This window comes from Vibrio sp. NC2, from assembly GCF_025195005.1.
Classification (GTDB): Bacteria; Pseudomonadota; Gammaproteobacteria; order Enterobacterales; family Vibrionaceae; genus Vibrio; species Vibrio splendidus.
Genome location: NZ_JANVFC010000019.1, coordinates 1 through 57,671 on the forward strand (window position 1 = coordinate 1; position 57,671 = coordinate 57,671).

The 57,671-nt window shown below is 45.3% G+C and carries 53 protein-coding genes and 1 rRNA gene (1 of these 54 running past the window's edge); 34 read left to right on the plus strand and 20 right to left on the minus strand.

Translation table 11 applies throughout. The features are described from left to right. From NX845_RS18825 to NX845_RS18840, 4 genes are all read right to left on the minus strand, one after another. Window positions 1–75, minus strand: a 16S ribosomal RNA gene (locus NX845_RS18825); the annotation flags it as partial. Window positions 76–613: 538 nt separating this feature from the next. Next, the gene (gene hemG, locus NX845_RS18830; protein ID WP_017077284.1) at window positions 614–1,141 is read right to left on the minus strand and encodes a menaquinone-dependent protoporphyrinogen IX dehydrogenase; all 528 of its coding nucleotides are present in this window, start codon (window positions 1,139–1,141) and stop codon (window positions 614–616) included. A 10-nt stretch (window positions 1,142–1,151) separates the two neighbouring features. Beyond that, a complete protein-coding gene (locus NX845_RS18835) occupies window positions 1,152–2,609 on the minus strand; it encodes a TrkH family potassium uptake protein (protein ID WP_017077285.1) in 1,458 nt (485 codons plus the stop codon). 34 nt (window positions 2,610–2,643) lie between these two features. After that, window positions 2,644–3,267 (minus strand): YigZ family protein, encoded by a 624-nt coding sequence (locus NX845_RS18840; protein WP_004736669.1) that lies wholly within the window; start codon window positions 3,265–3,267, stop codon window positions 2,644–2,646. 227 nt (window positions 3,268–3,494) lie between these two features. On the opposite strand from NX845_RS18840, the gene fadB reads away from it, so the two are divergent. The 3 genes from fadB to NX845_RS18855 all read left to right on the plus strand — a co-directional run bounded on the left by fadB (window position 3,495) and on the right by NX845_RS18855 (window position 8,079). Beyond that, entirely contained in the window at window positions 3,495–5,666 is a 2,172-nt protein-coding gene (fadB, locus tag NX845_RS18845) for a fatty acid oxidation complex subunit alpha FadB (RefSeq protein ID WP_102491194.1), read from the plus strand. 26 nt (window positions 5,667–5,692) lie between these two features. After that, window positions 5,693–6,856, plus strand: coding sequence for an acetyl-CoA C-acyltransferase FadA (gene fadA, locus NX845_RS18850; protein WP_260257070.1), 1,164 nt, complete (start codon window positions 5,693–5,695; stop codon window positions 6,854–6,856). Window positions 6,857–7,098: 242 nt separating this feature from the next. Then, entirely contained in the window at window positions 7,099–8,079 is a 981-nt protein-coding gene (locus NX845_RS18855; protein ID WP_102462814.1) for an MDR family oxidoreductase, read from the plus strand. Between the two features lie 135 nt (window positions 8,080–8,214). Here the strand turns inward: NX845_RS18855 and NX845_RS18860 are convergent, their stop codons facing one another. Then, window positions 8,215–9,156, minus strand: a complete 942-nt coding sequence (locus NX845_RS18860; RefSeq protein WP_260257071.1) for a LysR family transcriptional regulator — start codon at window positions 9,154–9,156, stop codon at window positions 8,215–8,217. A gap of 156 nt (window positions 9,157–9,312) precedes the next feature. Then, window positions 9,313–9,498, minus strand: coding sequence for a hypothetical protein (locus NX845_RS18865; RefSeq protein ID WP_004736674.1), 186 nt, complete (start codon window positions 9,496–9,498; stop codon window positions 9,313–9,315). Between the two features lie 149 nt (window positions 9,499–9,647). On the opposite strand from NX845_RS18865, the gene tusA reads away from it, so the two are divergent. After that, window positions 9,648–9,899, plus strand: coding sequence for a sulfurtransferase TusA (gene tusA, locus NX845_RS18870; RefSeq protein ID WP_017055492.1), 252 nt, complete (start codon window positions 9,648–9,650; stop codon window positions 9,897–9,899). An 83-nt stretch (window positions 9,900–9,982) separates the two neighbouring features. Here the strand turns inward: tusA and NX845_RS18875 are convergent, their stop codons facing one another. Continuing rightward, window positions 9,983–10,237: a hypothetical protein gene (locus NX845_RS18875; protein ID WP_004736676.1), complete on the minus strand. Its 255-nt coding sequence runs from the start codon at window positions 10,235–10,237 to the stop codon at window positions 9,983–9,985. A 151-nt stretch (window positions 10,238–10,388) separates the two neighbouring features. Continuing rightward, window positions 10,389–10,943 (minus strand): TMEM165/GDT1 family protein, encoded by a 555-nt coding sequence (locus NX845_RS18880; protein WP_017077289.1) that lies wholly within the window; start codon window positions 10,941–10,943, stop codon window positions 10,389–10,391. A 420-nt stretch (window positions 10,944–11,363) separates the two neighbouring features. Here NX845_RS18880 and glyQ point away from each other — a divergent pair, with 420 nt between their 5' ends. The 4 genes from glyQ (at window position 11,364) to NX845_RS18900 (ending at window position 18,173) form a co-directional block, all read left to right on the plus strand. Beyond that, window positions 11,364–12,293, plus strand: a complete 930-nt coding sequence (gene glyQ / locus NX845_RS18885; RefSeq protein ID WP_016794169.1) for a glycine--tRNA ligase subunit alpha — start codon at window positions 11,364–11,366, stop codon at window positions 12,291–12,293. A 2-nt stretch (window positions 12,294–12,295) separates the two neighbouring features. Then, the gene (gene glyS / locus NX845_RS18890) at window positions 12,296–14,377 is read left to right on the plus strand and encodes a glycine--tRNA ligase subunit beta (RefSeq protein ID WP_260257072.1); all 2,082 of its coding nucleotides are present in this window, start codon (window positions 12,296–12,298) and stop codon (window positions 14,375–14,377) included. Window positions 14,378–14,579: 202 nt separating this feature from the next. Further along, window positions 14,580–16,667, plus strand: a complete 2,088-nt coding sequence (locus NX845_RS18895) for an alpha-amylase (protein WP_260257073.1) — start codon at window positions 14,580–14,582, stop codon at window positions 16,665–16,667. Between the two features lie 255 nt (window positions 16,668–16,922). Beyond that, on the plus strand, window positions 16,923–18,173 hold the full coding sequence (locus tag NX845_RS18900) for a valine--pyruvate transaminase (RefSeq protein ID WP_017087261.1): 1,251 nt from the start codon (window positions 16,923–16,925) through the stop codon (window positions 18,171–18,173). 118 nt (window positions 18,174–18,291) lie between these two features. Here NX845_RS18900 and NX845_RS18905 read toward each other — a convergent pair whose 3' ends face one another. Further along, on the minus strand, window positions 18,292–18,726 hold the full coding sequence (locus NX845_RS18905) for an Hsp20 family protein (RefSeq protein WP_104214514.1): 435 nt from the start codon (window positions 18,724–18,726) through the stop codon (window positions 18,292–18,294). A gap of 142 nt (window positions 18,727–18,868) precedes the next feature. Here NX845_RS18905 and NX845_RS18910 point away from each other — a divergent pair, with 142 nt between their 5' ends. Continuing rightward, window positions 18,869–18,991 (plus strand): hypothetical protein, encoded by a 123-nt coding sequence (locus NX845_RS18910; protein WP_256800199.1) that lies wholly within the window; start codon window positions 18,869–18,871, stop codon window positions 18,989–18,991. A gap of 239 nt (window positions 18,992–19,230) precedes the next feature. Here NX845_RS18910 and gyrB read toward each other — a convergent pair whose 3' ends face one another. The 4 genes from gyrB to dnaA all read right to left on the minus strand — a co-directional run bounded on the left by gyrB (window position 19,231) and on the right by dnaA (window position 25,430). Beyond that, window positions 19,231–21,648 (minus strand): DNA topoisomerase (ATP-hydrolyzing) subunit B, encoded by a 2,418-nt coding sequence (gyrB, locus tag NX845_RS18915; RefSeq protein WP_108190050.1) that lies wholly within the window; start codon window positions 21,646–21,648, stop codon window positions 19,231–19,233. 17 nt (window positions 21,649–21,665) lie between these two features. Beyond that, complete coding sequence (gene recF / locus NX845_RS18920) at window positions 21,666–22,745, minus strand: DNA replication/repair protein RecF (protein ID WP_108190049.1); 1,080 nt, start codon at window positions 22,743–22,745, stop codon at window positions 21,666–21,668. An 81-nt stretch (window positions 22,746–22,826) separates the two neighbouring features. Then, window positions 22,827–23,927 carry a DNA polymerase III subunit beta gene (gene dnaN, locus NX845_RS18925; RefSeq protein WP_102575038.1) on the minus strand — a complete coding sequence of 367 codons (1,101 nt, stop codon included), beginning with the start codon at window positions 23,925–23,927 and terminating at the stop codon, window positions 22,827–22,829. Window positions 23,928–24,008: 81 nt separating this feature from the next. Further along, a complete protein-coding gene (gene dnaA, locus NX845_RS18930; RefSeq protein ID WP_017081729.1) occupies window positions 24,009–25,430 on the minus strand; it encodes a chromosomal replication initiator protein DnaA in 1,422 nt (473 codons plus the stop codon). A gap of 309 nt (window positions 25,431–25,739) precedes the next feature. Here dnaA and NX845_RS18935 point away from each other — a divergent pair, with 309 nt between their 5' ends. The 23 genes from NX845_RS18935 (at window position 25,740) to glmU (ending at window position 45,957) form a co-directional block, all read left to right on the plus strand. After that, window positions 25,740–26,489, plus strand: a complete 750-nt coding sequence (locus NX845_RS18935; protein WP_026012349.1) for an amino acid ABC transporter substrate-binding protein — start codon at window positions 25,740–25,742, stop codon at window positions 26,487–26,489. A 129-nt stretch (window positions 26,490–26,618) separates the two neighbouring features. Next, the gene (locus NX845_RS18940) at window positions 26,619–27,290 is read left to right on the plus strand and encodes an amino acid ABC transporter permease (RefSeq protein ID WP_004735796.1); all 672 of its coding nucleotides are present in this window, start codon (window positions 26,619–26,621) and stop codon (window positions 27,288–27,290) included. Further along, window positions 27,287–28,024: an amino acid ABC transporter ATP-binding protein gene (locus NX845_RS18945; RefSeq protein ID WP_004735798.1), complete on the plus strand. Its 738-nt coding sequence runs from the start codon at window positions 27,287–27,289 to the stop codon at window positions 28,022–28,024. The genes NX845_RS18940 and NX845_RS18945 overlap by 4 nt, the downstream gene beginning before the upstream one ends. 206 nt (window positions 28,025–28,230) lie before the next feature. Further along, the gene (gene rpmH, locus NX845_RS18950) at window positions 28,231–28,365 is read left to right on the plus strand and encodes a 50S ribosomal protein L34 (protein ID WP_004735800.1); all 135 of its coding nucleotides are present in this window, start codon (window positions 28,231–28,233) and stop codon (window positions 28,363–28,365) included. A gap of 45 nt (window positions 28,366–28,410) precedes the next feature. Then, window positions 28,411–28,734, plus strand: coding sequence for a ribonuclease P protein component (rnpA, locus tag NX845_RS18955; protein WP_017055478.1), 324 nt, complete (start codon window positions 28,411–28,413; stop codon window positions 28,732–28,734). After that, entirely contained in the window at window positions 28,701–28,958 is a 258-nt protein-coding gene (gene yidD / locus NX845_RS18960; RefSeq protein ID WP_004735802.1) for a membrane protein insertion efficiency factor YidD, read from the plus strand. Before rnpA ends, yidD begins: the two co-directional genes overlap by 34 nt. Before the next feature lie 2 nt (window positions 28,959–28,960). Further along, entirely contained in the window at window positions 28,961–30,583 is a 1,623-nt protein-coding gene (gene yidC, locus NX845_RS18965; RefSeq protein ID WP_004735803.1) for a membrane protein insertase YidC, read from the plus strand. 130 nt (window positions 30,584–30,713) lie between these two features. Continuing rightward, window positions 30,714–32,075, plus strand: a complete 1,362-nt coding sequence (mnmE, locus tag NX845_RS18970) for a tRNA uridine-5-carboxymethylaminomethyl(34) synthesis GTPase MnmE (protein ID WP_004735804.1) — start codon at window positions 30,714–30,716, stop codon at window positions 32,073–32,075. 48 nt (window positions 32,076–32,123) lie between these two features. Then, window positions 32,124–32,558, plus strand: coding sequence for an FMN-binding protein MioC (mioC, locus tag NX845_RS18975; RefSeq protein ID WP_017095240.1), 435 nt, complete (start codon window positions 32,124–32,126; stop codon window positions 32,556–32,558). Window positions 32,559–33,040: 482 nt separating this feature from the next. Beyond that, window positions 33,041–34,936, plus strand: coding sequence for a tRNA uridine-5-carboxymethylaminomethyl(34) synthesis enzyme MnmG (mnmG, locus tag NX845_RS18980; protein ID WP_017077300.1), 1,896 nt, complete (start codon window positions 33,041–33,043; stop codon window positions 34,934–34,936). Then, window positions 34,936–35,568, plus strand: coding sequence for a 16S rRNA (guanine(527)-N(7))-methyltransferase RsmG (gene rsmG, locus NX845_RS18985; protein ID WP_017058801.1), 633 nt, complete (start codon window positions 34,936–34,938; stop codon window positions 35,566–35,568). Before mnmG ends, rsmG begins: the two co-directional genes overlap by 1 nt. Before the next feature lie 14 nt (window positions 35,569–35,582). Next, window positions 35,583–36,356, plus strand: coding sequence for a ParA family protein (locus NX845_RS18990; protein WP_017077301.1), 774 nt, complete (start codon window positions 35,583–35,585; stop codon window positions 36,354–36,356). A gap of 23 nt (window positions 36,357–36,379) precedes the next feature. Continuing rightward, a complete protein-coding gene (locus NX845_RS18995; protein WP_017081731.1) occupies window positions 36,380–37,261 on the plus strand; it encodes a ParB/RepB/Spo0J family partition protein in 882 nt (293 codons plus the stop codon). A gap of 191 nt (window positions 37,262–37,452) precedes the next feature. Then, a complete protein-coding gene (locus NX845_RS19000) occupies window positions 37,453–37,842 on the plus strand; it encodes a F0F1 ATP synthase subunit I (RefSeq protein ID WP_004735732.1) in 390 nt (129 codons plus the stop codon). An 8-nt stretch (window positions 37,843–37,850) separates the two neighbouring features. Further along, window positions 37,851–38,648: a F0F1 ATP synthase subunit A gene (atpB, locus tag NX845_RS19005; RefSeq protein ID WP_004735733.1), complete on the plus strand. Its 798-nt coding sequence runs from the start codon at window positions 37,851–37,853 to the stop codon at window positions 38,646–38,648. 50 nt (window positions 38,649–38,698) lie between these two features. Further along, complete coding sequence (gene atpE / locus NX845_RS19010) at window positions 38,699–38,956, plus strand: F0F1 ATP synthase subunit C (protein WP_004735734.1); 258 nt, start codon at window positions 38,699–38,701, stop codon at window positions 38,954–38,956. A gap of 58 nt (window positions 38,957–39,014) precedes the next feature. After that, window positions 39,015–39,485, plus strand: coding sequence for a F0F1 ATP synthase subunit B (gene atpF, locus NX845_RS19015; protein ID WP_017077303.1), 471 nt, complete (start codon window positions 39,015–39,017; stop codon window positions 39,483–39,485). Between the two features lie 15 nt (window positions 39,486–39,500). Beyond that, on the plus strand, window positions 39,501–40,034 hold the full coding sequence (gene atpH / locus NX845_RS19020; protein ID WP_004735736.1) for a F0F1 ATP synthase subunit delta: 534 nt from the start codon (window positions 39,501–39,503) through the stop codon (window positions 40,032–40,034). A 13-nt stretch (window positions 40,035–40,047) separates the two neighbouring features. After that, on the plus strand, window positions 40,048–41,589 hold the full coding sequence (gene atpA / locus NX845_RS19025) for a F0F1 ATP synthase subunit alpha (RefSeq protein ID WP_004735737.1): 1,542 nt from the start codon (window positions 40,048–40,050) through the stop codon (window positions 41,587–41,589). Between the two features lie 48 nt (window positions 41,590–41,637). After that, complete coding sequence (gene atpG / locus NX845_RS19030; RefSeq protein WP_017073833.1) at window positions 41,638–42,504, plus strand: F0F1 ATP synthase subunit gamma; 867 nt, start codon at window positions 41,638–41,640, stop codon at window positions 42,502–42,504. A gap of 34 nt (window positions 42,505–42,538) precedes the next feature. Next, window positions 42,539–43,942, plus strand: coding sequence for a F0F1 ATP synthase subunit beta (gene atpD, locus NX845_RS19035; RefSeq protein WP_004735741.1), 1,404 nt, complete (start codon window positions 42,539–42,541; stop codon window positions 43,940–43,942). 18 nt (window positions 43,943–43,960) lie between these two features. Continuing rightward, window positions 43,961–44,383 carry a F0F1 ATP synthase subunit epsilon gene (locus NX845_RS19040; protein WP_004735742.1) on the plus strand — a complete coding sequence of 141 codons (423 nt, stop codon included), beginning with the start codon at window positions 43,961–43,963 and terminating at the stop codon, window positions 44,381–44,383. Window positions 44,384–44,598: 215 nt separating this feature from the next. Beyond that, the gene (glmU, locus tag NX845_RS19045; protein ID WP_004735743.1) at window positions 44,599–45,957 is read left to right on the plus strand and encodes a bifunctional UDP-N-acetylglucosamine diphosphorylase/glucosamine-1-phosphate N-acetyltransferase GlmU; all 1,359 of its coding nucleotides are present in this window, start codon (window positions 44,599–44,601) and stop codon (window positions 45,955–45,957) included. Window positions 45,958–46,083: 126 nt separating this feature from the next. Here glmU and punC read toward each other — a convergent pair whose 3' ends face one another. Then, a complete protein-coding gene (gene punC / locus NX845_RS19050; protein ID WP_108151509.1) occupies window positions 46,084–47,295 on the minus strand; it encodes a purine nucleoside transporter PunC in 1,212 nt (403 codons plus the stop codon). A gap of 163 nt (window positions 47,296–47,458) precedes the next feature. Between punC and punR the strand changes: the two genes are divergently transcribed. Beyond that, window positions 47,459–48,373, plus strand: coding sequence for a DNA-binding transcriptional activator PunR (gene punR, locus NX845_RS19055; protein ID WP_004735746.1), 915 nt, complete (start codon window positions 47,459–47,461; stop codon window positions 48,371–48,373). Window positions 48,374–48,469: 96 nt separating this feature from the next. Here the strand turns inward: punR and ilvA are convergent, their stop codons facing one another. From ilvA to ilvG, 5 genes are read right to left on the minus strand one after another with little or no spacing between them, the layout of a single operon-like run. Further along, on the minus strand, window positions 48,470–50,014 hold the full coding sequence (gene ilvA / locus NX845_RS19060) for a threonine ammonia-lyase, biosynthetic (protein WP_065608165.1): 1,545 nt from the start codon (window positions 50,012–50,014) through the stop codon (window positions 48,470–48,472). A 2-nt stretch (window positions 50,015–50,016) separates the two neighbouring features. Next, window positions 50,017–51,858, minus strand: coding sequence for a dihydroxy-acid dehydratase (gene ilvD, locus NX845_RS19065; RefSeq protein ID WP_086050351.1), 1,842 nt, complete (start codon window positions 51,856–51,858; stop codon window positions 50,017–50,019). A 33-nt stretch (window positions 51,859–51,891) separates the two neighbouring features. Beyond that, window positions 51,892–52,860: a branched-chain amino acid transaminase gene (locus NX845_RS19070; RefSeq protein WP_260257074.1), complete on the minus strand. Its 969-nt coding sequence runs from the start codon at window positions 52,858–52,860 to the stop codon at window positions 51,892–51,894. Between the two features lie 12 nt (window positions 52,861–52,872). Further along, window positions 52,873–53,157: an acetolactate synthase 2 small subunit gene (ilvM, locus tag NX845_RS19075; RefSeq protein WP_017077311.1), complete on the minus strand. Its 285-nt coding sequence runs from the start codon at window positions 53,155–53,157 to the stop codon at window positions 52,873–52,875. Window position 53,158: 1 nt separating this feature from the next. After that, on the minus strand, window positions 53,159–54,805 hold the full coding sequence (gene ilvG, locus NX845_RS19080; RefSeq protein WP_004735752.1) for an acetolactate synthase 2 catalytic subunit: 1,647 nt from the start codon (window positions 54,803–54,805) through the stop codon (window positions 53,159–53,161). A gap of 472 nt (window positions 54,806–55,277) precedes the next feature. Here ilvG and NX845_RS19085 point away from each other — a divergent pair, with 472 nt between their 5' ends. Next, the gene (locus NX845_RS19085) at window positions 55,278–56,801 is read left to right on the plus strand and encodes a YifB family Mg chelatase-like AAA ATPase (protein WP_017095707.1); all 1,524 of its coding nucleotides are present in this window, start codon (window positions 55,278–55,280) and stop codon (window positions 56,799–56,801) included. Between the two features lie 141 nt (window positions 56,802–56,942). On the opposite strand, the gene NX845_RS19090 is transcribed toward NX845_RS19085, so the two are convergent. Further along, window positions 56,943–57,671, minus strand: partial view of a DUF2860 domain-containing protein gene (locus NX845_RS19090; RefSeq protein WP_260257075.1) — the 3' portion only. Its footprint extends 225 nt past the window's final position; only the last 729 of its 954 coding nucleotides appear in the window; its start codon lies beyond the right edge, outside the window — the gene reads right to left on this strand; it ends in the stop codon at window positions 56,943–56,945.

Genomic DNA, 57,671 nt, shown 5'->3' on the forward strand with positions numbered 1-57,671 from the left:
TCGTTTCCGCTCGACTTGCATGTGTTAGGCCTGCCGCCAGCGTTCAATCTGAGCCATGATCAAACTCTTCAATTTAAGATTTTGTGACTCAACGAATACTGACTTCAAAACTATTCTTTATAAATAAAGAGTGTAATTTTAAAGCTATTACCATTCCAACAGAATGGTAATGAATTGACTGTGCCAAATAACCGAAGTTATTCGTATTGGTCACTCAGTTCATTGAAATCAAGTTTGTTACCGAAGTAACTGTTATTACGCTCTTTCGAAAAAGAACCAATAACGTTTTGATATTCATCAACGAGTGCCCACACAGATTGATAGGTTTAAATTGTTAAAGAGCTTTTCCTTTTTGAGCTTCGCTCAAATCGGACGGCCATTTTAGCGATTTAAGTTTTAGTGTCAACCACTATTTTCAAAACTTTTTTCAAGCGCTTAGCTTGGCTAATTTGACCTGCTGATTCGTTTTGGTTTCTTACGAAGCCTTCCCGTTTCAACGAGGTCGCATTATAGAGATTTCGATCACACTGGCAAGCCCTTTTTGAAGTTTTTCTCGTTTTTTTATTCGTTCGATTAAAAAGAGCACAAAACGCCTCAAAAGTAGGCTTTTCTCTTACATCTCTTGCAATTTCTTAGAGAATAAAGAGACTTTTTCCCAGTTCGTATACTCAACTTCCTTGGTTGTGTCCGTTTCTCCGCCTGTCATATTCATAATGAAGCGAATCATGGTTTTATCGAACCAGTTATAACGAGGGTAATAGAGAGCACCCGCGAATACACCGATTAGAGTCGGCTGCCATGGTGACTTAAGAAGAAACTTCTTAATATAGGCACTACCTTCAGGGGTGTCTTTACCTTGGTCTTCTTTACGAGCCGTTAAGTTAACGCAGAAGAAGGCAACCTTATTGGATTGCAACTGAGTAAGGTTGGCATCAATGAACTTATATAGTTTCTTATTAAGGTGGCCGTAACGAATAGATGCACCAATCAACACTCGGTCGTATTGAGCAAAGTCGACATTACTAATAGTGTGCAGATCTTGAAGCTCACATTCGAACTCATTCATTTCTTCTTTTATATAGTTCAAGATCTTCTTGGTTTGCCCTTCACGGCTTGAATACAAAAATAGAGCTTTTGCCACAATGTTGTCCTTAGCTACGCCAAAACGTAGGGGTCAATAAAATTAATAAGGTGAATATCTCTAAACGACCAAACAGCATAGATACGATCAACACCCATTTAGCCTTATCATTCACATCGCCGAAGTGCATTGCCACTTCACCTAAGCCCGGGCCAAGGTTATTCAATGTTGCCGCTACGGCAGAGAAAGCACTCAGCTCATCCATCCCAGTAGCAATAAGAGCCAACATACAAACCACAAAAACCAATGCGTATGCAGAGAAGAAGCCCCAAACCGCATCAACAACACGTTGTGGTAACGCAGAACCGCCAACCTTGATGGTATAGACAGCACGCGGGTGGACAAGGCGCTTCATTTCACGAGCACCTTGCAAAGTAAGCAATAAGATTCGAATGACTTTCATACCACCGCCCGTTGAACCTGCACAGCCCCCTATAAAAGAAGAGAACAGAAGCAGAACAGGTAAGAACAATGGCCACTCGGAGAAACCTGTAGTGGTGAAGCCTGCTGTCGTCGATATAGATACCGTTTGGAACAACGCTTGATCAAAAGCATCGTAATACGAGTCATAAGAGTGGTGATTAAGCAGTAATAAGAAACAAACTAAGAACAAGACTGCTTGAATAAAGATAAAGGCGCGGAATTCAGGATCTTTCCAATAATACTTAGGATGCACACCACCAGAAGCAAATGCAGCAAAGTGAAGCGAATAGTTACACGCAGAGATAAGAAGGAACACGACCGTAATCATGTTGATAGCCGGACTGTTGAAATAGCCCATACTCGCATCGTGAGTCGAGAAGCCACCAATCGCAATAGTAGAGAAGCTATGACTTATAGCATCAAAGAAGCTCATGCCTGCAAGCCAAAACGCCACCGCACAAGCAATCGTTAGGCTCAGATAGATGTACCAAAGCGCTTTTGCCGTTTCAGCAATACGCGGAGTCATCTTACTGTCTTTTACAGGGCCCGGGATTTCTGCACGATATAGCTGCATACCACCGATGCCGAGAACAGGAAGGATGGCTACCGCCAATACGATGATACCCATACCACCAAACCATTGCAGGAACTGGCGGTAAAACAGAATCGCCTTAGGCAGATCATCGAGGCCGACAATAACGGTCGCGCCCGTGGTTGTTAATGCAGAGAAGGATTCGAAGAAAGCATCGGTTACCGACACATTGGGGTTATCGGCGATCAAAAACGGCAGCGCACCAGCACTACCGATTACCGTCCAGAATAAAACAACAATCAAGAAGCCATCACGCGCTTTCAATTCATGCTTATAACGTCGGTTTGGAAACCAGCAGGTTGCTCCACAGAATAAGAGAACAAAAAAGGTTGTCACAAATGGCACACCCGCACCATCTCGATAGATCAGAGCGACGAGCGCAGGTGCGAGCATTGATACACTAAAAAGTGCTAATAATAATCCGACGATTCGAATAATTGAGCGAAATTGCATGAGCTATTGAACGAAGCGAAATGCTTCACACTTCCTAGTTGTCTTTGACTTTCGTTACCAGTGCCTTAGCACCGCTTTTATTGATCATGGTTTGGGTAAACGAATCTACCTGAAGGAGCTCTATTTCAATAATAAGCTCAACTTGAACACCATAATCCGCTTGGACTTCAACAGCCTGATGCTGAGCCATGATAGATTGTGCAATCGGCACAAAGCCATAGTCTAACTCTAGCCGTAATTTTGTGGTTATTTTTTTCTCGATAGTTTGAAGCAGCTTGAGAGCTTGTTGTACTCCACCACCATAAGCCTTAACTAAACCACCAGTACCGAGCTTGATTCCGCCTGAATAGCGAGTGACTACGGCCGTTAACTCGCCAACACCCGAACCAGACAGTTGCGCCAAGATAGGCTTTCCAGCAGTACCCGAGGGTTCGCCATCATCACTAAAGCCCCACTTCATCGAGTCTTCAGGTCGCCCTGCAGCAAAGCCCCAACAGTTATGTCGCGCTGAAGAATGCTCTTTTTTTACCTGTTCAACGAACTGCTTAGCAGCTTCTACACTTGGAGTATGAGCAAGATGAGTAATAAAAACGCTCTTTTTTATCTCTTCTTCAAATAAAGCCGACGCTGACGGTATTAAATAGGGCTGTTCATTCATATCGTTAACTTAATTATTAAGAGCGGCGAAGTGTATCACGCGTGAATAATAAGGGTTAGAGGATCTGTGCTGTCGCACAATGTTAAACAATTGTTTAAAAAATGTATTGAAATTCACCAAGCAGAGGTACAGACTAGAATAACTGGTCTTACCAGGTATTCTACAATAATAGAAAGATAACAAGATTCTCTCAAACAATCGTGGATTGTATGTCATGGAGATAGACAATGATTTACCAAGCTAACACCTTACAGGTAAAGGAATTACAAGATGGTATTGCAGAACTTAGCTTCTGTGCACCGGCATCTGTAAACAAACTCGACCTTGCAACTTTAGAATCACTAGATAAAGCGTTAGATGCTCTTAATGCTCACGCAGGATTACGTGGTTTAATCTTAACTTCAAACAAAGACGCGTTCATTGTGGGCGCAGACATCACTGAATTTCTTGGCCTATTTGCTAAGCCAGAAGCAGAACTTGATGAATGGTTAAGATTCGCTAATTCAATCTTCAGCAAGCTCGAAGACCTTCCTGTCCCAACTCTTTCAATGATGCGTGGCCATGCCCTTGGCGGCGGCTGTGAATGTGTACTCGCTACCGATTTCCGTATCGGTGACAAGACCACCAGCATAGGTCTACCAGAAACCAAACTTGGCATCATGCCTGGTTTTGGTGGTTGTGTGCGCCTACCTCGTGTTATCGGTGCTGACAGCGCGATGGAAATTATCACTCAAGGCAAAGCATGCCGTGCAGATGAAGCGCTTAAAGTTGGCTTGTTAGATGCGATTGTTGAAACAGACCAACTACTAGAATCAGCGATCAACACGGTTTCTTTGGCAGCCAATGAGAAACTTGATTGGCAGCTACGTCGCAAACAAAAAACATCAGCGCTTTCACTAAGCAAACTCGAAGCGATGATGAGCTTTACCATGGCGAAAGGCTTAGTTGCTCAAAAAGCAGGTCCTCACTACCCAGCTCCGATTACTTCTGTGATTGCAATTGAAGAAGCAGCGCGCAGCGATCGCGATGCGGCGTTAGACATTGAACGCAAACACTTCGTTAAGCTAGCAAAATCTGAAGAAGCAAAAGCACTTGTCGGTTTATTCTTGAATGATCAATACATTAAAGGCTTAGCAAAACAAGCTGGTAAGTCTGCGAATAAAGCAACTGAACGCGCAGCAGTACTTGGCGCTGGCATCATGGGCGGCGGTATTGCTTACCAGTCAGCATTGAAAGGCGTGCCAGTGATGATGAAAGACATTGCACAAGCGTCTCTTGATCTTGGTATGAACGAAGCTTCTAAGCTGTTGAATAAACGCTTATCACGCGGTCGCCTGGATGGGTTCAAGATGGCAGGTATTCTGTCTTCTATTACTCCAAGTCTACATTATGCAGGTGTTGAGCAATCGGATGTGATTGTGGAAGCAGTTGTAGAAAACCCGAAAGTAAAAGCGGCAGTTTTGAGCGAAGTGGAAGGTTTGGTTGGTGAAGACACGGTTCTTACATCAAATACCTCAACGATTCCAATCAACCTGTTAGCGAAATCTTTAAAGCGCCCAGAAAACTTCTGTGGCATGCACTTCTTTAATCCAGTACACCGCATGCCTTTGGTTGAGATCATCCGTGGTGAGCATACTTCAGAAGAAACAATTAATCGCGTAGTCGCTTACGCAGCGAAAATGGGCAAATCCCCTATCGTTGTTAATGACTGCCCTGGCTTCTTCGTAAACCGTGTACTTTTCCCTTACTTTGGCGGTTTCAGCATGTTGCTACGCGACGGTGCTGACTTCACTAAGATCGATAAAGTCATGGAGCGCAAGTTCGGTTGGCCAATGGGCCCTGCGTACCTATTAGACGTTGTTGGTTTGGACACAGCACACCATGCCCAAGCAGTAATGGCGCAAGGTTTCCCTGAGCGTATGGGTAAAGAAGGTCGTGATGCGATTGACGCGCTTTATGTCGCTGAAAAATACGGCCAGAAGAACGGCAGCGGTTTCTACACATACAGCGTAGATAAGCGCGGTCGCCCTAAGAAGACCTTCTCTGAAGAGATTCTTCCTATCTTGGCTGACGTATGCCAACAGCCACAAGACTTTGATGACCAGACCATTATCCAACGTGTGATGATTCCTATGATCAACGAAGTGGTGCTTTGTTTAGAAGAAGGCATCATCGCGACACCGCAAGAAGCGGATATGGCACTGGTTTACGGTTTAGGCTTCCCTCCATTCAGAGGCGGCGTATTCCGCTACTTAGACAGTGTGGGTATTGGTAACTTCGTTGAAATGGCGAAGAGCTACCAAGACTTAGGTGCAATGTACCAAGTTCCTCAACTATTGCTTGATATGGCAGCGAAGGGCGAAAGCTTTTACGACGGTCAACAAGCCAGTTCTCTGTAACCCACATTTGGAAAAGGAATAGCAAAATGAAAAATGTAGTTGTTGTTGATTGCCTTCGTACCCCAATGGGACGTTCCAAAGGTGGAGCTTTCCGTCACACTCGTGCTGAAGATCTGTCTGCACATTTGATGAAAGGCATTTTAGAGCGCAACCCAGAAGTAAACCCTGTCGAGATTGAAGACATTTACTGGGGTTGTGTACAACAAACGCTAGAGCAAGGCTTCAACGTTGCACGTAACGCTGCTTTGCTTGCTGGTCTACCGATTGAGATTGGTGCGGTAACGGTCAACCGTTTATGTGGATCATCTATGCAAGCTCTGCATGATGCAACCCGCTCTATCATGGTTGGCGATGCTGAAATCTGCCTGATCGGTGGTGTCGAACACATGGGTCACGTACCAATGAACCATGGTGTTGATTTTCACCCTGGCATGTCAAAACACGTAGCGAAAGCTGCCGGTATGATGGGCCTAACGGCTGAGATGCTAGGTAAAATGCACGGTATTAGCCGTGAAGACCAAGACGCATTCGCAGCACGCTCACACGCTAGAGCTCAAGCAGCTACAGTTGAAGGCCGTTTCAAAAACGAAATCCTGCCAACAGAAGCTCACGCTGCAGACGGTTCACTGTTCACTCTGGATTACGATGAAGTTATTCGCCCAGAAACAACAGTTGAAGGTCTATCTCAGCTGCGTCCTGTATTCGACCCAGCAAACGGAACGGTAACAGCAGGTACTTCATCAGCACTGTCTGATGGTGCCTCTGCAATGCTGATCATGAGTGAAGATAAAGCTAACGCGCTTGGCCTTAAGATTCGCGCTCGCGTGAAGTCGATGGCTATCGCAGGCTGCGATCCTTCAATCATGGGTTACGGCCCAGTACCAGCGACGAAAAAAGCACTTAAACGTGCGGGCCTAACCATCGAAGATATGGGTGTGATTGAGCTAAACGAAGCGTTTGCGGCTCAATCTCTTCCATGTGCGAAAGACCTAGGTCTACTGGATGTAGTTGACGAGAAAGTAAACCTTAACGGCGGTGCGATTGCTCTTGGTCACCCACTGGGCTGTTCTGGTTCTCGTATCTCGACGACCCTAATCAACCTGATGGAAGCACAAGACGTGAAATACGGTTTAGCGACCATGTGTATTGGTTTAGGCCAAGGTATTGCAACGGTATTTGAACGCCCATAGCGGTCGTTGGTTGTAATACTTGTAGAGTAATATTTTGTGCAGCTATATTTATATAGCTGCACTTTTTATTGCTCGGCGTCCAATAATGTATCGATTCGTTCAGCGAACTTAGCGAGAGAAAAAGCACCACTCACATCTATGCACAAAACGCATAGATTCAATGTTGATGTTTCATTATTTTTTCTTCGATGATTCAACTAAAGTTACTTCAGTTTCCTAATATTCCTCCCACGGAGCAGATCATGTTTAAAGCACTTGTACTAAACCAAGAAGATAAAAAAACTATCGCATCAGTATCTCAAATTGATGAATCTCAATTACCAGAAGGTAACGTGAAGGTTGATGTGAGCTACTCTTCTTTGAACTACAAAGATGGTTTGGCGATTACAGGTAAAGGGCGCATTGTTCGTAACTTCCCTATGGTTCCTGGTATCGACCTTTCAGGTGTGGTTTCACAATCTGATGACCCGCGTTACAAAGCAGGCGACGAAGTTGTTCTAACGGGTTGGGGTGTTGGTGAAGGTCACTGGGGTGGCATGGCTGAGAAAGCGAGCCTAAACGGTGATTGGTTAGTGCCAATGCCAGCGGGTCTAGACGCAAAGAAAGTCATGGCGATCGGTACAGCAGGTTTCACAGCAATGCTTTGTGTGCAAGCTATCGTGGATGCAGGCATCAAACCAGAAGACGGTGAGATCCTAGTCACTGGCGCAAGTGGCGGCGTAGGCAGCGTGTCTATTACGCTACTTAACCAACTAGGTTACAAAGTGGCTGCGGTGACTGGTCGTGCTTCTGCAAACGGTGAACTACTTAAATCACTAGGCGCGACACGCATTGTAGAGCGTTCTGAACTAGAAGAACCGGCGAAGCCACTTGAGAAACAACTGTGGGCTGGTGCTATCGATACGGTAGGCAGCAAAGTACTTGCGAAAGTATTGGCACAAATTGATTACAACGGCGCGGTTGCAATGTGTGGTCTAGCAGGCGGTTTTGACTTACCAACCACGGTAATGCCATTCATTCTGCGTAATGTTCGTCTACAGGGTGTTGATTCTGTAATGTGCCCTCGTGAAAAACGCATTAAAGCGTGGGAACAACTGGCTGAGCTACTACCAGAGTCTTTCTACGCTCAAGCAACCAAAGAAGTGTCTTTAGATGGCGCAATTCAAGCTGCAGAAGACATCACTAACGGTCAAATCACTGGTCGTGTAGTTATTAAACTATAGATTCTCAAACATAAAGTTATCAAACCTCAAGCACCAGCTTTAGATTTGGATAACCCAAAATAACAAAGGGCTGATTACTATCAGCCCTTTTGCGTTTTTGTCATTAGAATCAAGTGAACCAAAGCTAAGACCCGGTTAACCCAAACCTACATCCGCAATCCGTTTTTGAATCAGCTCACCACACTCTTCTTTTACCACTCTTCTTAACCATTGTTGTGAAGCAGAAGAATCGCAGCGCGAGTGCCAGATCAGCGAGTAATCAAACGGCATAAACTCAAATGGTAATGACTTAACAACCAAGTCATAGCGCTCCGCCACCAAATAAGCCAAATCAGCAGGCACAGTAATCACCAACGGCATTCTATCGACAATCGCCAATGCGGCTTCAAGGTGATAAGCACGCAACACCATTTTTCGAGGCTGTTGATTGGCTAACGCGTTGTCTAATAAAGCCTTAACACCATCACTGATCGCAATCATCGCGTGCGGGAGTGATACATAGTCTTCAAGGCTTAAAGGCTGATCCGCCAATGGGTGGTTTTTAGATAACAGACACGACACACCGACCGGCCCCAAGACCTCTTGATGAAGTGGTGCAATGCTGCCACTCGGACGACAGATCGCCATATCAACGCGTTCGGTACTGAGCTGTTTAAACAAATGCTCATGCTGCAACGGAGCAAACTCCAAAGAGATATTAGGAGCTTGTTCATAAATCTTAGGCAGAGCATAAGGCAAGATGGTTTGCATCGCGTAGTCAGTGGTCGCAATCAAAAATCGCTCGCTGCAATAGTAAGGATCGAAATCACTCGGGCTAAGAAGTTGGCGGAATGATTCTAAAGGCTGATCAATGCGCTGGCTGATCTCGAGAGCTTTCTTGGTGGGAATAAGGTGCTGACCTTGGCGTGTAAACAGGGGATCGTTGAGTAGTTCTCTTAAGCGCCCTAATACTCGGCTGGTTGCCGATTGGCTTAGGTTAAGACGAAGCGCGGCTTGACTAACACTGCCCTCTTCAATCAATACCTTTAAGGCGACCAGTAAATTCAGGTCTCTACGATAGATGTCTTCTAATTCCACGCCACTTACCTAGCTGTATACAATGATCATTGGTCACTAAGTTGTTTATAGCATGCTTTAGATAAAAAAAATCCCGCAATTACGCGGGGAAGCCCAAGAAAATCTGGGGATAGTGTCGGAATGTTGTCGTATTGGAATTTGCTTGTTGTATTCGGGTTAGTGCTCTTGCTCCTCGGCTATGCCTTGCCAACGGCGCATCTCTACCCAAATACCAATAATCGTTGCTACTATGCCAAAAATTGGCATTAGAGAGGTCTCTGTCGATGAGCGTAGTACTAACGCACAAAAAGAAATAAAACAGAGAACTGAATAAATTGTTAATCTATCTAATCCTGTCAACATCGCCACTCCTTAGCTAGTTGCCCTTGTTACAAGTTGTTATCAACTTGTTAACTAAGTTATAGGAAATGATTCTGTTTGCCAAGCACTTATTGCATATTTTTTCTGCAGACGTATTATTCACTCGTTAGATAGATATAGAGATACAAACCATGACATTCAAACCTGAACTGGCAACCCACACTTTAGAAGCTGAAGGCCTGCGTTGCCCAGAGCCAGTAATGATGGTCAGGAAGACAATTAGAAACATGCAGGATGGCGATGTGTTACTGGTAAAAGCTGACGACCCTTCGACAACTCGTGATATTCCGAGCTTTTGTCGTTTTATGGATCATCAGTTAGTCGGCCAAGCGACTGAAGCTTTGCCTTACCAATATTTGATAAGAAAAGGGTTGGAGGCATAAGCCTCACCTCAATATCAAGCATCAAAAAAGCCGCTCGTACCTTATGTTCTTCAACAGAACTCAGAGTACGAGCGGCTTTTTGTTTATTCGTTTCTAGATTTATTTTGCAGATGCTCAAGCTGATGCTGAATTTCTCGGATATCTTTTCGCATAGGAATAATATGCGCGACCCGAATCCAAGCTTCTACCGCAAGCCCGGTCATGATCATCGAACCAGCCACCATCGGTAGCCACATGTCCGTCAACACCATGCCTAATAGTGTAAGTGCAAGACCAAAGGTAAATAGATAACTTTGGCTTTGTGGAGTAATTCCCATATAACGCGTCAACATAATCATGCCCTCGTGTTCTTAACTCACAAGGTTAAAATATCATGACAAGTATGACAGTTATATGTCCATTCGCTCGATAAACTCCACAATACTGTAAGAGTATGACCTACAACACATTACTCCACTGATTGAGTATAATAAGACTCAATACTACCGCTTAATAGAAAGCCGCTGCGATAGCCAAACCCACGAATAACAAGGCCGTGATCTTGCGAATCAGATCAAGGGGCATCTTGTCTGCCGATAACTTACCAATGATCACTACAGGTACATTCGCCAGCAACATTCCGATCGTTGTGCCAAGAATTACCCACGTTAATGCGTCCGAATATTGAGCCCCTAGAATGGAGGTCGCAATCTGAGTCTTATCACCAATCTCAGCAATAAAGAAAGCGATAAAACTGGCAACAAATGGGCCTCGATTCGAGATCTGCTCATCGTCATCCAACTTATCCGGAATCAGAATCCAGCCCGCCATCGCAATGAAACTGACCACCAGCACCCATTTTAAGATTTCAGGAGATAAGTAATCTGCGATAACGACACCGAGCCATGCAGCAAGAGCATGATTGGCGATGGTGGCAAAGAAGATAGCCGCGATAATAGGTATCGGCTTGCGATATCGACTGGCTAATAAAAGGGATAGCAACTGAGTCTTATCACCGATCTCGGCTAAGGCGACAGTTGTAATTGAAATTGCTAAAACGCTCACGACATGCTCATTTGGGACGGAGATTATTATATTTAACCAAAGACAAACCTCGCGCCCCATCCCGGTTCACGATGCTTGTCTAAGGTCTTGCTAAGCGCCACCAAGATGGTGGTTGCCTCGAACGCCATGATGATTTTGCATCAATTATGTTGACGGACGAACTCATTCAATAGGATATGAATAAGTAAGCTACTCCCCAAAGACCGCGAGATTTTAATCACCCACGCTTTCAAACACAAGTGTCAAAGTTATCAAAATATCCACTTGTGCCGAAAAAAAAACATTAAAGGCAAAAAAATCCACTAAACGACATTTTAGACCACTAATTAAACAAGATTACCCCTACTCGCTTTACCAATATCTCGGTATACTCAGAGGTTATTTTTCTCATTCATTTAAAAGAATCGCGCGAACCTGACTATGCAAAAATACGATATCAAAACCTTCCAGGGAATGATCCTCGCGCTGCAGGATTACTGGGCACAAAACGGTTGTACCATTGTTCAACCACTAGATATGGAAGTAGGTGCTGGCACCTCTCACCCAATGACATGTCTACGTGCACTTGGCCCAGAGCCAATGTCTACGGCATACGTTCAACCTTCTCGTCGTCCGACCGATGGTCGTTACGGTGAAAACCCGAACCGCCTGCAGCACTACTATCAATTCCAAGTAGCTCTAAAACCTTCTCCAGATAACATCCAGGAGTTGTACTTAGGCTCGCTTGAAGTTCTTGGTGTCGACCCACTTGTTCACGATATTCGCTTCGTAGAAGACAACTGGGAAAACCCAACGCTAGGCGCATGGGGTCTTGGTTGGGAAGTATGGCTAAACGGTATGGAAGTGACTCAATTCACTTACTTCCAACAAGTTGGCGGTCTTGAGTGTAAGCCTGTAACGGGTGAGATCACTTACGGTATCGAGCGTCTAGCAATGTACATCCAAGAAGTAGACTCTGTTTACGACCTTGTATGGAACGTAGCACCAGACGGTTCTAACGTGACTTACGGTGACATCTTCCACCAAAACGAAGTTGAGCAATCAACATACAACTTCGAGCACGCAGACGTAGATTTCCTATTCACTTTCTTCGACCAATGCGAAAAAGAGTGTAAAGAGCTACTTGAGCTTGAGAAGCCACTGCCGCTTCCAGCTTACGAGCGCATTCTAAAAGCAGGTCACGCATTCAACATCCTTGATGCGCGCAAAGCTATCTCTGTAACAGAGCGTCAACGTTACATCCTTCGTATCCGCAACCTGACTAAAGCTGTTGCAGAAGCGTACTACGCGTCACGTGAAGCACTTGGCTTCCCAATGTGCCGAACTGTAGAAGAAAAGGAAGGTAAATAATCATGGCGAAGAATTTTCTAATTGAACTGGGTACGGAAGAGCTTCCACCAACGGCACTTCGTTCTCTAGCAGAAGCCTTTGCTTCTAACTTTGAAGCGGGTCTTAAAACGGCTGAGCTTTCTCACGAAGGCATCAAATGGTACGCAGCACCTCGTCGTCTAGCACTTAAAGTGACGGCACTGGCTGAAGGCCAAGCAGACAAAGTCGTTGAGAAGCGCGGTCCTGCAATTTCTGTAGCATTCGATGCTGAAGGCAACGCGACTAAAGCTGCACAAGGTTGGGCTCGTGGTAACGGTATTACTGTTGAGCAAGCTGACCGTCTGAAAACAGACAAAGGCGAGTGGCTTCTTTTCAAACAAGAAGTAGCTGGCAAACCTGTTCAAGAATTGGTGATGGACATCGCTGCGAAAGCTCTCGCTGGCCTACCAATTCCTAAAGCAATGCGCTGGGGTAACTCAGACATTCAATTTATCCGTCCAGTGAAAACACTGACAGTACTACTAGGTGATGAGCTTGTTGAAGGCAAAATCCTAGGCGTAGCTTCTGCTCGTACTATCCGTGGTCACCGTTTCATGGGCGAACAAGAGTTCACAATCGACTCTGCTGACCAATACCCTGCGATCTTAGAAGAGCGCGGTAAAGTAATGGCAGATTACGATGCGCGTAAAGCGATCATCCTTGCTGATGCTAAAAAAGCAGCAGACGCGGTTGGCGGTATTGCTGACCTAGAAGATGACCTTGTTGAAGAAGTTACCTCTTTGGTTGAATGGCCAGTGGTGCTTACTGCTAAGTTTGAGCAAGAGTTCCTAAAAGTGCCTTCTGAAGCTTTGGTTTACACCATGAAAGGCGACCAGAAGTACTTCCCTGTTTATTCGCATGAGATTGGTGACGCTGAAAGAAGCCTTCTACCAAACTTCATCTTCGTTTCGAACATCGAGTCTAAAGAGCCTCGTCACGTTATCGAAGGTAACGAGAAGGTTGTACGTCCACGTCTTGCTGATGCTGAGTTCTTCTTCAACACCGACCGTAAGCGTCCGCTTATCGACCGTCTTGCTGAACTAGACCAAGCTATCTTCCAGAAGCAATTAGGTACTATCAAAGACAAAACAGACCGCATCACAGAGCTTGCTGGCTACATTGCTGAGCAAATCGATGCTGACGTTGAAAAGTCTAAGCGCGCAGGCCTACTGGCTAAGTGTGACCTAATGACATCAATGGTATTCGAATTTACGGATACTCAAGGTGTGATGGGCATGCACTACGCAACGCACGATGGTGAAGACGAGCAAGTAGCACTAGCACTTTACGAGCAGTACATGCCTCGTTTCGCAGGTGACACACTACCAAGCACTGGTATTTCATCTGCTGTAGCAATGGCAGACAAGCTAGACACTATCGTAGGTATCTTCGGTATTGGCCAAGCACCAAAAGGTTCTGACCCATTCGCTCTACGTCGTGCATCACTAGGTGTGCTACGTATCATCGTTGAAAACGGCTACAACCTAGACCTAACTGATCTAATCGGTAAAGCGAAAGAGCTACTAGGCGACAAGCTAACCAACGAAAACGTAGAAGCTGACGTTATCGACTTCATGCTAGGTCGTTTCCGCGCATGGTACCAAGATGCTGGTTTCAGTGTTGATATCATCCAAGCGGTACTAGCACGTCGTCCAACCAAGCCAGCTGACTTTGACCAACGTGTTAAAGCGGTTTCTCACTTCCGTGAACTGGAAGCAGCAGAAGCACTAGCAGCAGCGAACAAGCGTGTAGGTAACATCCTCGCGAAATTCGATGGCGATCTATCCGCTGAAATCGATCTAGCGCTTCTTCAAGAAGACGCAGAGAAAGCGCTGGCTGAAAACGTTGAAGTAATGACAGAAGCACTAGAGCCAGCATTCGCAACAGGTAACTACCAAGAAGCCCTAAGCAAGCTTGCAGATCTACGTGAACCCGTTGATGCATTCTTTGATAACGTAATGGTTATGGCTGATGACGAAGCGCTTAAGAAGAATCGTCTAACGCTACTCAATAACCTACGTAACCTGTTCCTACAGATTGCTGACATCTCTCTACTGCAAAAATAAGCACGAGTGAGACAGTTGCTCTAAGCCATACTCTGAGTAACTAACGGTAAACACCCAAAGGGAAGCGAAAGCTTCCCTTTTTGTTTTTGTGAACCAAGCATTTGTTTGTAGAGGTATTATTGACTAACTGAATGAAACAGCACTCAGACTGTAGAGGGCATTGTTTGCTATAAATAACCTGTTTATTCAGGGGAAGGGAACAATGAAAAAAACAGTACTCGCGCTTTCAATGCTCGCACTCAGCGCATGCAGCCAAACCAGTGACAATAACCTATTACTGACAATTGATAACGACACTGTCGTATTTAAATCATCAGGTAAAGGCACCGTAATTGCAGAACAGGAACTCGCCAAAGGTAGCTATACCTTCTCTATCAGCGACGCTCAAAATACCTGTGGTACTAACTATGCTTTGGCTGAAGAGAGTCGCATCAAATTCAATAAACCCCTTCGTCTAAACGATTGTGCCGATAATTCTGAAATCGCCATCAAGGTCTTTCGTGCTAACACCTACCAATTTACGCTCAACCCACAGACCAATGAACTCACGGTACAGATAAAGCCAAAGCAACAACAAGTTCAAAGCTTTGCCTGCCCAGTACCTAGTGACCAGCCAACCACCATCGATGTTACTCAAACCTTTGATGAAGGTACTCTAGTAAGAGATGCTCTTTCAGGTACACAAGTCACAGTTACCAATGGCAGCGTCACCATGCAGCCAGCAGAAAATAGCCAAGGCGTTCTGCTACTCGAGAAAGTAGAACCAGAAACCAAAGCCGATTTTAGTTGGGACAACGCCACGGTTTACTTCGTGATGACCGACCGCTTCCACAACGGTAACCCTGATAACGACAACAGTTACGGGCGCAGGCAAGACGGACAAGATGAAATAGCCACCTTCCACGGTGGTGACTTAGCCGGGTTAACCGAAAAACTCGACTACATAGAATCACTCGGTGCCAATGCCATCTGGATTACCTCTCCACTAGAGCAGATCCACGGCTGGGTTGGCGGTGGTGATCGCGGTGACTTCAAACATTACGGCTACCATGGCTACTACCACCAAGATTGGACCAAGCTCGATGACAACATAGGTACCGAAGATGAGCTGAAAACCTTCATCGATACCGCGCATAGCAAAGGCATTCGTGTCGTTTGGGATGTGGTAATGAACCACACCGGTTATGCGACACTTGCCGACATGCAAGAGTTTGATTTTGGTAAGCTCAACCTAACTGACGAACAAGCTAAACAAACACTTGGCGAAAATTGGACAGATTGGCAACCCGCTAAAGGTCAGAACTGGCACTACTTCAACAACTACATCTCTTACAGCGACAAAGAAGCGTGGGAAAAGTGGTGGGGCAAAGCTTGGTTGCGCAGCGATATCGGCGCCTATGACTCTCCGGGTTACAATAACCTCACCATGTCTTTGGCGCACCTGCCCGATTTCAAAACAGAGTCGACAGAGACAACCGGGCTGCCTAATTTCTATCTCAATAAGTCCACCAGCGCGACCGATGAACTCAAAACACCTCGTGACCATTTAATCACTTGGCTATCAGATTGGGTGCGCGAATATGGTGTTGATGGCTTTAGGGTCGATACCGCTAAACACGTTGAACTCGAAGCATGGGCAGAGCTCAAAGATAGCACTAACCAAGCACTTGCCGAGTGGAAGCAAAACAACCCAGATAAGGCCTTGGATGACTTACCTTTCTGGATGACTGGCGAAGTATGGGCACACAGCGTGGTGAAATCAGACTATTTCGCTAACGGATTTGATTCGATCATCAACTTTGAATTCCAGAGTGATATCGCACCCAAGGCGCTTAAATGCCTATCCGATCTCGATGCTGACTACCTGCGCTACGCAGACAAGATCAACAGTGACAGCGAGTTCAACGTGTTGAGTTACCTTTCATCTCACGACACCTCGTTATTCTGGACACAACACGGCAGTGACTTTGCAAAACAAACCAAAGCTGCAAACGCGTTGATGCTGGCTCCCGGTGCAGTGCAGATCTATTACGGTGATGAAATCGCTCGTGATTTCGGCCCAACAGGCTCCGACCCAATGCAAGGCACTCGCTCTGACATGCCTTGGGATCAAATTACAGGTGAACGAGCAGAGTTACTAGAACACTGGCAAGCGCTTGGCCAATTCCGCCAACGCCACCCAGCTGTTGCTCAGGGTAAGCACATCATCCGTAACAGCAAAGGCTACTATGCGTTCGAACGCCAATACCAAGATGACAAGGTATTGGTTGTGTATACTGGCTCAAAGTAAGCGCTGATTGAAATAACCCGCACAAATTAAAAGGAGAAGCTTAGGCTTCTCCTTTTTTGATCACGAAACACTCGTTCAATAAGAAAGCAGACACTCATTAGTTAAACTTTATAGAAGTTTTTTTCACGTTAGAGCATTTGGCGCTATGCGTCGCAAAAACATTGCGGTATGTTCAAGGAACACACTGATGGTAGACATAAGGTCTGCCTTAATGACACATAACAAGCAATCACAATGAATTAGGTAAAATAAGTAATGCAGTTCTCTAAGTTTGGTGAAAAATTTAATCGATACTCTGGAATCACTCGTTTAATGGATGATTTGAATGATGGCCTGCGCACTCCTGGTGCAATCATGCTCGGAGGTGGCAACCCAGCCGCTATCCCAGCCATGCTCGATTACTTTAACCAAGCCAGTGCCGACATGCTCGCCAGTGGAGAACTCATCGCCGCCCTCGCCAACTACGATGGTCCGCAAGGCAAAGACAGCTTCATTAAGTCGTTAGCGGCAATGCTGAAAGAAACTTATGGTTGGGACATCAGCGAGAAGAACATCAGCCTGACCAACGGCAGTCAAAGTGGCTTCTTTTACCTATTCAACCTGTTAGCAGGCCAACAGCCAGACGGATCACACAAGAAAATATTGTTACCGATCGCGCCTGAATACATCGGCTACGGCGATGCTGGCATTGATGACGATATTTTTATCTCTTACCACCCAGAGATCGAACTGCTAGAAAACCGCCAGTTTAAATACCACGTTGATTTTGAAAAGCTCAAGGTTGATGACTCGGTTGCCGCTATCTGTGCCTCTCGCCCAACCAACCCAACCGGTAACGTGCTGACCGACGAAGAAGTACGTAAACTAGATAAACTGGCGCGTGAAAACAACATTCCGCTACTGATCGATAATGCTTACGGCCTGCCGTTTCCAAACATCATCTTTGAAGATGTCGAGCCGTTCTGGAATGAAAATACCATTCTGTGCATGAGCTTATCTAAGCTTGGTTTGCCTGGTGTGCGTTGCGGTATCGTGATTGCGAGCGAAGAAGTAACACAAGCTCTGACCAACATGAATGGCATCATCAGCCTAGCACCCAATAGTGTTGGTCCTGCGATTGCTAACCACATGATTGAAAAAGGCGATTTACTGCGCTTAAGCAGCGAGGTAATCAAACCTTTCTATAAAGATAAATCTCTACGTGCAGTTGAGCTTTTACAAGAAGCGATCGATGACCCTCGCTTCCGTATCCACAAGCCTGAAGGCGCGATTTTCTTATGGCTATGGTTTGATGAACTGCCGATTACCACCATGGAGCTGTACGACCGCCTCAAAGCTCGTGGCGTATTGATTGTTCCGGGTGAATACTTCTTTATCGGCCAAGAAGACGAGTGGGATCATGCCCATCAATGTCTACGCATGAACTACGTGCAAGATGATGAGGCGATGCAGAAAGGCATTTCAATCATTGCTGAAGAAGTGAAAAAGGCTTACTCAGAACAGTAATCTGAGCTTTTAGCTTACTGTAACCCAAATACAAAAAGAGCACCGACCTTCTTCAAGGTACTGGTGCTCTTTCACTTTTACTTCCCGATATTTATTAGCTCAAATGAGCTAATAACGCTTAACCTTGTAGAAGACTATTACCATTAATAGCAATCTTACGCGGTTGCATCGCTTCTGGGATTTCGCGTTCTAGGTCGATGTGAAGAAGACCATTTTCCATGCTTGCGCCCACAACTTTTACGTAGTCAGCCAGTTGGAATTTACGTTCGAAATCGCGCTCTGCAATACCTTGATATACGAAGGTTTTCTCTGCTTCTGCTTTACGCTCACCTTTCACAATTAGCATGTTCTCTTTTTGAGTAAGATCTAATTGGTCATCTGCAAAACCAGCGACTGCCATAGTAATACGGTAGTTATTCTCGTCTTTTTGCTCGATGTTATACGGAGGGTAACCGCCAGAAGCATTTTTTGATGTGTTCGCTTCCATCATATTGAATAGACGATCGAAGCCGATTGCGTTGCGGTAAAGTGGAGTGAAATCTACAGTTCTCATAATGCTATCCTTTTAGTAAGCAATAGTCTTAGCCGTGAATTTTACTGAGATCGAACCTGTGTGTGACCCAGTAAACAGCTAAGAGATTCAGTTCGCATTCCTCGGGTTTCACCTCTATTGGCGACAACGCTGGGACATGACAATGAATCAATTTTTAAATTGTGTGCTGCCAAAGTTATCCTCTATTGAGCGATACTTCGTTAGCGGTAATGAAGGTTCTGTTTCTTCTCTTGTAGAGCAAGACAGCCATCCTCTTCACAACTAGATATGTGGATTGAGCAAATCAGTTTCAAGCGTCTATTTTCAATTATTTTTCCAATCCAATATTTTTCAATCACTTAAAAACAAAAAAGACCGTCATTTCTGACAGTCTTTTCAATAAGATATTGAGTTTTTTGAGACGAAGCTATTTCGTTTTAGTTCAAGGAAGAGGCGCGGAGCATACGAATGTATGTGAGCACCTCTGACACAGAAATTAAGCGAAAGAGCGAAGTATCAAAGATACTAAACGTCTAGGTTAGCTACTTTAAGTGCGTTTTCTTCGATGAAGTTACGACGCGGTTCTACTTGGTCGCCCATCAACGTTGTAAACAACAGATCAGCACCAACAGCATCTTCAATCGTCACTTGCATCATACGACGAGTTTCAGGATCCATAGTCGTTTCCCAAAGCTGATCAGGGTTCATCTCACCTAGACCTTTGTATCGTTGTAGGCTTAGGCCACGACGAGACTCTTTCACTAACCAGTTCAGAGCTTCAACAAAGCTAGAAACCGCTTGAGTACGCTCACCACGTTTGATGTAAGCACCTTCTTCAATCAAGCCATCAAGTGCTTCAGAAAGATCCGTTAGCTTGCCAAACTCTTTCGAGTTGATAAGGTCAATGCTGAGTACGTGCTCATGAGTTACACCGTGTGTACGTACTACAATCTTAGGAACGCTTAAACCTAGCTCTTCGTGTTTTTCAACTTCAAGAGAGTATTGGCTCGCACCCGCTTCTTTGCCGTTTAGCTGCTCTACAAGCTGCTTACCCCAAGCTTCAACTGCCGCTTCATCATGACACTGCTCAGCGGTTAGGCGAGGTACATAAATCAGTTCGTGAATCAGTGCTCGTGGGTAACGACGGCTCATACGATCAACCAGCTTAATACCTGCATTGTATTGATGAACAAGCTTCTCTAAGCCTTCACCAGTAAACGCAGGTGCTTCAGGGTTTACGTGCAATTCTGCATTATCTAAAGCCAAAGATACTTGATACTGGTTCATCGCATCTTCATCTTTGATGTACTGCTCTTGCTTACCCTTCTTCACTTTATAAAGCGGTGGCTGAGCAATGTAGATGTAACCACGTTCAATCAGTTCAGGCATTTGACGGTAGAAGAACGTCAGTAGCAGAGTACGGATGTGAGAACCATCGACATCGGCATCGGTCATGATGATGATGTTGTGGTAACGCAGTTTATCTGGGTTGTATTCGTCACGGCCAATACCACAACCAAGTGCTGTGATTAGCGTTGCAACTTCTTGAGAAGACAGCATTTTATCGAAACGTGCTTTCTCTACGTTAAGGATTTTACCTTTAAGCGGTAGGATTGCTTGGTTCTTACGGTTACGCCCCTGCTTAGCTGATCCGCCAGCAGAGTCTCCTTCCACAATATATAGTTCAGACAGTGCAGGATCTTTTTCCTGACAGTCAGCGAGTTTACCTGGAAGACCCGCTAAATCTAATGCGCCTTTACGACGTGTCATCTCACGAGCTTTACGCGCCGCATCACGAGCACGTGCTGCATCGATAATTTTAGAACAAACGATTTTCGCTTCACCTGGGTTCTCAATTAGGAACTCAGACAGTTTCTCACCCATCGTAGACTCAACGGCAGACTTCACTTCTGAAGAAACCAGCTTATCTTTAGTTTGGCTTGAGAATTTAGGATCTGGCACTTTCACCGAAACAATCGCTGTCAAACCTTCACGAGCATCATCACCTGATGTTGAAGTCTTCGCTTTCTTAGAGAAGCCTTCTTTGTCCATGAAGCTATTCAATGTACGTGTTAGTGCACCACGGAAACCCGCTAAGTGAGCACCACCATCACGTTGAGGGATGTTGTTGGTGAAACAATAAATATTTTCTTGATAACCGTCATTCCATTGCATCGCAACTTCAACGGTAATACCGTCTTCACGCTCATGATCGAAATGGAATATTTTCTGGATAATCGGTGTTTTGTTGGTGTTTAAGTGCTCAACAAACGCTTGGATACCGCCTTCGTATTCGAAGTGATCCATTTTGTCTTCTTCGCGCTTATCAATTAGCTTAATTGATACACCTGAGTTCAAGAATGATAGCTCGCGTAGACGCTTAGCTAAAATATCGTAATGGAACTCGATGTTATTGAAGGTTTCTTCACTCGGCCAGAAACGAATCTCTGTACCTGTTTTGTCCGTGTCACCCACAACCGCTAGTGGCGCTTGAGGCTCACCGTGGCAGTATGTTTGAGTGTGGATTTTGCCACCGCGATGGATAGTAAGAGTAACTTGCTTAGAAAGTGCGTTAACTACTGAAACACCAACACCGTGCAGACCACCAGATACTTTGTACGAGTTATCATCGAACTTACCACCAGCGTGAAGAACCGTCATGATTACTTCTGCTGCTGATACTTTTTCTTCTGGGTGCAATTCAGTTGGAATACCACGGCCGTCATCGCTTACTGACACAGAACTATCTTCATGGATAGTTACGATGATGTCATTACAGTGACCAGCGAGTGCTTCATCAATAGAGTTATCTACCACCTCAAAAACCATGTGGTGCAGACCGGTACCATCATCCGTGTCGCCAATGTACATTCCAGGACGCTTACGTACCGCATCCAGACCCTTCAGTACTTTAATACTCGATGAATCGTAATTATCTGACATAGTTACTCTCTGACTAATTATCCTTGCTCTATTTTGCCATGTTCCACATGAAACATCCTGCTATTTTCGTCATGCATATCTGCAATCTGATCAGCGGTAATAGAGCTTACAAAAACTTGAGCCTGGGTCGCCTTTAAACACTCAGCAAGACGTGCTCGGCGTTGGCTATCTAATTCGGAAGCAAAGTCATCTATCAAGTAGATGCACTGCTTACCTGTCATTTGAGTGAGGTGTTGCCCTTGTGCTACTCGTAGCGCGCACACCATCAACTTCAACTGACCTCGTGACAAGACATCCTCCACTGGAGTGCCGTTCACTTTTATCTTTAGATCCGCTTTGTTTGGCCCACTAAAGGTGTAACCAAGCTGCTGATCCCTTTCAAAATTCTTTTCTAATATCTCGGCGTATGGGGTGTCTTTATCCCAGCCTCGATAGTAGTTAATCTTTATCTCAAACTCAGGTAAGAAGGTTGCACAGATTTCTTCGGCGACTTCTTTAAGCTGTTCAACGTAAGTGGCACGCCACTGGCTGATGCTTTCAGCTAAACGGGCTAATTCTTGATCCCAATAGCTCAGTTCTCGATAGTTCGTCGCCGTTTTCAATAATGCATTACGCTGTTTATTGAGGCGCTTTACTCTGCCCCAAGCATCATAAAAACCCGACTCACTGTGGAAGACTCCCCAATCAATGAATGCGCGGCGATGCTTAGGTCCATCGGTTAGTAAATCAAACCCTTCGGGGTGAATCAACTGCAAAGGTAAGACTTGAGCTAACTGAGCCAATTTTTGCCCAGTTTGACCGCTTATTTTAACCTCTGTGGTGCCATCGCGCTGCTTATTAATGCCAATTGGCAGCTCAAATTGATCCGAGGTCATAAAACGGCCATGGACAAACAGTTCGCTACACTCATTTTTAATGATACGACCGGTTAAGGAGCTTTTGAACGAGCGACCATGTCCGAGCAGATACACCGCTTCAAGGACACTGGTTTTGCCGCTTCCGTTAGCCCCTATAAGAAAGTTAAAGCCTGATGACGGTTGAATGTCACAGGCTTCAATATTTCTAAACTGCTTTACGATTAAGCGCGATAAAGGCATAACGTCTTCATATTAATCTTCAATCACGGCTCGATAGACAAACGTTGTTGATAAGCAAACATAATGTATAAATAAACACAGTTACAAACGAATCGGCATGACAACGTACATCGCGCTGTCATCTTGTGCGTTTTCAATCAAGGCACTCGCATTCGCGTCTGACATTGAGATTCGAACCTGCTCACAACGCAGTGTGTTCAATACATCCAATACGTAGCTTACGTTGAAGCCAATCTCTAGCGCGTCACCGTCGAAGGTGACGTCTAGTACTTCTTCCGCTTCTTCTTGTTCTGGGTTGTTCGCTGTAATACGCATCTCGGTATCGACAAGATTAACGCGAACACCACGGAATTTTTCATTCGACAGAATCGCAGCACGAGAAAACGCTGAACGTAACTCATCGCAGCCAGCTTCTAATGTCTTAGTGGTATTTTGTGGCATTACGCGGCGATAATCCGGGAAACGACCATCAACAAGCTTAGAAGTGAAGACATAGTTGTTCACTTCAGCACGCACGTTAGAGTTACCAATCTGCAGCGTTACTGGCTGTTCAGGAGCATCCAGTAGCTTCACTAACTCTTGCACACCTTTACGAGGAACAATGATCTGCTTCTGAGCAAAATCAGCACCCAGTTGCGCTCGAGATACCGCCATACGGTGACCATCAGTTGCAACACTACGTAAGATAGAACCTTCAATCTCAAACAACATACCGTTGAGGTAGTAACGAACGTCTTGGTTCGCCATTGAGAATTGTGTTTTCTCGATAAGACCGCGCAATTCAGCTTGTGTCACTGACACTTCAACTTCACTGCTCCAATCTTCAATATTTGGAAAATCTGCCGCAGGTAATGTTGCCAATGAGAAACGGCTACGACCAGAACGAACCTGAACACGGTCACCATCCAATACCACAGTGATCACTGAGCTATCTGGCAAACCGCGACAGATATCTAGGAACTTACGTGAAGGTACGGTAATACTGCCCGCTTCGAAATCACCTTCAAGCGTTACACGGCTGATCAATTCAACTTCTAGATCCGTCGCTGTCATCGACAACACGTTATCTTCTACTTTAATCAGTAGGTTTCCTAGAATTGGAAGCGTTGGCCTGCCACCGAGTGCGCCAGATACTTGTTGTAATGGCTTTATCAGGTGACTACGTTCAATGGTAAATTTCATATCTTGCTCTTACGGTCTAAATGGCACTGCGTAATAGTACGTGGCCAAGATTCTGCTTATTAAGGTTAAGAATACTGTGTATTAAGAAGAAAGGGTACGAATCAAGTTCGAATAATCTTCTTTAATGTCGTGGCTCTCTTCACGCAGCTGAGCAATCTTACGACAAGCGTGCAGCACGGTCGTGTGGTCACGGCCACCGAATGCATCACCAATCTCAGGCAAGCTGTGGTTAGTCAGCTCTTTAGCCAGTGCCATCGCCAATTGGCGCGGACGAGCAACAGAACGAGAACGACGTTTAGATAATAGATCAGCGACTTTGATTTTGTAGTATTCAGCGACTGTCTTTTGAATGTTATCAATGGTGACCAGTTTTTCTTGCAGGGCAAGTAAGTCACGCAGTGCTTCACGCACGAAATCGATCGTGATCGGACGGCCAGTGAAGTTTGCATTCGCAATAACACGGTTCAATGCGCCTTCTAGCTCACGAACGTTAGAGCGTAAACGCTTCGCAATAAAGAACGCCACTTCATCCGCAAGATGAATTTGGTGGTCTTCTGCTTTCTTCATCAAGATCGCCACACGAGTCTCAAGCTCAGGTGGCTCAATCGCAACCGTCAAACCCCAACCGAAGCGGGATTTAAGACGATCCTCTACCCCGTTGATCTCTTTTGGATAACGGTCAGACGTTAGGATGATCTGTTGATTGCCTTCAAGCAGCGCATTAAAGGTATGAAAGAACTCTTCTTGAGAACGCTCTTTATTAGCAAAGAATTGGATATCATCGATAAGCAATGCATCAACACTACGGTAGTAGCGCTTAAATTCTTCAATAGCATTGTTTTGGAGCGCTTTCACCATGTCTTGAACAAAGCGCTCTGAGTGCATGTAAACCACTTTAGCATTCGGCTTATTATCAACAATGGCGTTACCCACCGCATGCAACAAGTGCGTTTTACCTAAACCAGTACCGCCATACAAAAACAACGGGTTGTAAGCGGTTCCTGGGTTATCAGAAACCTGACGTGCCGCAGCCAAACCCAGTTGGTTCGACTTACCTTCAACAAAGTTATTGAACTTATGTTTTGGGTTCACGTTTGAACGGTGATTAAGATCAACCGCTACAGGTTCTTCATCACGCCAGATATTGTGTACTGGTTTACGTGCTTGTAGCTGCGCAGGTGCAGACGACTCAGCAGCTACATCAGCAGCAGTACGAGTACGAGCAGGGGCGATAGCCTCAGATCTTGGAGCAATGACTCGTTTACTTCCAATCTCAAAATGAAGATGCGGGATATCATTACCACAATATTCTTGTAGCAGCCGGTTAATGCTATTTAGGTACTTATCGCGCACCCAATCGAGTACAAATCGGTTTGGTGCAAATAGAGTTAGAGTATTACCATTGAGCTCCGCTTGTAACGGACGTACCCACATACTGAATTCTGTAGCTGGTAACTCTTCTTGAAGCTGTTGCAAGCATTGCAACCAAAGCGAAGATGACACGGTGCCCCACTCTATTTAAGTTATATGAAATGACCGCTAATTTTACCTGTTGATAAGTCAGATCACCAGCAATTGATCACAGATCCAGTGAATAAGATCCAAGTTATTCACAATAAATAGTGCAAAACTGGATGGATCCACACATCTTGCCCCTACTTTACTCACATAACGATCCACTTATGCCCGGATCCTTGCTAGTTATCCCCAAATCGAGAATACGATCTGGTTATGGTTAATAACATCTGGTTATTTATTCTATTGAGCATTTTCCCAGTAACATCCAACCCTATAAATATAAGGAGTTACCAAATGAATAACTGGATTAAGGCTGCAATTGCGGCTATCGCACTCTCTGCTGCTACTGTTCAAGCCGCGACTGAAGTTAAAGTCGGCATGTCTGGTCGCTACTTCCCATTTACGTTCGTTAAACAAGACCAACTACAAGGTTTTGAAGTGGATTTATGGGATGAGATCGGTAAACGTAACGATTACAAGGTTGAATACGTAACGGCAAACTTCTCTGGTCTGTTTGGTCTTCTTGAAACGGGTCGAATCGATACCATTTCAAACCAAATTACAATCACGGATGCACGTAAAGCGAAATACCTATTCGCAGACCCTTACGTAGTAGACGGCGCACAAATTACCGTTCGTAAAGGTAATGACAGCATTAAAGGCATCGAAGACCTAGATGGTAAGACGGTTGCGGTAAACCTTGGCTCAAACTTTGAGCAACTGCTGCGCAGCTACGACAAAGATGGCAAAATCAATGTCAAAACCTACGATACCGGTATTGAACATGATGTCGCTCTTGGTCGTGCCGACGCATTCGTAATGGATCGCCTATCAGCACTAGAGCTTATCAAGAAGACTGGTCTACCATTACAGCTAGCAGGACAACCATTCGAGACAATCGAAAATGCTTGGCCTTTCGTTAACAACGACAACGGTCAAAAACTGCAAGCAGAAGTAAACGAAGCATTAGCAGCAATGCGCGCAGATGGTACGCTAGAAAGTATCTCTCAGAAGTGGTTTGGTGCGGACATTACTCAGAAGTAACGACTCACTTTCCCATTTGAGGCCCACTGCTTTACACAGCGGTGGGCTTTTTGCTTTTGTGCACTGATTAAAAAGCCTGATATAACAGTATTTCCAAACAATACTTCCAATAAAAATATGAGATAGATTATGGGATTTGACTTTAATTACATGCTAGGTCTGTTGCCAATACTGCTGAAGTATTTAGGCACCACTATGGAGATGGCAATCTGGGGCTTATTTTTCGCCCTAATTCTATCTTTGATACTGGCGAATATTCGTGTATTCAAAATCCCAGTACTCGACCAGCTTAGCCAGCTGTATATTAGCTTCTTCCGAGGCACGCCACTGCTGGTGCAACTGTTCCTTCTATACTATGGCCTACCACAAGTGTTTCCGTGGATGGTTGGACTTGATGCGTTTGGCGCCGCGGTTATCGGCTTAACCTTACACTTTGCTGCTTACATGGCTGAAAGTATTCGTGCCGCTATTATCGGTATCGATCGTAGTCAAATGGAAGCAAGCCTGTCAGTCGGTATGACAACCAGCCAAGCCATGCGTCGAGTGATCTTGCCGCAAGCGACACGTGTAGCACTGCCTTCTTTGATGAACTATTTCATCGACATGATTAAGTCGACTTCACTTGCATTCACCCTAGGTGTAGCCGAAATCATGGCTAAAGCTCAGATGGAAGCTTCTTCAAGTTTCCGCTTCTTCGAAGCTTTTTTAGCAGTCGCGCTGATTTACTGGGGCGTGGTGGTTATCCTCACTCGTATTCAAATTTGGGCCGAAGTGAAACTGAATAAGGCGTATGTACGATGATCAAATTACAAAATATCCACAAGCAGTTTGGTGACACCGAAGTATTGAAAGGGATCGACCTCGAAATCAAGCAAGGTGAGATAATTGTCATCATAGGTTCAAGTGGTACGGGTAAGTCTACCCTGCTGCGTTGTGTGAATTTTCTAGAGCAAGCCGATCAAGGTACGATTTCGATTGATGATATCAAGGTTGATACTCAGAAACACACTAAAGCAGAGGTGCTTGCACTGCGCCGTAAGACCGGTTTTGTGTTCCAAAACTACGCACTGTTCGCTCACCAAACGGCAAGGCAGAATATTGCGGAAGGTTTGATTACCGTTCGTGGTTGGAAAAAGCAGCAAGCTCATGAAAAAGCACAACAAATACTCGATGATATTGGCCTAGGAGAGAAAACAGATAGCTATCCAGCAGCGCTCTCTGGTGGCCAGCAGCAACGTGTTGGTATTGGCCGTGCGATGGCTCTACAACCAGAGCTTTTATTGTTTGATGAGCCTACTTCAGCGCTCGATCCTGAGTGGGTTGGCGAAGTGCTTAACTTAATGAAAAAACTGGCAAATCAGCATCAAACCATGCTGGTGGTTACGCACGAAATGCAGTTCGCTAGAGAGGTCGCAGACCGAGTGATCTTCATGGCTGATGGTCACATTGTCGAACAGGGATCTCCACAGGATATTTTTGGTAATCCACAGGATCCTAAATTAAAGAAATTCTTAAATAAGGTCGGGATCGAATAAGGATCCTTGTGATTTTAGTTATTCTACGTATAATCCCCCGACCGGAATTTTAGTTAACCCAATCATTGACACTTTTTGTGACAGTGATTACAATTCCGCCTCTTTGTTGAGAGGCGTCGGTTTTCCTTTCTTATATAAAGAAGAGAAAAAATGCCCACGCCGGGTTTAACAAAAACCTAAAACTACTGATCAGTAAGGTAATTACAATGAAACGCACTTTTCAACCTACAGTTCTAAAGCGTAAGCGTACTCACGGTTTCCGTGCTCGCATGGCTACTAAGAACGGTCGCGCAACAATCAATGCACGTCGTGCAAAAGGCCGTAAGCGTCTTTCTAAGTAATCTTTGATTATTTTGAATAAGCTAGCCTTCGGTCGGGAGTTACGCTTGTTAACTCCCGAACATTATCAGAATGTCTTCAAGCAAGCTCATCGAGCAGGCTCCCCTCATTTCACCATCATTGCCCGAAATAACTCTCTTTCAAATCCTCGCCTTGGATTAGCTGTTCCGAAAAAGCAGATTAAAACCGCCGTGGGTCGTAACCGATTCAAGCGTCTTACTCGTGAAAGCTTTCGTAACACTCAACACAAACTTCCTAACAAAGATTTTGTTGTAATCGCTAAGAAGAGCGCGCAAGATTTAAGCAATGAAGAAATGTTCAAGCTACTCGACAAATTATGGCTTCGCCTGTCTCGCCCTTCGCGTGGATAGCGCTAATACCCATCTATTTTTATAGATGGTTTATTAGTCCACTCATCGGCCCACGCTGCCGATTTACTCCAACCTGCTCTTTATATGCGATAGAAGCGTTGAAAGCTCACGGTTTTGTAAAAGGGTGTTGGTTATCAGGCAAACGTCTATTAAAATGCCATCCTTTGAACGAAGGGGGCTTTGACCCCGTTCCACCAGTCCAAAAACAAGACAGAGATAAATAACGATGGATTCTCAACGTAATATCCTGTTAATCGCATTGGCTTTGGTTTCTTTCCTACTGTTCCAACAATGGAACGTAGCTCAGAACCCAGCTCCACAAGCGATTGAGCAGGCACAATCTGGCAGCACCCTACCAGCGCCATCTTATGCAGATGACTTAGACCCAGCTCCGGGCCAACAAGTCGCTTCTGCAAAAACTATCACAGTAACAACTGATGTACTGACTCTGTCAATTGATACGGTTGGTGGTGATGTCGTTCAAGCAAACCTAAATGATTACTCTGCTGAGTTTGATTCTGAAGATACATTTGTTCTTCTTAAGAACGAACCTGGTCACCAATTTATCGCACAAAGCGGTCTAGTTGGCCCTCAAGGTATCGATTTAAGCAGCACTAACCGCCCTAGCTACACAGTTTCAGCAGACAGCTTCACGCTTGCTGATGGTCAGGATGAACTACGCATCCCGATGACTTACCAAGCGAACGGCCTTGATTACACGAAAACATTCGTCCTTAAGCGTGGCAGCTACGCAATGGATGTTGAATACGATGTAGTCAACAACTCTGGTACTAACGCGACATTCGGCATGTACGCTCACCTACGTCAAAACGTTATGGATGACGGCGGTAGCTTAACAATGCCAACTTACCGTGGTGGTGCTTACTCTACGGAAGATACGCGTTACAAAAAATACAGCTTCGACGACATGCAAGATCGCAACCTGTCTCTTAACCTAGCCAATGGTCAAGGTTGGGCAGCGATGATTCAGCACTACTTTGCAAGTGCTTGGATCCCACGCGACGAAGCAGGCAGCAACCTTTACACTCGTGTCATTGGTAACCTTGGCGACATTGGTGTTCGCATGCCGAACAAAACCATCGCTACTGGCGACGAAGCAAGCTTTAAAGCAACGCTTTGGGTTGGTCCTAAACTTCAAGACCAAATGGCTGCTGTAGCACCAAACCTAGACCTAGTAGTTGACTACGGCTGGTTATGGTTCATTGCTAAACCACTTCATACTCTGCTTTCGTTCATTCAAGGCATCGTTGTGAACTGGGGTCTAGCAATCATCTGTCTAACGTTTATCGTTCGTGGTGCTATGTACCCACTAACGAAAGCTCAGTACACGTCTATGGCTAAAATGCGTATGCTTCAGCCTAAGCTGACTGCAATGCGTGAGCGTATTGGCGACGACCGTCAACGCATGAGCCAAGAAATGATGGAGCTGTACAAGAAAGAGAAAGTAAACCCACTTGGTGGCTGTTTACCTATCATCTTGCAAATGCCTATCTTCATTTCGCTATACTGGGCACTAATGGAGTCTGTTGAACTGCGTCACTCACCGTTCTTCGGTTGGATTACTGACCTTTCAGCACAAGACCCATACTACATCTTGCCACTTCTGATGGGTGCTTCAATGTTCCTAATCCAGAAGATGAGCCCGACAACTGTAACGGATCCTATGCAGCAGAAGATCATGACCTTTATGCCGGTTATGTTTACATTCTTCTTCCTGTTCTTCCCTTCAGGTCTGGTTCTTTACTGGCTAGTATCGAACATCGTAACTCTGATTCAGCAAACGCTTATCTACCGCGCGCTGGAAAAGAAAGGCTTACATTCTAAGTAAGTTCGATAATAGAAAGAGATAAAGAAAGGCGACCAAAAGGTCGCCTTTTTGTTTTTAGCTGATTACAATTCAGCTAATTGATTAATCGTGAACGCCCCTTTTTGGCTCTCACATGCTAGCAGGCACAACTATGACTACAGATACGATTGTTGCTCAAGCGACCGCGCCCGGCCGTGGTGGCGTCGGTATTATCCGCGTTTCCGGCCCATTGGCGACTCAGGTTGCCCTAGAAGTAACAGGAAAAACACTCAAGCCCCGCTACGCTGAGTACCTACCGTTTAAATCTGACGATGGCATCGAACTCGACCAAGGCATCGCGCTTTACTTCCCTAACCCGCACTCGTTTACCGGCGAAGACGTATTAGAGTTGCAAGGCCACGGCGGCCCAGTGGTTATGGACATGCTAATCAAACGCATCCTAGCCATTTCAGGCGTGCGTGCAGCGCGTCCAGGTGAGTTTTCAGAACGTGCCTTCTTGAACGATAAGATGGATTTAACTCAAGCCGAAGCGATTGCTGACCTCATTGATGCCAGCTCAGAAGAAGCGGCTAAATCGGCGCTTCAATCGCTACAAGGCGAATTCTCTAAACGCATTAATACGCTTGTAGATTCTCTGATTTACTTAAGAATATACGTTGAAGCAGCGATCGATTTCCCAGAAGAAGAAATTGATTTTCTTGCTGACGGTAAAGTCAGTACTGACTTACAGGCTATCATCGATAACCTCGAAGCTGTACGCCAAGAAGCGAATCAAGGTGCCATCATGCGTGAAGGCATGAAGGTCGTGATTGCAGGTCGCCCAAATGCCGGTAAATCGAGCCTATTGAATGCGCTGTCTGGCAAAGAATCTGCGATTGTGACCGATATTGCCGGCACCACACGTGATGTATTGCGTGAACATATCCATATTGACGGTATGCCACTGCACATTATCGATACCGCTGGCCTGCGTGATGCCTCTGATGAAGTAGAAAAAATCGGTATTGAACGCGCTTGGGAAGAAATTGCTCAGGCAGACCGAGTTTTATTTATGGTTGATGGCACGACAACAGACGCAACAGACCCGAAAGATATCTGGCCAGATTTCGTTGATCGTCTACCAGACAACATCGGAATGACGGTAATCCGTAATAAAGCGGATCAAACCAGTGAAGAGTTAGGCATTTGTCATGTTAACGATCCAACCCTGATTCGCTTATCAGCAAAAACAGGCCAAGGTGTCGACGCTCTGCGTAGCCACCTCAAGGATTGCATGGGCTTTGCTGGTGGTCATGAAGGTGGCTTTATGGCGCGCCGCCGCCACTTGGATGCACTAGAACGCGCATCGGAACACCTTGATATTGGGCAACAGCAGCTTGAAGGCTACATGGCCGGAGAGATATTAGCGGAAGAGCTTCGTATCACCCAACAGCACCTCAATGAGATCACAGGCGAGTTCAGTTCCGATGATCTTTTAGGTCGAATCTTCTCTTCATTCTGTATCGGTAAATAACCATAAAGGCTGGCTTACGCTGGCCTTTTCTTTTGTAAGGACAGCTTAATGATCCACATTATTACAGGCAGCACCTTAGGGGGCGCTGAATACGTTGGCGATCACCTTAACGATCTTCTAGAGGCTCAAGGGCACGAGATAGAACTTCATAATCAGCCTGAATACAATAATATTCCTCAGCAAGGTATTTGGTTAGTGGTGACATCAACACATGGCGCGGGTGATTTTCCCGATAATATCCAACCGTTGATCAACGCATTGACCCAAGAGTCTCCAGATTTAAGTGCTCTTCGTTATGCTGTTATCGCACTTGGTGATTCAAGTTACGATACCTTCTGTTCTGCGGGAAAATCAGTCCACAGCCAACTGAAAAAACTCGGTGCACAGCCTATTTCAGACTGCTTTACCATCGATGTATTGGAAACTCCGGTACCTGAGGATGCAGCTGAAGAGTGGTTTAACGATCATAGTGACCAGTTCTAGTCCCTCAATTTCCCCAAAAAGCGGCTTATGCCGCTTTTTTTGTCTCTGAATATCGTGATTGTGAATAACTTTTTTGAAAAAAATTCGAAAATTAAAGCAAAAACCTCAATTTTCTCTGTGGATAAGATCATACATATACGGTGATTAACCTATAGTTATCCAAATAACAACTTTCTATCCAATTCTCCCCTGTGAATAAGTAGCCATTTTGATCCCAGCTAATCCTCATCATGATCAAAGTTAGATCACATACTTTGATCCAAAAAAGATCCATGATCTTGTTGATCATTTTTGACTTATCCACAGATACCCTCGATCCTAATAATAGATATAATAAAAGATCTCTATAAAGATCTTATCTATATTAATTAAAAACAGCTTTATCGAAAAATCCCAAAAACGTTTTCTCAAGCTATGAAAACAGGTAGAATATCGCTCCTTTTTATCAATCTAGAAAACGTTTGAATACCCGAGGTCGGTTCATGCTTTATCACGAAAAATTTGACGTCATCGTTGTTGGTGGTGGCCATGCAGGAACGGAAGCCGCACTCGCATCTGCACGTACTGGTCAAAGTACGTTACTACTCACTCATAATATCGATACGTTGGGACAAATGTCTTGCAACCCTGCTATTGGCGGGATCGGTAAGGGCCACTTGGTAAAAGAGGTCGATGCAATGGGTGGATTAATGGCGCAAGCTATTGATCATGCAGGTATTCAGTTCAGAACGTTAAACGCATCAAAAGGTCCTGCGGTACGTGCAACTCGTGCACAAGCTGACCGCGCGCTTTACAAAGCCTTTGTTCGAAATGTTCTTGAAAACACGCCAAACCTAACTCTGTTTCAACAATCGGTTGATGACTTGATCGTTGAACAGGATCAAGTGGTGGGTGTTGTTACACAGATGGGCCTTAAGTTCCGCGCTAACGCTGTGGTACTGACGGTGGGTACATTTCTAGGTGGAAAGATCCATATTGGTATGGAAAGTTCTTCAGGTGGTCGTGCTGGTGATCCACCATCGATCGCACTGGCTGACCGTCTTCGTGATCTTCCATTCCGAGTTGATCGCCTGAAAACGGGTACACCTCCTCGTATCGATGCACGTAGCGTTGATTTTTCTGAGTTAGAGGTTCAGCACGGTGATAACCCAACACCTGTATTCTCGTTCATGGGTAACCGAGCTCAACAGCCTCGCCAAATTCCATGCTACATCACGCACACTAACGAAAATACGCATGACGTTATTCGTGCCAATCTCGATCGCAGCCCAATGTACGCGGGCGTGATTGAAGGTATTGGCCCGCGTTACTGTCCATCGATTGAAGACAAAGTGATGCGTTTTGCTGACAAGAACAGTCACCAGATTTTCATTGAACCTGAAGGTCTAACGACACATGAGCTATACCCGAATGGTATCTCGACAAGCCTGCCATTTGATGTTCAGGTAAAAATCGTTCACTCAATGAAAGGTTTTGAAAATGCTCATATCGTCCGCCCTGGCTATGCGATCGAGTATGATTTCTTTGATCCTCGCGACCTTAAGCTGACTTACGAAACTAAGTTTATTAAGGGTCTATTCTTTGCTGGTCAAATCAACGGTACCACTGGCTACGAAGAAGCGGCAGCACAAGGCTTGATGGCCGGTCTGAATGCAAGTTTGTTTACACAAGGCAAAGAAGGCTGGAGCCCGCGTCGTGACCAAGCTTACATGGGCGTTCTTATTGATGATCTATCGACGATGGGTACAAAAGAACCTTACCGTATGTTCACGTCTCGTGCGGAATACCGTTTGTTACTTCGTGAAGATAACGCTGATATCCGCTTGACTGAGAAGTCGCGTGAACTTGGCTTAGTGGATGATGCTCGTTGGGCTCGATTCAACGAGAAAGTAGAAAACATGGAGAAGGAACGTCAACGTCTAAAAGAAACGTGGATTAATCCAAAATCTGAAGATGTTGATCAACTGAACCAAATTCTTAAAACACCTATGTCTCGTGAAGCAAGCGGTGAAGATCTTCTTCGTCGCCCTGAAATGACTTATTCACAGCTAACGGCATTGGATCGTTTTGGCCCTGCATTGGAAGATCAACAAGCATCTGAGCAAGTTGAGATCCAAGTGAAGTACGATGGTTATATCCAGCGTCAACAAGACGAAATTGAAAAATCACTGCGTCATGAAAATACCAAATTGCCTGCTGATATCGATTACAGCAAGGTGAAAGGACTTTCTAACGAAGTGGTTCTTAAACTAACGACTGCTAAGCCTGACTCAATTGGTATTGCTTCTCGAATTTCAGGTATTACGCCTGCAGCAATCTCAATTCTGTTGGTTTATTTGAAAAAACACGGCCTGCTGAAAAAAGGTGAGGAAGCATAATGAGCGCATTACGCGAAAAACTGGATCACCTGATTGGCCAGACTGAACTTGAAGTATCTGAAAAGCAACGTGGCCAATTGGTTGGCTACGTTGAGTTACTGAACAAGTGGAACAAGGCTTACAACCTAACGTCAGTTCGTGACCCGCAAGAAATGATGGTGAAACATATCTTAGATAGCATCATTGTTAGCACTCACTTACAAGGCAAGCGCTTTATTGATGTAGGTACAGGCCCTGGTCTTCCTGGGATTCCGCTCTCAATCATGAACCCTGACTGCGAGTTTTACTTGCTCGATAGCCTAGGTAAGCGTATTCGTTTTATTAAACAAGTGATTCATGAATTAGGCATCGACAACGTGGTACCGGTTCAAAGTCGTGTTGAAGAATTTCAACCAGAAGAAAAGTTTGATGCCGTGCTCAGTCGCGCATTTGCGTCAATGACAGACATGGTAGAGTGGTGTCACCATTTACCTAAAGAGCAATCCGGTGTATTTTTGGCTCTTAAGGGACAACATCCTAGAGACGAAATCGACCTGTTACCTGAATGGTGTTCAGTGACAGACATTAAAGCTTTGCAAGTGCCAGAGCTTGATGGAGAGCGTCATCTAGTTACTTTATCGCGTCAGGGATAATCAGCGAGGCCATAGTGGGTAAAATCGTAGCAATTGCCAACCAGAAGGGCGGCGTAGGAAAAACAACAACTTGCATTAATTTGGCAGCATCAATGGCGGCAACAAAACGCAAGATATTGGTTGTTGACCTCGATCCTCAAGGTAATGCCACTATGGCGAGCGGTGTCGACAAGTATCAAGTTGAAGCAACTGCTTACGATTTGCTGGTTGAAGACACCCCATTTGATGAGGTAGTTTGCAGAAGTACATCTGGCAACTATGACCTCATCGCCGCAAACGGTGATGTGACTGCGGCAGAAATCAAGTTAATGGAAGTATTTGCTCGTGAAGTTCGTTTAAAAAACGCACTCGAATCCATTCGCGACAACTATGATTTCATCTTTATTGATTGCCCACCTTCATTAAACCTTCTTACAATCAACGCGATGGCTGCGGCCGATTCCGTATTGGTTCCAATGCAATGTGAATATTTTGCTTTGGAAGGTTTGACTGCGTTGATGGATACCATCAGTAAGCTCGCTGCGGTAGTAAACGAGAATCTGAAGATCGAAGGTCTTCTTCGTACAATGTATGATCCTCGTAACCGCTTATCGAATGAAGTCTCTGATCAACTCAAAAAACACTTCGGTAGCAAAGTTTACCGAACTGTGATCCCTCGAAATGTACGTTTGGCAGAAGCGCCGAGTCATGGCAAGCCAGCAATGTACTACGACAAGTATTCCGCAGGTGCTAAGGCATATCTTGCTCTTGCAGGCGAAATGTTGCGTCGTGAAGAAGTCCCAGTATAGGTCTAACCAAAGGAATTCGCTCAATGTCTAAGCGTGGTTTAGGAAAAGGGTTAGATGCATTGCTTGCAACTAGCTCATTGGCTCGTGAAAAACAACAAGTTGCTTCTCATAGTCAGGCTTTGTCTGCAGAAGGCGAGTTCACAGAGATTGCTATTGGTAGCTTGAAGCCAGGCGTATATCAACCGCGTAAGGATATGGCGCCAGAAGCGCTAGAAGAGCTGGCCGCATCTATTCAATCTCAAGGTATTATTCAACCTATCGTCGTGCGTCCTTTAGCGTATGGTCAATATGAGATTATCGCTGGTGAGCGCCGTTGGAGAGCTGCGCGTCAAGCTGGCTTAAAACAGGTGCCGTGCTTGGTCAAGAAGGTTGAAGACAAAGCTGCGATTGCGATGGCATTGATTGAGAACATTCAGCGTGAAGACTTGAATGTTATCGAAGAAGCACAAGCGCTAGAGCGCTTACAGAACGAATTCGAGCTGACACATCAACAAGTCGCCGAAGTGATCGGTAAATCGAGAGCAACGGTTAGTAACTTATTACGTCTAAATCAGCTAGAAAATGAAGTAAAAGGTTTAGTTTCCAATAAACAACTGGAAATGGGTCATGCTCGAGCATTGCTTGCGCTTGAAGGTGATACCCAGATTGAAGCAGCAAACACTGCGGCAACCAAAAAAATGACCGTGCGTCAAACTGAGCAGCTTGTCAAAAAGTGCTTAAAACCAGACGTTGAACCAGAATCGAAGCCTGAAGACACAGAAGCTATCGAACTTTCACGAAGACTCACGGAAAAATTGCAAGCAAACGTTTCAGTTACTCGTTCTGTTAGCGGTAAGTCAAAAGTGACGATTACTCTTGATGAGCCTCACAAATTAGAGCAACTTATTGCTAAACTAGAGTACTAAATGAGATAATTGATTTAGGTCAATTATGTAATAAACAAGTAATTTCGTACAAAAGTTGTCGGTTTGTATGCAAAAATGTAAAAGATTGCTGCATTGTGATTGCAATCAATTTGGCTGAACGTATAATTTTCGCCAATTTCTCAGCACGCTTATAAGCGAGTGGTAAAGTGGGCTTAAAGAGGAACGAATACATGGTAGCGGCGTTAGCAAGACCAGGACGAGTGCTTGCAAAGCAAATGTTATTGATCGAGCTTAGCGCGGTTATATTAGTGGCGATAGGGTTAGGTTTAGCTGTTAATCCTGATTGGGGTTTTGCTGCATTAATCGGTGGCGGTATTTTTGTCATCGCGAATGTAGTTTTTTGTGTGTGTGCTTTCCTATTTTGTGGAGCTCGTGCAACTAAGTTAGTTGCGGCGTCGTTCTATGCTGGCGAAGTGCTCAAAATCTTAATCACAGTTTTACTATTCTCTATTGTCTACATGTATATGCAGGTGGAATTAATTCCCCTCAAACTGACCTATTTACTGGTTCTAGGTATTAATATCTTTGCGCCAGTGCTTTTCATTAACAATAAAAAATAGGATGAGTTATGGCTGCGCCAACAGCATCCGGATACATTGAACACCATTTACAAAACCTTTCTTTAGCTAAGTTTGGTCTTGTAGAGGAAACAAGTTTCTGGAACGTACATATAGACAGTCTGTTTTTTTCTGTGCTGACAGGGGTGTTATTCCTTTGGGTTTTTCGCTCAGTCGCTAAGAAAGCAACAGTAGGTGTACCTGGTAAGCTTCAGTGTTTTGTTGAAATGGTAGTGGAATTCGTTGGCGACAACGTTAAAGAAACTTTCCATGGCCGCAATCCTCTGGTAGCTCCATTAGCACTGACTATATTCTGCTGGATTATCATAATGAACTTGATGGACTTAGTGCCTATCGATTTCTTACCGTATCCTGCAGAGCATTGGCTAGGTATCCCTTACTTGAAAGTGGTTCCTACAGCTGATGTAAATATAACAATGGCAATGGCTTTAGGTGTTTTTGCTCTGATGATCTACTACAGCATCAAAGTAAAAGGCTTAGGCGGATTTGCTAAAGAATTGGCACTGCATCCATTTAATCACCCAATCATGATTCCATTTAACTTGGTGCTTGAGGTAATTTCGCTATTAGCGAAGCCACTATCTCTAGGTATGCGTTTATTTGGTAATATGTTTGCGGGTGAGGTGGTGTTTATTCTTATCGCGGCAATGCTACCGTGGTACTTACAATGGGTAGGTGCACTACCTTGGGCTATCTTCCATATCTTGGTTATTTTGATTCAAGCGTTTGTTTTCATGATGTTGACAATCGTTTACCTATCAATGGCCCATGAAGATAGTGATCACTAAAAAAATTTTTAAGCTTTATTCTAACTATTAATGTTAATCGGAGAACGTAAATGGAAACTGTACTAAGTTTTTCAGCAATCGCTGTTGCTATCATTGTTGGTCTTTGTGCCGTAGGTACTGCAATTGGTTTTGCTATTCTTGGTGGTAAATTCCTAGAAGGCGCTGCGCGTCAACCTGAAATGGCTCCAATGCTACAAGTTAAGATGTTCATCATCGCTGGTCTACTGGATGCTGTTCCAATGATCGGTATCGTAATCGCACTACTATTCACGTTTGCTAACCCATTTGTAAGTCAGCTAGCAGGCTAATTAACTCTTAATAGTTAATTAAATTTTTGTAGTTGATTCTTAACGAGGAGTAGCTGTTGTGAATATGAACGCAACTCTGTTAGGTCAAGCAATTGCTTTTTCGCTGTTTGTTTGGTTCTGCATGAAATATGTATGGCCACCAATCATGCAAGCAATTGAAGAACGTCAGAAGAAAATTGCTGACGGTCTTGTAGCCGCTGAACGCGCTGCTAAAGACTTGAACCTGGCACAAGCCAACGCTTCTGAGCAAATGAAGGAAGCGAAGCGCACTGCAACTGAGGTTATTGATCAGGCAAACAAACGTAAAGCTCAAATTATTGATGAAGCTCGCGAAGAGGCTCAGGCAGAACGCCAGAAGATCTTAACGCAAGCTGAAGCTGAAATTGAAGCTGAACGCACACGTGCCCGTGATGACCTGCGCAAACAAGTCGCAACTCTGGCTATAGCTGGTGCTGAGAAAATCCTTGAGCGTACAATCGATAAAGATGTACACAATGATCTTCTTAACAACATTACTGCAAAACTTTAAAGCAAGGGGCTGTATATGTCTGATTTGACTACAATCGCACGCCCCTATGCTAAAGCAGCGTTTGACTTTGCGGTAGATAAAGGTGAGCTAGACCAATGGGGTCAAATGCTTACTTTTGCTGCCGAAGTGGCACAAAATGATGATGTTCATAATTTATTAAGCAGTTCAATGACTGCTGAAAAGTTAGCTGAAATATTCATTGTAATTTGTGGCGAACAATTTGATGAATTCGGCCAGAACTTAATTAAAGTTATGGCAGAGAATGGTCGTTTAATGGCCTTTCCTGATGTTTGTAAACAGTTCTTATTGCTTAAACAAGAGCACGAGAAAGAAATCGACGTTGACGTTACTTCAGCGGTTGAACTTTCTGAAGAACAGCGCACAAGCATCATCAGCAAATTGGAACTGCGCCTAGCGCGCAAAGTTCAGCTGAATTGCAGTATAGATGAGACTCTACTTAGTGGAGTTATTATTCGAGCCGGAGACCTAGTCATCGATAACTCAGCGCGCAGTCGTTTAGACCGCCTGAGCGATGCATTGCAGTCTTAATGGGGATTGGAGCATGCAACTTAATTCCACTGAAATTAGCGATCTAATTAAACAACGTATTGAATCTTTCGACGTTGTTAGTGAAGCTCGCAATGAAGGTACTATCGTTTCTGTAAGCGATGGCATCCTTAGCATCCACGGCCTAGCGGACGTGATGCAAGGTGAAATGATCGAACTACCGGGTGGCCGTTACGCGCTAGCACTAAACTTGAACCGTGATTCGGTTGGTGCTGTTGTAATGGGCCCGTATGCTGACCTACAGGAAGGCATGAAAGTTACAGGTACTGGTCGTATTCTTGAAGTACCAGTAGGTCCTGAAATGCTTGGTCGTGTTGTAAACACGCTAGGTGAGCCAATTGATGGTAAAGGTCCTATCGAAGCGAAACTAACTTCGCCTGTAGAAATTATCGCACCAGGTGTAATCGACCGTAAATCGGTAGATCAACCTGTTCAAACTGGTTACAAGTCAGTTGACTCAATGATCCCTATCGGTCGTGGTCAACGTGAACTAGTAATCGGTGACCGTCAGACTGGTAAAACAGCAATGGCGATCGATGCGATTATCAACCAGAAAGACTCTGGTATTTTCTCTATCTACGTAGCTATCGGCCAAAAAGCGTCGACTATTGCTAACGTAGTTCGCAAACTAGAAGAGCACGGCGCACTGGCTAACACTGTTGTTGTTGTTGCATCTGCTTCTGAATCTGCTGCGCTGCAATACCTTGCACCGTATGCTGGTTGTGCGATGGGTGAATACTTCCGTGATCGCGGCGAAGATGCTCTGATTGTTTATGATGATCTATCTAAGCAAGCGGTAGCTTACCGTCAAATTTCACTACTACTTAAGCGTCCACCTGGCCGTGAAGCGTTCCCTGGTGATGTTTTCTACCTTCACTCTCGTCTACTAGAGCGTGCTGCTCGTGTAAGCGAAGCATACGTAGAAAAGTTCACTAACGGTGAAGTGACAGGCAAGACTGGTTCTTTAACTGCTCTTCCTATCATCGAAACGCAAGCTGGTGACGTATCTGCATTCGTACCAACGAACGTAATCTCGATTACTGATGGTCAGATCTTCCTACAAACTGAACTATTCAACGCGGGCGTACGTCCAGCTGTTGACCCTGGTATCTCAGTTTCTCGTGTAGGTGGTTCGGCGCAGACTAAAATCATCAAGAAGCTATCTGGCGGTATCCGTACTGCTCTAGCTCAATACCGTGAACTAGCAGCATTTGCACAGTTCTCATCGGATCTTGATGAAGCGACCAAAAAGCAACTAGACCACGGTCAAAAAGTTACAGAACTGATGAAGCAGAAACAATATGCTCCTATGTCTGTATTTGACCAAGCTCTAGTAATCTTCGCTGCAGAGCGTGGATACCTTCAAGACGTAGAACTGTCAAAAGTTCTAGATTTTGAAGCTGCTTTACTGTCGTTTGCTCGTGGTCAATACGCTGATCTAGCAACACAGATCGACGCAACGGGTGCTTTCAACAAAGAAATCGAAGCTGAGCTGAAGAAGCTTGTTGACGATTTCAAGGCAACCCAGACCTGGTAATTGGTAGGTGGTCTTAGGGCCACCTCATACCATTAACGGAGAGTAACGATGGCCGGCGCAAAAGAGATACGTAATAAAATCGGTAGTGTTAAAAGCACACAGAAGATTACGAAAGCAATGGAAATGGTAGCAGCTTCGAAAATGCGTCGTTCTCAAGACGCAATGGAAGCTACTCGTCCATATGCAGAAACAATGCGTAAAGTGATCGGTCATTTGGCTAATGGTAGCCTCGAGTATAAGCATCCTTATCTTGAGGAACGTGAAGCCAAACGTGTTGGTTACATCATCGTTTCTACAGACCGTGGTCTTTGTGGTGGTTTGAACATTAACTTGTTCAAAAAAGCTATGAACGACATGAAAGATTGGTCTGAGAAAGGTGCTGATGTAGAACTTGCAATTGTAGGTACTAAAGCAACAGCATTTTTCAATAACAGCGGCGCGAAAGTAGCAGCTCAAGTTTCAGGTCTGGGTGATCGCCCAAGCCTTGAAGACTTGATTGGCTCTGTAAGCGTTATGCTGAAGAAATATGATGAAGGTGAATTGGATCGCCTGTTCGTAGTGTTTAACAGATTTGAAAACACTATGGTTCAAGAACCAACGATCGATCAATTACTTCCTTTGCCTAAATCAGACAGCGAAGAAATGAAACGCAGTCATTCTTGGGACTACATTTATGAGCCCGAGCCAAAACCACTACTAGATGCACTATTAGTTCGATACGTCGAATCTCAAGTGTATCAAGGTGTGGTCGAGAATCTTGCTTGTGAGCAAGCAGCTCGAATGATTGCAATGAAATCAGCAACAGATAACGCTGGTGACATTATTGATGACTTAGAACTTGTGTATAACAAAGCCCGTCAATCGGCGATTACACAAGAACTTTCTGAGATCGTTTCAGGCGCAGCTGCGGTTTAAGCTTAGGTAAAACTAAATAGTTAGAGGATTAACGATGGCTACAGGTAAGATCGTACAGATCATTGGTGCGGTAGTCGACGTAGAGTTCCCACAGGGCGAAGTACCTCGTGTATACGATGCTCTGAATGTTAATGAAGTGAAAGAGCGTCTAGTTCTTGAAGTTCAGCAACAACTTGGCGGTGGCGTAGTACGCGCAATCGTAATGGGTAGCTCTGATGGTTTACGTCGTGGTTTGACAGTTGAAAATACTGGCGCTCCAATCTCGGTACCAGTAGGTACTAAGACACTTGGTCGTATCATGAACGTCCTAGGTGACGCAATTGATGAGTGTGGTGAAATCGGTGCTGAAGAGCATTACGCAATTCACCGCGAAGCTCCAAGCTACGAAGAGCAGTCTAACGAGACTTCTCTTCTAGAAACTGGTGTTAAAGTAATCGACTTGATTTGTCCATTCGCTAAGGGTGGTAAAATCGGTCTATTCGGTGGTGCTGGTGTAGGTAAGACCGTTAACATGATGGAACTTATCAACAACATCGCACTTCAACACTCAGGCCTATCTGTATTTGCAGGTGTAGGTGAGCGTACTCGTGAAGGTAACGATTTCTACTTTGAGATGCAGGAAGCAGGTGTTGTAAACATCGAAAACCCTGAAGAATCAAAAGTAGCGATGGTTTACGGTCAGATGAACGAGCCACCAGGTAACCGTCTACGTGTTGCACTGACTGGTCTAACAATGGCTGAACGCTTCCGTGACGAAGGTCGTGACGTTCTACTGTTCGTTGATAACATCTACCGTTACACACTAGCAGGTACTGAAGTATCAGCACTTCTAGGTCGTATGCCTTCTGCGGTAGGTTACCAACCTACACTAGCTGAAGAAATGGGTGTTCTACAAGAGCGTATCACGTCAACTAAAGCTGGTTCTATCACGTCTGTACAGGCGGTATATGTACCTGCGGATGACTTGACTGACCCGTCTCCAGCAACAACGTTCGCTCACTTAGATGCAACGGTAGTACTTAACCGTAATATCGCATCTATGGGTCTATACCCAGCGATCGACCCGCTAGATTCTACTTCACGTCAACTGGATCCATTGGTAGTTGGACAAGAGCACTACGACATCGCTCGTGGCGTTCAGTCTACTCTTCAGCGCTATAAAGAGCTGAAAGATATCATTGCTATCCTAGGTATGGACGAGCTATCTGAAGAAGATAAGCAAGTTGTATCTCGTGCTCGTAAGATTGAGAAGTTCCTAACTCAGCCTTACCACGTAGCGGAAGTATTTACAGGTGACCCAGGCGTTTACGTACCTCTTAAAGAGACTCTACGTGGCTTCCAAGGTCTTCTATCTGGTGAATACGATGACATTCCAGAGCAAGCGTTCATGTACTGTGGTGCAATTGACGAAGCTATTGAGAATGCTAAGAAGCTATAAGGCTAACTAGGAGGCGATATGGCAGCAATAACCTTTCACCTAGACGTTGTAAGTGCAGAGAAACAAATTTTCTCAGGCCTTGTTGAGACGTTTCAGGTGACCGGTAGTGAGGGTGAGCTTGGTATTTTCCATGGTCACACTCCACTGCTGACCGCTATCAAGCCTGGTATGGTGCGTATTGTTAAGCAGCACGGCCACGAAGAAATTATTTATGTTTCTGGTGGTATGGTAGAAGTTCAACCTGGTACAGCGACTGTACTGGCTGATACGGCTATCCGTGGTGAAGAACTAGACGCAGCAAAGGCGGAAGAAGCTAAACGCAAGGCTGTGGAGAATATCCAAAATCAGCATGGCGACATAGACTTCGCACAAGCGGCCGGTGAACTGGCTAAAGCCATTGCTCAGTTACGAGTTATCGAACTGACAAAACAGCGTCGTTAATCTTTTATAAGATTACTGACTCTGAGATAAAGGCGACCTAAGGGTCGCCTTTTTGCATTTTTAGGTTATCCCGCCCTGAAATGTGTTTACACATTGAGGACTAATGATGACCCTTTTACGTATCAGTACTGGTTAAATAGCTATTACAATTTAATTTGTTAGCTAAAAACGGTTACAATATCGGCTTAATAAAAATAATGTTGGATAGGTTTACAATGAAGTTTAGCGCGGTAATTCTCGCAGCGGGCAAAGGCACTCGCATGTATTCAAACACACCAAAGGTTCTGCACACGCTTGCAGGTAAGCCAATGGTGAAGCATGTTATTGATACATGTAATGGTCTCGGCGCTCAAAACATCAACTTGGTTTACGGTCACGGTGGTGATCAGATGAAGGCTACTTTAGCTGAAGAATCGGTAAACTGGGCACTGCAAGCTGAGCAGTTGGGTACTGGCCACGCTGTGGATCAGGCATCTGCACATTTCGCTGATGATGAAAAAGTACTGGTGCTATACGGTGATGTTCCATTGATTTCACCTCAAACCATTGAAAACCTATTAGACGCTCAACCAAACGGTGGCATCGCGCTACTTACGGTCGTGTTAGATAACCCAATGGGCTACGGTCGCATTATTCGTCGTAATGGTCCTGTTGTGGCTATCGTTGAACAAAAAGATGCAACCGATGAGCAGAAGCTTATCAAAGAGATCAACACTGGCGTTATGGTTGCGACAGGTGGCGATCTGAAGCGTTGGTTGTCTGGCTTAAGCAACGATAACGCACAAGGTGAATACTACCTGACTGACGTTATTGCAGCGGCTCACGATGAAGGTCGTGCTGTAGAAGCTGTACACCCAGTAAGCCCTATTGAAGTTGAAGGCGTGAACGACCGCTCTCAACTGGCTCGTTTAGAACGCGCTTATCAAGCTGAGCAAGCCGACAAACTATTGAAGCAAGGCGTTATGCTACGTGACCCAAGCCGCTTTGATCTACGCGGTGAATTGCAGTGCGGCATGGATGTTGAGATTGATACTAACGTTATCATCGAAGGCAGCGTAAGCATTGGCGACAACGTGGTTATCGGTACCGGTTGTGTATTGAAAGACTGTGAGATCGATGACAACACCATCGTGCGTCCATACAGTGTAATTGAAGGTGCAACGGTCGGTGAAGACTGTACGGTTGGTCCTTTCACTCGTCTACGTCCTGGTGCTGACATGCGTAATAACTCGCACGTTGGTAACTTTGTCGAAATGAAGAACACTCGCCTTGGTGAAGGCTCTAAAGCGAATCACCTAACGTACTTAGGCGATGCTGAAATTGGTCAGCGCGTAAACGTGGGTGCAGGTGCTATCACTTGTAACTATGATGGCGCAAATAAGTTTAAGACCATCATCGGCGATGACGTATTCGTTGGCTCAGATAGTCAATTAATTGCTCCCGTTACGATTGGTAATGGCGCTACCGTTGGTGCTGGCTCTACAGTAACTCGTGATGTTGCTGAGAATGAGTTAGTTATCAGCCGTGCTAAAGAACGTAAGATTGCTGATTGGAAACGTCCAACTAAGAAGTAAGTACTAACGTCCAAAAGATATTCTGATACAAGCCAGTAGCAATGCTACTGGCTGCTTTCTAAATAACTTTAGATATAAAAAAAGAGCGAGATTACTCGCTCTTTTTTGTTTTCGTTAAACGAGAAACTAGTCTTGCTTATCGTCAGCAACCACTCGAGAGTTATCCGGTGTTGCGAAGTGTTCAGAAAGCTCTTTGTTCGAAATAATATAGCCAACCCACAGAGCACCTAAACAAATTACTACCGCGATACCTGTTGCGCTTAGTGCTTGGCTTGCCATTGCTGCAACCAATGCACTTGCTAGGCCACTAATACTGATTTGCAGGCTGTTTTGTAAGCCAGCCGCTGTCGCAGGGCTCTGTTTCGCGCTTGATAGGGCACGGTTTACTACGATTGGGTAAAGTGCGCCATTCGCTACGGCAATTAGACAGAAAGGTGCGAGTAGAGGCCAGATTGAAGTCAGTTCCCATTGTGATGCAATGAAAATCAGTAATGCGGCAACACTAAACAAACCAATAAGATTTCTTAGTACGACACCATCGCCATACTTCTTCACTGCCTGCTTACCGAAGTAACCACCCGCCATGAATGCAATGGTTTGTGGAATAAAGCTCAAGCCGATGTCTTTTGCTTCATAACCCAGTTGAGCCATGATCTCTGGCATACCGGTTAGGTAAGCGAAGAACGCTGCTGACGCTGAAGCAAACATCAACACATTACCCATGTAAGGCTTTGAATGAAGCAGTGCTTTGATATCGGTTTTGATCGACGTTTGTTTTACTTCTGGCGCTTCTTTTGGTTGAGCCATGGTCGTTGCGATCAACAATGCGCCCATTAGCGTCAGTGTGATAAAGATACTGTGCCAACCAAAGCTGTCTGCTAGCAACACACCCAGTTGCGGTGCTAATGCTGGAGATAGCGCTACTAGAGGCATGATAGTCGCAAAAATTTGCTGGCTGCTGCTTTGAGAGTAACGCTTAATAACCATTGCTTGCCAGATTACCGCAGGCGCACACACACCGATCGCTTGAATGAAGCGCAGCGTCAGTAGGTGCCATACTTCGGTACTGAATGCTAAGCCGAATGAAGCTGCAGTAAAGATAACAAGACCAACCGCTAGCGTATTACGGTGACCATACTTGTCACTCGCCAGACCCCAAAGAAGCTGACCCATTGCCATACCACCAAGGAATACGGTTAGAGACAGAGCAATCTGCTCAGGGCCGGTTGCAAAATCGACTTCCATTGCCTTAAATGCAGGAAGGTACATATCGGTCGCAATAAAGCCAAGCATGGAAAGAACTGCAAGGTAGACCAATTGAAATTTAGAAATATTCATAAAATGCCATTAAACTAAAGGTAGTGATGTTTTTATCATCAAAAAAATTGTTAGATACTCAGGAGTAAGAACCCCTGTTTATTTATGCTGACATTCTATTTTTCAGAGCTGATAAAATAAAACGCTAAAATATGTAGTTATCAATCAAAAAATTTGAAGGCTTATGTTCTCTAAATCCTCGTTAGAAATGCTTGATACCGTTGCTCGCTTGGGCAGCTTTACTGCGGCTGCAGAGCAATTGCACAAAGTACCATCGGCGATCAGCTATGGGGTTAGGCAGGTAGAGCAAGAGCTTGATGTTCTACTTTTCAGACGCTTACCAAGAAAAGTAGAGCTGACGCCTGCTGGGGAGTTGTTTATTGAAGAGGCTCGTCAACTGCTGAGACAGATGGAAGAACTCAGTGCGCAAACTCGCCGAGCTGCGCGTGGTTGGAAGAAAACCTTACGTCTAACCCTTGATAACGTGGTTAAGCTCGACAAGATGAAGCCGATGATTGAAGAGTTTTATCAAACCTTTGAGTTCGCTGAGCTGCAGATCAACATGGAAGTGTTTAATGGTTCTTGGGAAGCCATTGCACAGGGCAGGGCCGATGTCGTCATTGGAGCCACTTCGGCGATTCCGGTTGGTGGTGACTTTGAAGTTAAGGATATGGGGCGGTTAGATTGGGCATTTGTGATGTCACCCAGTCACCCGTGTGTGCGAGAGCAAAACCTTAATGAAGCCTTTGTTAGCCAGTATCCCGCGATCTGTTTGGATGATACTTCTAGCGTATTGCCTAAGCGCCATACTGGCCACTATGCGAGTCAGAGACGTCTTTTATTACCTAATTGGTACAGTGCGATAGAGTGCCTCAAGAATGGTGTTGGGGTGGGTTACATGCCAAGGCATATTGCCGCGCCTATTATCGAACAAGGCTTGCTGGTGGAAAAAATACTACCGGAGCCTAGCCCACAAAGTCACTGTTGTTTGGTGTGGAGAAAAGATGACAACCATAAATTGATCGAATGGATGGTCAAATATCTAGGATCAAGTGAACAGCTTCACCAAGATTGGTTAGATCATCGTAAAGCACTGTAATGATCTATTTAAAATAGGATCGTGTGAGGTTTATCGGAAACGCTCAAATAAAAAGAGCGAGTAAATACTCGCTCTTTTGGTTCGATAGCTTAACTCTTAAGACAAGAAAAACTTGTAGGAAGGGTTATCGGTTTCATCTTTGCATTGGTAGCCAAGTTCTTCTAAGTGTGTAGAGAACTGAGCTAAATCATCATCACCGAGTTCGAAGCCACACAGCACTCGACCGTAATCGGCACCATGGTTACGATAGTTGAACAGGCTGATATTCCAGTGAGTCCCTAAGGTATCAAGGAATTTAATCAATGCACCCGGGTATTCAGGAAACTCAAAGCTGTAAAGACGTTCTTTCAATGGCTTCGATGGTTTACCGCCAATCATGTAACGAATGTGCAGTTTTGCCATCTCGTCATCAGACAAGTCGACAACCGCGTAGTCACCCTCACGTAAGTCATTGATGATGTGTTCGAGTTCTTCTTGTCCACCTTGTAGACGTACACCAACGAAGATATTCGCCAGGCTTTCGTCGTTGTGGCGGTAGTTAAACTCAGTCACCGCTCGACCACCAATAATGTTACAGAACTCTAGGAACGCACCTTGTCGCTCTGGAATAGTTACCGCAAGTAGACCTTCTCGTTTCTCACCCAATTCACAACGCTCAGAGACATAACGCAGACCGTGGAAGTTGGTGTTCGCACCAGAAAGTACCGTTGCTAGTTGCTTATTTTGCAGTCGGTTTTGTTCTGCAAACTTCTTCAAGCCAGCCAGAGCAAGTGCTCCTGAAGGCTCAGCAATCGCACGGGTATCTTCAAAGATGTCCTTTACCGCAGAGCAGATTTCATCGCTAGAGACGGTAATATGACCATCAATGTACTGTTGGCAAAGACGGAATGTCTCTTCACCAATGCGTTTAACCGCAACACCATCAGCAAACATGCTGACCTGATCCAGTACCACAGGTTCACCCGCATCCAGTGCTGCTTTCAAGCAAGCCGAGTCTTCAGGCTCTACCGCAATCACTTTAATCTCTGGCATCAGTTGTTTGATAAGCACTGCAACACCAGCGGCTAAGCCACCACCACCAACCGGCACAAAGATATAATCCATGTGGCCGTTTTGCTGCAGCATCTCCATGCCCATAGTGCCTTGCCCTGCAATCACGAGTGGGTGATCGAAAGGAGGAACAAAGGTGAAGCCATGTTCAGCCGACAGACGTTCCGCTTCCGCTTTCGCTTCATCGAAATTACTGCCGTGTAAAACGACTTTACCGCCAAATCCGCGTACTGCATCGACCTTGATATCCGGTGTCGTTTTTGGCATCACGATTGTGGTTTGAATACCTAACTTAGAGCCAGATAACGCCATACCTTGTGCGTGATTTCCTGCGGATGCTGCGATAACACCGGCTGCTTTCTGTTGTTCAGAAAGGCTTGAAACCATGTTGTAAGCACCGCGCAGCTTAAACGAGTGTACCGGCTGACGGTCTTCTCGTTTTAGCTGAACCTGATTACCGATACGAGCGCTTAAGCGTGGCATATCTTGCAGAGGTGTCACTATTGCCGCTTCGTAAACCGGCGCTCTCAGGATCTGGCGCAGATAATCTGCGCCACTTTGTTTTTTGGGACTGGAGGTGTCATCACTCATAGTTAGCCCTCAAGCTTAGACTTATCACGTACAGCGCCTTTGTCGGCACTGGTCGCCATGCTTGCGTAAGCTTTCAGTGCGAAAGACACTTCACGTTGACGGTTTTCTGGTTTCCAGCCTAATGCATCTTGTTTTTCACGACGTGCTGCTAGTTCATCTTCAGCCACATCAAGCGTGATTGAGCGGTTAGGGATATCGATAGTGATGATATCGCCTGTGTTCACTAGACCAATTACGCCGCCGCTTGCTGCTTCTGGAGAAGCGTGACCGATAGAAAGACCTGATGTACCACCAGAGAAACGACCATCGGTTAGAAGAGCACAAGACTTGCCTAGACCCATCGATTTTAGGTAAGTCGTTGGGTAGAGCATTTCTTGCATACCCGGGCCGCCTTTAGGACCTTCGTAACGAATGACAACCACTTCGCCTGCTTTTACTTTACCCGCTAAGATGCCTTCTACTGCCGTATCTTGGCTTTCGAATACGATTGCAGGGCCTTGGAATTTAAGGTTTTCTTCATCAACACCCGCAGTCTTAACGATACAACCATCAACCGCGATGTTACCTGAAAGTACCGCTAGGCCACCTTCTTGGCTGAACGCGTTTTCTTTGGTACGAATACAACCTTCTTTGCGGTCGTCATCTAGACGATCCCAACGGCAATCTTGTGAGAAAGCTTTGGTGGTACGGATGCCCGCAGGACCTGCACGGAAGAACTTAAGCACGGCTTCGTCTTCTGTTTGCATGATGTCGTATTGAGCGAGCTGCTCTTGCATGCTTAGACCAAGCACGGTGCGAGTTTGGTTGTTCAATAGACCTGCACGGTCAAGTTCACCTAGGATAGCCATTACGCCACCAGCACGGTGAACATCTTCCATGTGGTACTTCGGTGTTGAAGGCGCCACTTTACATAGGTGTGGAACACGGCGAGACATCGCATCGATATCATCCATATCGAAATCAATGTCGCCTTCTTGGGCGGCCGCTAAAAGGTGAAGAACGGTGTTACTTGAGCCACCCATTGCGATATCAAGCGCCATAGCATTATCAAAGGCTGCGCGATTTGCGATGTTGCGAGGCAGTGCTGACTCGTCATCTTGCTCGTAGTAACGCTTGGTTAGATCAACGATGCGTTTACCAGCGTTGATGAATAGCTCTTCACGGTCTGCGTGTGTTGCCAGCATAGAACCGTTACCCGGCTGAGATAGGCCAAGTGCTTCTGTTAGACAGTTCATTGAGTTTGCTGTGAACATACCTGAACATGAACCACAGGTTGGACATGCAGAACGTTCTACTTGCTCACTTTGCTCGTCTGAAATCGTTGGATCAGCACCTTGAATCATCGCATCAACAAGGTCGAGCTTGATGATTTGATCTGAAAGCTTGGTTTTACCTGCTTCCATTGGGCCGCCTGATACAAAGATCACTGGGATGTTAAGGCGCATTGCTGCCATCATCATTCCCGGAGTGATTTTGTCACAGTTAGAGATACACACCATTGCATCCGCACAGTGTGCATTGACCATGTATTCTACTGAGTCTGCAATAAGCTCACGTGATGGCAGTGAGTACAGCATGCCGCCGTGGCCCATTGCGATACCATCATCGACCGCGATGGTGTTGAATTCTTTTGCGATACCACCCGCTTTCTCGATTTCACCCGCAACCAGCTGACCCATATCTTTAAGGTGAACGTGGCCTGGAACAAATTGAGTGAAAGAGTTTACAACCGCGATGATCGGCTTACCGAAGTCATCATCTTTAACGCCAGTTGCACGCCATAAAGCGCGCGCACCAGCCATGTTGCGTCCGTGGGTTGTCGTTGCTGAACGATAGATTGGCATTGTTTAAATCCTTATAAAATATTTGGCTGTTGCTTACTTATTTGTTTGTGTTTGGCTTTCTGACGCATGGTCTGCTGGATAAACGTAGTCTAACCAGCCCCATTTATCTTCAGTGGTTCCATTGAATAAACCAAAGTAAGCTGCTTGAACTTTTTCAGTGATAGGACCGCGTTTGCCTTCACCTACTGTAATTTTGTCTACACTGCGAACCGGAACGATCTCTGCAGCTGTGCCTGTCATGAATACTTCATCGGCAAGGTATAGCGCTTCACGAGCAATGTTCTCTTCACGGATTTCGTAACCCATGTCTTTTGCTAGTGTCATGATTGAATCACGGGTGATGCCCGGTAGAATCGCGCTGGTTGCTGGTGGCGTTGATAACACACCATTACGAATCACAAAGATGTTCTCGCCAGCACCTTCTGAAAGGTAACCATCGACGCTCAGTGCGATACCTTCATCGTAACCATGACGACGAGCTTCACCACCAACCAGTAATGAAGATAGGTAGTTACCACCGGCTTTCGCAGCGGTAGGGATAGTATTTGGTGCGGCACGATTCCAGCTTGAAATCATCGCATCTACACCATTCTCTAGCGCTTCTTCACCTAGGTAAGAACCCCAAGGGAACGCAGCGATGATCAGATCCATCTCAGTATTTTCTGGCGGACACACACCCAAACCAACATTACCGACAAAGCCCAGTGGGCGTATGTACGCAGACTGTAGCTTATTTTGGCGTAGCGTTTCGCGAGTCGCTTCCATAATTTCTTCCTCAGTAAAAGGAATAGGGAAGCGGTAGATTTTCGCTGAGTCTTTTAGGCGTCTTGCATGCTCTGGGTGACGGAAGATTACCGGCCCTTTTGGCGCGTTGTAACAACGAACGCCTTCAAACACAGAAGTACCGTAGTGCATTGCGTGAGTCAGGACGTGAACGTTCGCCTCTGCCCAAGGAACCATTTCACCGTTAAACCAAATATAGTCTGCTGTTTTAGCTGTCATGTTTGCGGTTCCTTATGCGTTTATCTTTTGCTGTAAGTTGTTGTTTGGCAATTCATTACGACTGATAGAGATAACGTCAACGGAACGTACATCCCACAGCTTTTCGATTTGGTTTACCAAAAAAGAGATCGGACGGTCACTGTCGACAATGATCTCTACACTCGCCACCTTGCTTTCGTGGTTTTGAGTGCCCGCGACTTGCTTAACGATGAAGCCACGGTGACGGATAACACGAAGAACACGCTCTAGTAGTACAGGCTTATCATCGGCTTTGATGTCTAATAGGTATCTTTTCATGTTATGTGTTCTCCAACATCTCACTGTTTGAAGCACCTGGCGGTACTAGTGGCCATACGTTTTCTTCTTCATCGATAAGGACGTGAAGTAGGTAAGCAGTTTTGCTTTCTAGCATCTCTTTCAATGCTGGCTCTACTTCTTCTTTACGCGTGATGGTTTTGCCCGGGATATCAAATGCTTTCGCGAGCATGACGAAGTCAGGGTTGTCATCCAAGATGGTTTCGCTGTGTCGGCCATCAAAGAACAGAGATTGCCATTGGCGAACCATGCCTAAGCGAGAGTTATTCAGAAGCACCATCTTCACTGGGATCTGACGACGCTTTAGCGTGCCAAGCTCTTGTATGTTCATCATGAATGAACCATCACCAGAGATAAGAATCGATTGGTCATCAGGACGACCAACCGATGCACCCATAGCGGCTGGTAAACCAAAGCCCATAGTGCCTAGACCGGCTGAGGTGATGAAGTTTTGAGGATCGCGAGGCTGAATGTGCTGAGCGGCCCACATCTGATGTTGGCCAACATCCGTCGAAATGATAGAGCTTGCTGGCATCATGTCTGATAACTGCTTCAGCAGTAGTGGAGCAAAGATCAGATCACCTGGGTGGTCGTAGCGCCACTTGAATGAGCTACGAAGGCCTTCTGAGTGGTGAACCCAAGATGAGATGTCTTGGCTCAGTTCTAGTTGAGGCAGGATCTTGTTGATGTCACCGCGAATTGGCGCATCAGCAAGGCGCAGCTTACTGAACTCTGCCGCATCGATATCGATATGGATAACTTTTGCGTGAGGAGCAAAAGTATCAAGCTTGCCTGTTACTCGGTCATCAAAACGAGCGCCAACAACAATCAACAGGTCACTTTCTTGAACCACTAGGTTAGCGGCTTTAGTGCCGTGCATACCAAGCATGCCAAGGTAGTGCGGGTCGTCACGTTCGATAGTGCCTAAGCCTTTCAGTGTGCTTACGGCCGGCATTGGGTTAAGGCGTAAAAACTCGCGAACTGCATCGGTTGCTTTCGCCAGTTGAACGCCACCACCTACGTATAAAACAGGACGAGTCGCTTGAGACAGGAAGTACTGAGCTTGCTCAATAGCATCCGTTGTCACAACAGGAATGGCTGGTGGTGTAAATTCAGGAAGAATTTTTACAGGGGATTCGGCTAGTTGAACATCTTTAGCGATATCGACAATAACCGGACCGGGACGCCCTGCTTTTGCAACGATAAATGCTTCAGCCAATGTTGGCGCAAGATCTTCAATATCGGTAACGAGGTAGCTGTGTTTAGTACATGACAGAGACATACCAATCACATCCATTTCTTGGAATGCATCGGTACCGATGTGGGAGCTAGCAACTTGACCTGTGATAGCGACGAGTGGGATGGAGTCCATAAAGGCATCAGCAAGACCTGTTACTAGGTTAGTCGCGCCTGGGCCTGAGGTTGCCATACAAACAGCCACGTCTTGTGTTGCACGCGCCATACCAATGGCAGCCATTGCAGCACCTTGTTCATGGCGACAAAGGATGTGTTCAACACCGCCGTCATAAAGTGCATCGTAGATTGGCATGATGGCACCACCTGGGTAACCAAATACGGTCTCAATGCCTTGTTGCTTGAGTGCGGATACGACTAGTTCTGCGCCTTTCATCGTAATCCCTCCGTATTACCTTTATTTTGGTCATTGTTTCCGTTGTCTTTGCACATCTTGTGCTCCCATTCTTCCTGTAAATCGGCAAGGCCGAAAATAATAAAAATTATAAAAATCGAATCGCTAAATTAGAAAAAACCCCCGGACTTTTCAGTGCGGGGGTTTTTTCTAATTCGTGGTTACTTTCTTCCCACTCGCCCCCGCGCAGTCTTAATAATGACTACGATAATCAGGTTAATCAGTGCGTAAATGCGAGCGTTAAAAATCATAATATTCGAGTTTTCTCGTTTATTGTCTTCAGTAAAAGTCTACATCTCTAGTGTTATCACACAAATCTGCAGTATGACAAGGAAAATGTCATTCTTTTTTCACATTAAAACACCATTCCACCAAGCTATATAACAACCTTATCGCTTTGGTGAGCAACGAATACCCAGAGCGAATACTTTTAAATCAAAGACAAAGGAAAGTTATGGGACTCGCGATAATTCACAGCCGGGCTAGTGTGGGAGTAGAGGCACCAGAAGTGACCGTTGAAGTGCATATAAGCAACGGTATGCCTGGGTTTACATTGGTGGGGCTACCTGAAACGACGGTCAAGGAATCTAAAGATCGAGTCAGGAGTGCCATCATCAATTCTCGCTTTGAATTTCCATCAAAAAGGATCACGGTCAACCTCGCGCCTGCTGATTTACCCAAGGAGGGAGGCCGTTTCGATCTGCCAATCGCGCTTGGGATTTTGGTGGCGTCAGATCAGCTTCCGACATCAAAAATAGCTCAACATGAATTTATCGGTGAGTTGGCATTGTCAGGAGAGTTGCGCTCGGTAAAGGGCGTTCTGCCTGCGACGTTAGCCGCCGATAGTGTCGAGCGATGCTTAGTGGTTCCACATCACAATGGTGATCAGGCGGCCTTAGTCGGCAAGGGGGCCCATAAATCAGCGCAAACCTTGCTAGAGGTTTGTGCGGATATGTGTGGCCAGGCTCAGCTTGGTTTATATCGAACCGAGCATCATCATGTCGATGTGTCTGATAATCGTGACTTACAAGATATTATTGGCCAGCAGCAAGGTAAGCGAGCACTGGAGATCGCCGCAGCGGGCAACCATAACCTGCTTTTTCTCGGCCCGCCCGGAACTGGAAAAACCATGTTGGCTTCTCGATTGCGCGATTTGTTACCTGAGATGAGTGATGACGAGGCGATGGAAACTGCTTCGGTGGCTTCATTAACGCAACAAGAGATCAATCAATACAACTGGAAACAACGACCTTTCCGTTCCCCACACCATTCGAGTTCGATGGCAGCATTGGTCGGTGGTGGCTCGATACCTCGCCCCGGTGAGATATCTTTGGCGCATAATGGCTTATTGTTTCTTGATGAGATGCCAGAGTTTGAGCGTAAGGTGCTTGATTCACTGCGAGAGCCGCTAGAGTCGGGTGAAATCATTATCTCCCGTGTCGCGGGTAAGACTCGCTTTCCTGCTCGCTTTCAATTAGTCGGTGCACTTAACCCAAGTCCAACAGGTTATTACGAGGGCAATCAAGCTCGAGCGAACCCGCAAATTATCCTGCGTTACCTCAACCGCTTATCTGGGCCATTATTGGATAGATTCGATATGTCATTGGAGATCCCTCTATTGCCCAAAGGGATGTTAGCCGAAGGAGGCGATCGTGGAGAAACCACTCAAGTCGTGAAGCAAAGGGTTAAGCATGCTCGTGAGTTGATGTTATCTCGAAACCATAAATCGAATGCACTGTTAGGTAGCCGAGAAATTGAAAAGTATTGCCCATTGCGACGCGAAGATGCGGAGTTTCTTGAGACCGCACTGCATCGATTAGGTTTATCGATTCGTGCCTATCATCGAATCATCAAGGTGGCACGAACCATTGCAGACTTAGAGGGTAACGAGCAGATTGAAAAGAAGCATTTATCGGAGGCGCTTGGCTATCGAGCGATGGATCGCTTGCTGAAACAACTTTCAGCTCAAGCTGTGTAGTCATACCAATCGTAGTAAACAACGGGTCATTTATTTACTGTGATTGGTATACAAACAATAAAGCCTGCTTTTTACGCAGGCTTTCGTTGTTATGAACCAATTGTTATGAACTAATGGTTATGAGCGAGTAGTGATGCCTAACTAGAACTTGTAGTTCAGGCCAACTGAAACGATATATTGAGACTCGTCGTAGAAGGTAATGTTCGAGTCGCTGGTGCCGTAGCCCGCCAGTGAAACAAATGACCAGTTGTCCCAATTCATGAATTGCTCATATTCATACGCGGCGAATAGGTTGATATTGTCGTCGCTGCGTTTCTTTTGGAAAGTAATGCTGCTGGCATCGTAAGAGCGTTGGTTGTAACCTGCTGTTAGTGCGTACTGGTGACGCCCCATGCCACCAAATAAGCTTACCTCACCACCGAATTGGTCGTAAGACTCAGCTTTACCATCAGCATCACGTGTTTGATAGATAACGGATGGAATAAGCATCATGGTACGACTGAGTGGCAGGCGATATTGACCTTTCAAGTAGAGCGTATTGGCATCTCGTTTGAGAGCTTCTTCAACCTGATCTTCTTCCACGTCTTTAGTCGCGTAAGCCATGTCTAGCGAGAATGCAGAACCTGCGATGCTACTTAATTTCAAACGAAAGGCATTGCCAGTTTCATCGGTCTTCGTGCGAGCTGATGTGGTGTTGTATGGATCAGCCCAAGTCTCACCTGACATGATGGTTGGCAGAAGTGACGCGTCGATGGTCATGCCTGACTCTAGTTGGTATTTATAGCCAACCTCCAGTACAACAGTACCGGTTGCCACATCATCACGAGCGGTACCTGTGTACACCTGGTGATTTAGCTTTTCACCAAAGGT

Excerpts from the sequence above, each read along its gene's own strand:
- NX845_RS18940 (WP_004735796.1), top strand. The coding sequence starts at position 26,619 with ATGGGATTTGACTTTAATTACATGCTAGGTCTGTTGCCAATACTGCTG.
- yidC (WP_004735803.1), top strand. The coding sequence starts at position 28,961 with ATGGATTCTCAACGTAATATCCTGTTAATCGCATTGGCTTTGGTTTCT.
- NX845_RS18910 (WP_256800199.1), top strand. The coding sequence starts at position 18,869 with ATGAATCAATTTTTAAATTGTGTGCTGCCAAAGTTATCCTCTATTGAG.
- rsmG (WP_017058801.1), top strand. The coding sequence starts at position 34,936 with ATGAGCGCATTACGCGAAAAACTGGATCACCTGATTGGCCAGACTGAA.
- ilvM (WP_017077311.1), bottom strand. The coding sequence starts at position 53,157 with ATGAAAAGATACCTATTAGACATCAAAGCCGATGATAAGCCTGTACTA.
- fadA (WP_260257070.1), top strand. The coding sequence starts at position 5,693 with ATGAAAAATGTAGTTGTTGTTGATTGCCTTCGTACCCCAATGGGACGT.
- ilvD (WP_086050351.1), bottom strand. The coding sequence starts at position 51,858 with ATGCCAATCTATCGTTCAGCAACGACAACCCACGGACGCAACATGGCT.
- ilvA (WP_065608165.1), bottom strand. The coding sequence starts at position 50,014 with ATGAGTGATGACACCTCCAGTCCCAAAAAACAAAGTGGCGCAGATTAT.
- punR (WP_004735746.1), top strand. The coding sequence starts at position 47,459 with ATGTTCTCTAAATCCTCGTTAGAAATGCTTGATACCGTTGCTCGCTTG.
- yidD (WP_004735802.1), top strand. The coding sequence starts at position 28,701 with ATGGCTTCGCCTGTCTCGCCCTTCGCGTGGATAGCGCTAATACCCATC.
- recF (WP_108190049.1), bottom strand. The coding sequence starts at position 22,745 with ATGCCTTTATCGCGCTTAATCGTAAAGCAGTTTAGAAATATTGAAGCC.
- NX845_RS19000 (WP_004735732.1), top strand. The coding sequence starts at position 37,453 with ATGGTAGCGGCGTTAGCAAGACCAGGACGAGTGCTTGCAAAGCAAATG.
- atpH (WP_004735736.1), top strand. The coding sequence starts at position 39,501 with ATGTCTGATTTGACTACAATCGCACGCCCCTATGCTAAAGCAGCGTTT.
- NX845_RS19070 (WP_260257074.1), bottom strand. The coding sequence starts at position 52,860 with ATGACAGCTAAAACAGCAGACTATATTTGGTTTAACGGTGAAATGGTT.
- gyrB (WP_108190050.1), bottom strand. The coding sequence starts at position 21,648 with ATGTCAGATAATTACGATTCATCGAGTATTAAAGTACTGAAGGGTCTG.
- dnaN (WP_102575038.1), bottom strand. The coding sequence starts at position 23,927 with ATGAAATTTACCATTGAACGTAGTCACCTGATAAAGCCATTACAACAA.
- mnmG (WP_017077300.1), top strand. The coding sequence starts at position 33,041 with ATGCTTTATCACGAAAAATTTGACGTCATCGTTGTTGGTGGTGGCCAT.
- tusA (WP_017055492.1), top strand. The coding sequence starts at position 9,648 with ATGACATTCAAACCTGAACTGGCAACCCACACTTTAGAAGCTGAAGGC.
- ilvG (WP_004735752.1), bottom strand. The coding sequence starts at position 54,805 with ATGAAAGGCGCAGAACTAGTCGTATCCGCACTCAAGCAACAAGGCATT.
- NX845_RS18895 (WP_260257073.1), top strand. The coding sequence starts at position 14,580 with ATGAAAAAAACAGTACTCGCGCTTTCAATGCTCGCACTCAGCGCATGC.
- NX845_RS18840 (WP_004736669.1), bottom strand. The coding sequence starts at position 3,267 with ATGAATGAACAGCCCTATTTAATACCGTCAGCGTCGGCTTTATTTGAA.
- NX845_RS18865 (WP_004736674.1), bottom strand. The coding sequence starts at position 9,498 with ATGTTGACAGGATTAGATAGATTAACAATTTATTCAGTTCTCTGTTTT.
- mnmE (WP_004735804.1), top strand. The coding sequence starts at position 30,714 with ATGACTACAGATACGATTGTTGCTCAAGCGACCGCGCCCGGCCGTGGT.
- glmU (WP_004735743.1), top strand. The coding sequence starts at position 44,599 with ATGAAGTTTAGCGCGGTAATTCTCGCAGCGGGCAAAGGCACTCGCATG.
- NX845_RS18995 (WP_017081731.1), top strand. The coding sequence starts at position 36,380 with ATGTCTAAGCGTGGTTTAGGAAAAGGGTTAGATGCATTGCTTGCAACT.
- atpG (WP_017073833.1), top strand. The coding sequence starts at position 41,638 with ATGGCCGGCGCAAAAGAGATACGTAATAAAATCGGTAGTGTTAAAAGC.
- NX845_RS18875 (WP_004736676.1), bottom strand. The coding sequence starts at position 10,237 with ATGATTATGTTGACGCGTTATATGGGAATTACTCCACAAAGCCAAAGT.
- glyS (WP_260257072.1), top strand. The coding sequence starts at position 12,296 with ATGGCGAAGAATTTTCTAATTGAACTGGGTACGGAAGAGCTTCCACCA.
- NX845_RS18835 (WP_017077285.1), bottom strand. The coding sequence starts at position 2,609 with ATGCAATTTCGCTCAATTATTCGAATCGTCGGATTATTATTAGCACTT.
- NX845_RS18935 (WP_026012349.1), top strand. The coding sequence starts at position 25,740 with ATGAATAACTGGATTAAGGCTGCAATTGCGGCTATCGCACTCTCTGCT.
- NX845_RS18855 (WP_102462814.1), top strand. The coding sequence starts at position 7,099 with ATGTTTAAAGCACTTGTACTAAACCAAGAAGATAAAAAAACTATCGCA.
- glyQ (WP_016794169.1), top strand. The coding sequence starts at position 11,364 with ATGCAAAAATACGATATCAAAACCTTCCAGGGAATGATCCTCGCGCTG.
- atpE (WP_004735734.1), top strand. The coding sequence starts at position 38,699 with ATGGAAACTGTACTAAGTTTTTCAGCAATCGCTGTTGCTATCATTGTT.
- NX845_RS18900 (WP_017087261.1), top strand. The coding sequence starts at position 16,923 with ATGCAGTTCTCTAAGTTTGGTGAAAAATTTAATCGATACTCTGGAATC.
- NX845_RS18945 (WP_004735798.1), top strand. The coding sequence starts at position 27,287 with ATGATCAAATTACAAAATATCCACAAGCAGTTTGGTGACACCGAAGTA.
- NX845_RS18905 (WP_104214514.1), bottom strand. The coding sequence starts at position 18,726 with ATGAGAACTGTAGATTTCACTCCACTTTACCGCAACGCAATCGGCTTC.
- atpD (WP_004735741.1), top strand. The coding sequence starts at position 42,539 with ATGGCTACAGGTAAGATCGTACAGATCATTGGTGCGGTAGTCGACGTA.
- NX845_RS19085 (WP_017095707.1), top strand. The coding sequence starts at position 55,278 with ATGGGACTCGCGATAATTCACAGCCGGGCTAGTGTGGGAGTAGAGGCA.
- mioC (WP_017095240.1), top strand. The coding sequence starts at position 32,124 with ATGATCCACATTATTACAGGCAGCACCTTAGGGGGCGCTGAATACGTT.
- fadB (WP_102491194.1), top strand. The coding sequence starts at position 3,495 with ATGATTTACCAAGCTAACACCTTACAGGTAAAGGAATTACAAGATGGT.
- atpA (WP_004735737.1), top strand. The coding sequence starts at position 40,048 with ATGCAACTTAATTCCACTGAAATTAGCGATCTAATTAAACAACGTATT.
- atpB (WP_004735733.1), top strand. The coding sequence starts at position 37,851 with ATGGCTGCGCCAACAGCATCCGGATACATTGAACACCATTTACAAAAC.
- NX845_RS19040 (WP_004735742.1), top strand. The coding sequence starts at position 43,961 with ATGGCAGCAATAACCTTTCACCTAGACGTTGTAAGTGCAGAGAAACAA.
- rpmH (WP_004735800.1), top strand. The coding sequence starts at position 28,231 with ATGAAACGCACTTTTCAACCTACAGTTCTAAAGCGTAAGCGTACTCAC.
- punC (WP_108151509.1), bottom strand. The coding sequence starts at position 47,295 with ATGAATATTTCTAAATTTCAATTGGTCTACCTTGCAGTTCTTTCCATG.